Genomic DNA, 56982 nt, shown 5'->3' on the forward strand with positions numbered 1-56982 from the left:
GTCGCCGTGCGGGTGGTAGTTGCCCATGACGTCGCCGACGACACGGGCGCACTTGTAGAAGCCGCGGTCGGGGCGGTAGCCCCCGTCGTACATCGCGTACAGCACGCGACGGTGGACGGGCTTGAGCCCGTCCCGGACGTCCGGCAGCGCACGCGAGACGATGACGGACATCGCGTAGTCGAGGTACGAGCGCTGCATCTCCGTCTCGAGGCCGACAGGCTCGATACGGAGGGTGGTCTCGCCGTCTTCTTCAGGCGTGGACGGAATGTTCTCGTCGGCCATTGCTGGTGAGGGTCCTTCCTGGTGCGGTCAGCTGAGACCGACTCAGATGTCGAGGAAGCGAACGTCCTTGGCATTGCGCTGGATGAACTGCCGGCGGGCCTCGACGTCCTCGCCCATCAGGACGGAGAACAGGTCGTCGGCCTGGGCGGCGTCGTCGAGGGTGACCTGGCCGAGGACCCGGTGGTCGACGTCCATGGTGGTCACGCGCAGCTCCTCGGCGTTCATCTCGCCGAGGCCCTTGAAGCGCTGGATCGAGTCCTCGCGGACCCGCTTGCCGCGCTGGCGGCCCATCTCGAGGAGCGCGTCGCGCTCCCGGTCGGAGTAGGCGTACTCGACGTCCTCCCGGCCCCACTTGATCTTGTAGAGCGGCGGACGGGAGAGGAACACGTGCCCGGCCTCGACCAGCGGCCGCATGAAGCGGAACAGGAAGGTCAGCAGCAGGGTGTTGATGTGCTGGCCGTCGACGTCGGCGTCCGCCATCAGGATGATCTTGTGATAGCGGAGCTTCTCGATGTCGAAGTCCTCGTGCACGCCCGTGCCGAACGCGGAGATCAGCGCCTGGATCTCCTGGTTCTGCAGGATCTTGTCCAGGCGTGCCTTCTCGACGTTGAGGATCTTGCCGCGGATCGGGAGGATCGCCTGGTACTCCGGGTTCCGGCCGGACTTGGCGGAGCCGCCGGCGGAGTCACCCTCGACGATGAAGATCTCGCACTTGATGGGGTCGTTCGACTGGCAGTCGGAGAGCTTGCCCGGCAGGGACGCCGACTCCAGCAGACCCTTGCGGCGGGTGAGGTCGCGGGCCTTGCGGGCCGCCACACGCGCGGTGGCCGCCTGGATGCCCTTGCGGATGATGTCCGCCGCCTCGACCGGGTTGCGGTCCAGCCAGTCGTTCAGGTGTTCGTAGACGGCCCTCTGGACGAAGGTCTTCGCCTCCGTGTTGCCCAGCTTGGTCTTGGTCTGGCCCTCGAACTGCGGCTCGCTCAGCTTGACCGAGATGATCGCGGTCAGACCCTCGCGGATGTCGTCACCCGTGAGGTTGTCGTCCTTGTCCCGCAGCAGCTTCTTGTCGCGCGCGTACTTGTTGATCAGCGAGGTCAGCGCGGCCCGGAAGCCCTCCTCGTGCGTACCGCCCTCATGGGTGTGGATGATGTTGGCGAAGGAGTAGACGCCCTCGCTGTAACCGCTGTTCCACTGCATCGCGACCTCGAGGGACAGGCTCTTGTCCTTGTCCTCGGCCTCCAGGTCCACGACGGAGGGGTGCACCACCTCCCCCTTGCGGGAGTTGAGGTACTTCACGAAGTCGACGATGCCGCCGTCGTAGCGGTAGGTGACCGCCTTGACCTCGTCCTTCTCGTCCGCGCCCGCCTCGTCCGCCCCGGACGTGGCCTTCGCGGACGCACGCTCGTCGGTGAGCCTGATCGTCAGGCCCTTGTTGAGGAACGCCATCTCCTGGAAGCGCCGCGACAGCGTCTCGAAGGAGTAGTCGGTGGTCTCGAAGATCTCCGGGTCGGCCCAGAACGTCACCGAAGTGCCGGTGTCGGTCGTCTCCTCATGCTGGGCCAGCGGCGCCGTCGGGACGCCCATCTTGTACTCCTGCGTCCAGCGGTGGCCGTCCGTCCTGATGTCCACGGACACCTTGCTGGACAGGGCGTTCACGACGGAGACGCCCACACCGTGCAGACCGCCGGACACCGCGTAGCCGCCGCCGCCGAACTTGCCGCCCGCGTGCAGCACGGTCAGCACGACCTCCACGGCCGGCTTGTTCTCGGAGGGGACGATGCCCACCGGGATGCCACGACCGTTGTCGACCACACGCACGCCGCCGTCGGCCAGGATCGTCACGTCGATGGTGTCCGCGTACCCGGCCAGCGCCTCGTCGACGGAGTTGTCGACCACCTCGTACACAAGGTGGTGCAGGCCCCGCTCACCGGTCGAACCGATGTACATGCCGGGTCGCTTGCGGACCGCGTCCAGGCCCTCCAGGACGGTGATCGCGCTGGCATCGTAGGAGGCCGTGACCTCACCGTTCGAGGATGCGGCCCCGTCCACGCCGGCTTCGGCGGACGGGATGTTCTCGTTGGGGTTGCCGGAATCGGCCACGAAGCGCCCTTTCTGGCACAGCACGAGCCGGACTCCTGGGGGTGCCCCCTCCGGGAGAGGGTTGCCGGAGCGGCTGCGGCATGTTGCGTTGGTAAGCCTTGATCAGCGTTGCTCAGCTTTTCCCGGACGGTCCCCACGAGTGGGGCGGGATTGGCTTCCATTCTACCGGTAGCGCTGACAGTGATGGGGGTTTGCCGGTACCTGAGTACGCATGTGGCGCCCTCAACCGGTCTTGGCCGGGTCCCGATATGCAGAAGGGGGCTCCAAGAGGCTCACAGCGGCACTCAGCGCTTCCGGGCGTCAACACTTCGCTACACCCGGGTCAGGCCGGGATTCGCAAGAGCGTGCGGATGTTCGAACGACGGCCCCCATCCGCCCCGAGACGGCCGCCACGACCTGCTCGTGTGACGTCTGTCACCCATAGGTGTCGCCGGGCCCCGTACCGCCCGGCACCCGCAGCGGACCGTACCGGCGACCCCCGCCGCCCGGCCCGAACACCTTGATCGCCCGCACCGCGCCGTGCCCCAGGTCCTCGTTGAGCCGGGCCACCAGCGTCGGCGCGAGCAGCCTCAGATTCGTCGCCCACGCCGTCGAGTCGCAGCGGACCGTCAGCACCCGCTCGTCCTCGTCGTACCGATCCGGCACACAGTGCTTGGCCACATCCGCCCCGACGATCTGCGGCCAGCGCCCCATGACACCGCCCACCGCGGCCGGCGCCTCCCAGCCGCGCTCCGTGATCAGCCGGTTGATCGCGGCGCCGAGAGCCATCGGATCACGACCGTCGGCCCGCGCGCCCGAACGCAGACCACCACGCCGCACCTGCCTGCGCTGCTGCGCCGCGTCCCCACGCGCGCGTGCCGCCTCCTTCGCCGCGCGCAACGCCACACGCGCGAGGTCCACGCCCGACGGCTCGGGCGCCCTTCCCCGGCCCGGCTCCCGCTCGCCGCTCATACGCGCTCCACCGTCCCGTCCGACACGGCGAACCGCGCACCCGCGAGCACATGCGGCACGTCGTCGTCCACCGCGGCGGTCACCAGCACCTGCTCACCGGGCGCCACCAGCTCCGCCAACCGCTCACGGCGACGGGCGTCCAGCTCCGCGAAGACGTCGTCGAGGATCAGCACCGGCTCATTGCCCTCCGCGCGCAGCAGGTCGTACGACGCCAGACGCAGCGCCAGCGCGAACGACCAGGACTCGCCGTGCGAGGCGTATCCCTTGGCCGGCAGCTGACCGAGCCTGAGCACCACATCGTCCCGGTGCGGCCCGACCAGCGTCACACCCCGCTCGATCTCCTGCTTGCGGACATCCGCGAGCGCGGCCGTCAGCTGCGCGAAGAGATCCTCACGCGTGTGTGCATCGCCCGGCGCCGACGGCTTGTACTCCAGCACCACCGGACCCCCGCCGGGAGCCAGCTGCTCGTACGCCTTGTCGGCCAGCGGCTCCAGCGCGCCGACCAGATCCAGACGCTGGGCGAGCAGCTCGGCGCCCGCCCGCGCCAGATGCTGGTCCCACACGTCCAGCGTGGACAGGTCCATCGAACGGCCGCCGTGCCGACGCGCCAGCGCGGCCGACTTCAGCAGCGTGTTGCGCTGCTTGAGCACCCGCTCGTAGTCGGAGCGCACCCCCGCCATCCGCGGGGAGCGCGCCGTCACCAGCTCGTCGAGGAACCGCCGCCGCTCCCCGGGATCGCCCTTGACCAGGGCCAGGTCCTCGGGCGCGAACAGCACGGTCCGCACGATGCCCAGCACGTCCCGCGGCCTGACCTGCGAGGACCGGTTGATACGGGCGCGATTGGCCCGGCCGGGGTTCAGCTCCAGCTCGACCAGCTGCTGCCGCTCGCCCTGCCGCACCTGCGCCCGGACCACCGCGCGCTCGGCGCCCATGCGGACCAGCGGCGCGTCGGAGGCGACCCGGTGGCTGCCGAGCGTGGCCAGGTAGCCGATCGCCTCGACGAGATTCGTCTTGCCCTGGCCGTTGGGGCCGACGAACGCCGTGACACCCCGGTCGAGCGGGACCTCGGCCCGGACGTACGAGCGGAAGTCGGCCAGCGACAGATGCGTGACGTGCATGGTCGTTCGCCGACCTCCCCCGGCGTTGCGGACCGCGAGGCGGTCCGGTGGACTACTTCTTCTCCACGGCGTGACCGCCGAACTGGTTGCGCAGCGCGGCGATCATCTTCATCTGCGGCGAGTCCTCCTGCCGCGAGGAGAACCGCGCGAACAGCGAGGCCGTTATCGCGGGCAGCGGCACCGCGTTGTCGATGGCCGCCTCCACGGTCCACCGACCCTCGCCGGAGTCCTGCGCGTAACCCCTCAGCTGCTCCAGGTGCTGGTCCTCGTCGAGGGCGTTGACCGCCAGGTCGAGCAGCCAGGAGCGGATGACGGTGCCCTCCTGCCAGGACCGGAAGACCTCGCGGACGTTCTCCACGGAGTCGACCTTCTCCAGCAGCTCCCAGCCCTCGGCGTAGGCCTGCATCATCGCGTACTCGATGCCGTTGTGGACCATCTTGGCGAAGTGGCCCGCCCCGACCTTGCCGGCGTGCACCGCGCCGAGGTCGCCCTCCGGCTTGAGCGCGTCGAAGACCGGCTGCACCTTGGCGACGTTCTCCGCGTCGCCGCCGTACATCAGCGCATAGCCGTTCTCCAGGCCCCACACGCCGCCGGAGACGCCGCAGTCGACGAAACCGATGCCCTTGGCGGCCAGCTCCTCGGCGTGCCTCTCGTCGTCCGTCCAGCGGGAGTTCCCGCCGTCCACGACCACGTCGCCGGGCTCCAGCAGCTCGGCGAGGGCGTCGATCGTGCCCTGGGTGGGCTCGCCGGCCGGGACCATCACCCAGACCACGCGCGGGCCGTGGAGTTTGCCCACAAGCTCTTCCAGGCTGTGGACATCGGCGAGGTCCGGGTTGCGGTCGTATCCGAGGACGGTGTGGCCGGCGCGGCGGATCCGCTCGCGCATGTTGCCGCCCATCTTGCCGAGGCCGACGAGACCGAGCTCCATCAGTTGCGTTCCTTAGGTTTCACGACGTGGCGTTGCGGCACTTTCGTACCCGCGTCCGAGCCTAGACCCGGACGCTCGCGCACATCCGTGGGCATACGCGCTCATGCGTATGCCCGGACCCGGGGCCGCCACCTGCGGAAACGCGCCCGGTCGTCAGCCCGGTCAGCCGCTCAGCCGCACCGGCATGATCAGGTACTTGTAGGCCACGTCCGCCTCGGCGTCCAGCGCGGGCTTGCCGCTGAGCAGCGCCGGCTTGGTGGACGTCGTGAAGGACAGCTGGGCCACCGGGGAGTCGATCGCGCTGAGGCCGTCCAGCAGGAACGTGGGGTTGAAGGCGATCGAGATGTCGTCGCCCTCCAGCTGCGCGTCGACCCTCTCCACAGCCTGTGCGTCGTCGCTGGAGCCGGCCTCCAGGATCAGCACGCCCTGCTCGAAGCTCAGACGCACCGGGGTGTTGCGCTCGGCGACCAGCGCCACGCGCTTGACGGCCTCCACGAAGGGGGCGGTCTCGATGACGGCAACGGAGTTGAACTCCGTCGGGAACAGGGTGCGGTACTTCGGGAGGTCGCCCTCCAGCAGACGCGTGGTCGTACGTCGCCCGGCACCCTCGAACCCGATCAGGCCCTCACCGGCACCCGAGCCGGACAGCGCGAGGGTCACGCTGTCGCCGCTGGTCAGCGCCTTGGCGGTGTCCAGCAGGGTCTTGGCGGGCACCAGGGCGACCGCGGAGGCGTCCGGGTTCTCCGGCTTCCACAGGAACTCGCGGACCGCGAAGCGGTAGCGGTCGGTGGAGGCCAGCGTGACGGTGTCGCCCTCGATCTCGATGCGGACACCAGTCAGCACGGGCAGTGTGTCGTCGCGGCCGGCCGCGATCGCCACCTGCTGCACGGCGGAGGCGAAGACCTCGCCGGGCACTGTGCCCGTCGCGTTCGGCATCTGCGGGAGCGCCGGGTACTCCTCCACCGGCAGGGTGTGGAGGGTGAAGCGCGAGGAACCGCAGACCACCGTCGCCCGTACACCGTCTGTGGAGATCTCCACGGGACGGTTGGGCAGGGCGCGCGAGATGTCGGCGAGCAGGCGGCCGGAGACGAGGACGGTGCCCTCCTCCTCGACCTCGGCCTCGACGGACACCCGCGCGGAGACCTCGTAGTCGAAGCTGGACAGGCTCAGCTGGCCGTCCTCCGCCTTGAGCAGCAGGCCGGCGAGAACAGGCGCCGGCGGACGGGCCGGAAGGCTGCGTGCCGCCCAGGCCACTGCCTCCGCGAGTACGTCGCGTTCCACCCGGATCTTCACCGTAAGCCGCCTCCTGCTGTTGCTACTGAGTCCTCCGACTCGGTGTCGCCGCCCACTGGGACGGGAAGGACACCGGGGACCAGTCTGACGCACGGCACTGACAGTAGGCGCCTGTCGGGGTCAAGTCGTGCTGAGGGGAGGTCGGGCTCGAGAGCTCGAGTTGTGCACAGGACCCGCTTCGAAACGGATTCCGCACTCTCTCTGGTTGTCAGTAGTAGTAGGGCCTGTGGATACCGTGGATAACCACGTTTGCCCAGCTCAGCGCGGAGATTTTGTCCACTGGCCCTGTGGGTGGGACCGGTGGACAACTCGGCGTCTCTGTGGAGAACGGGAAGTTCTGCACACCTCGCCCACAGCCCGAGGGCAGTTCTCCCCAGCTGCGTCCCCAGCTTTACCCAGGTTTCCCACATGCCAATCGCGGACCTTGGTGTGACGGCTTTCACTCGACGCGGTGACCGGGGGCGTCGCGTTGCCGAACAGTGGACAGCCATGTGGAGAAGCGGCCGATCACTGGGGACAACAGCTCCCAACCTGTGGGTTGCCGGTGGACAACCCAGGCCACGACTTGTGGACAGTGGCGTTGTCCACAGTCTGTGGAGAGTCTTCGTCCACCATTCCACAGGCCTCTGAGCTGGGGCGATAGTGGATCGACCGCACAGCCTGTGGATGCCGTCTGGACAACTTCCGGGTCCCCAGGATGTGGATGGAAAATACTCGGCGAATCTGTGGAGGGCGGCCGTAACCCGGCGCGGATTCGAACAACCGCGGACGCCACAACGGCTCGGGGGCGGACGCCGCAACGGCCCACGGCGTGGGCCGCAACGACTCAGGGCGCCTCCGGGATCCGCTCCCGGAGGCGCCCTGAGCGCCGCTCTGTGTCTGTCCTCAGCCGTTCTTGATGCGGTTGGTCAGCTCCGTGACCTGGTTGTAGATCGAGCGTCGCTCGGCCATCAGCGCACGGATCTTGCGGTCGGCGTGCATCACGGTCGTGTGGTCGCGGCCGCCGAACTGGGCGCCGATCTTCGGCAGCGACAGATCCGTCAGCTCACGGCAGAGGTACATGGCGATCTGGCGGGCGGTGACCAGGGCCCGGCCGCGCGAGGTGCCGCACAGGTCCTCGACGGTGAGGCCGAAGTAGTCGGCCGTGGCCGCCATGATGGCCGGCGCCGTGATCTCCGGGGCCGTGTCCTCGCCGCCGGGGATCAGGTCCTTCAGGACGATCTCCGTCAGGCCCAGGTCCACCGGCTGCCGGTTGAGCGAGGCGAACGCCGTCACCCGGATCAGCGCGCCCTCCAGCTCGCGGATGTTGCGCGAGATCCGGGAGGCGATGAACTCCAGCACCTCCGGCGGGGCGTTCAGCTGCTCCTGCACCGCCTTCTTGCGCAGGATCGCGATGCGGGTCTCCAGCTCGGGCGGCTGGACGTCGGTGATCAGGCCCCACTCGAACCGGTTGCGCAGCCGGTCCTCCAGCGTCACCAGCTGCTTGGGCGGCCGGTCGCTGGAGAGCACGATCTGCTTGTTGGCGTTGTGGAGGGTGTTGAAGGTGTGGAAGAACTCCTCCTGCGTCGACTCCTTGTCCGCGAGGAACTGGATGTCGTCGACGAGCAGGATGTCCATCTCGCGGTAGCGCTTGCGGAAGCTGTCGCCCTTGCCGTCGCGGATGGAGTTGATGAACTCGTTGGTGAACTCCTCGGAGCTCACGTACCGCACGCGCGTACCCGGGTACAGGCTGCGCGCGTAGTGGCCGATCGCGTGCAGCAGGTGGGTCTTGCCGAGCCCGGACTCCCCGTAGATGAACAGCGGGTTGTACGCCTTGGCGGGTGCCTCGGCGACGGCGACCGCGGCCGCGTGGGCGAAGCGGTTGGACGCGCCGATGACGAACGTGTCGAAGAGGTACTTGGGGTTCAGGCGCGCGGTCGGCTCGCCGGGGCCGGCCGCCGGCGCGGGCTTCGCGGCCGACGGGCCGGGGGCGCCGGTGGCGGGCAGGTTCGGGCCCATCGGGCCGCCGCGGTGCGCCTGGCCGGCGCCGGTCGGCTCCGGCGGCTCACGGCGGCCGGCATCGCGCTGGTCGTAGTCGCGCGGGTCGTAGTCGCCGCGGGACGGGTCGTAGTCGGAGCGCGGCTGGTCGTACGGCGGGCGCTCCATCGACGGGGAACGGTAGTCCTGCGCGTAGGAGTCCTTGGCCGGCGGATAGGCGTCCTGGTGGCCGTATCCGGTGTCCTGCGGCCCGTAGGCGTCCTGGGAGGGCGAGGCGTAGGGGTCCCGCTCGGGGAAGCCGAGCCGCTGCTGCTGCCACCCGTAGTCGTCCTGGTGGTGACGCGGCCAGGCGCCGGGCTCGGGGTGCTGGTACTCCGCGTACTCGGAGGGATAGGCGGGGCGCGCGGCCGGGAGGTGGTCGCCGCCGTCCGCCGGCTGGGGGCCGGTGCGCGGGGGCGGCAGCTGGTCGCCCTGGGCGCCCGGGAACTGGTCGGGGCGGGCGGGACGGTGAAGGTCCGCCCGGCGCCGGCCGTAGCCCTCGTAGCCGCCGCCCTGGCCCGGGGGCAGCTCCTGGTCCTCGTAGCGCGGCGCCGGTGCGGGCGCGGGGGCCTGGGACTCGCCGACGGAGCTGTCGACGGTGATCGCGATACGGATCGGGCGGCCGCACTCGCGGCTCAGCGTCTCGCTGACGACCGGGGCGAGGCGCCCTTCGAGCACGCCCTTGGCGAACTCGTTCGGCACGGCGAGCAGGGCGGTGTCCGCGACCAGTGCGAGTGGCTGGCAGCGCCGGATCCAGTGCTCGTCCTTCACCTCGACGCCCTGTCCGCGTCCCTCACCGAGAAGCTGCTCCAGAACTCGTGGCCACACTGCGGCAAGATCGGCAGGTACGTCAGCCACAGGGCACGCTCTCTCACAGGTCCCACGAACGTGTGGTGCGGGACGGGTCGGTATCCAAAACGGGTGGGGCGGGGGACATGGGAACGAATCGGAGTCCAGTCACGGTAGTCAGCGCGACGGCTGCGGTTCAAGTCGTTGTCCCCAGGCTGTGGACAGTGTCTCTCGGGAGCGGCTGGTTTGACCGGATGGCGTAGTCGCGCGTACCGTGACCAGGTCGAGTTGTCGATGGCTGCTGCCGCCTGCCTCCGAAGGGCACAGATCACGTCAAGGGTGATCGGAAAGCGGTGCACTCGAGCGTAACTGCGAGCTACTCGTGGGCGCACGGTGACAGCCAGGACGGCACCCCGCCACTACTGATTCTTTCTGGAGCCCCCGAGTGAGCAAGCGCACCTTCCAGCCGAACAACCGTCGTCGCGCGAAGACCCACGGCTTCCGGCTGCGTATGCGCACCCGTGCCGGCCGCGCGATTCTCGCGTCTCGCCGTAGCAAGGGTCGCGCCCGTCTGTCCGCCTGATTCCGGTCAGGTCATGACATCGTGCTGCCCACCGAGAACCGGCTGAGGCGGCGCGAGGACTTCGCGACCGCGGTACGACGAGGGCGTCGCACTGGACGCCCGCTTCTCGTCGTCCATCTACGTAGCGGTGCCACGGACCCGCACGTGCCAGGGGAGAGCGCTCCCCCGTCACGTGCGGGTTTCGTCGTGAGCAAGGCGGTGGGTGGCGCGGTCGTCCGCAACACGGTGAAGCGCAGACTTCGCCATCTGATGCGCGACCGAGTCGCCCTGCTGCCCCCCGGTAGCCTGGTAGTCGTACGAGCGCTGCCCGGTGCGGGCGACGCCGATCACGCACAGCTGGCCCGAGACCTGGATGCCGCCCTTCGACGGCTACTGGGAGGGGGCGCGCGATGAAGTACCCGCTGCTGGTTCTGATCAAGCTGTACCAGTGGACCATCAGCCCGTTGCTCGGGCCGGTGTGCAAGTACTACCCGTCGTGTTCCCACTACGGCTACACGGCCATCGACCGGCACGGTGCGATCAAGGGAACGGCGCTCACCGCGTGGCGCATCCTGCGGTGCAATCCGTGGTCGCTCGGCGGTGTGGACCATGTCCCGCCGCGCAAGCGTCCGCGGTGGCACGAGATGCTGCGCAACGCCTGGCGTGCGCGCAAGGGCGGGCCCTCCGCCGCCGAAACGGCCACCGACGGGAACATGCCGGCGGTCCCGGCCGCAGAGACCTCGCCCCATGCCCAAGGAGCATGATTAGTGGACACGATTGCCAGCCTCTTCAGTTTCATCACCTGGCCCGTCTCCTGGGTCATCGTCCAGTTCCATACGGTGTACGGGGCGATCTTCGGGCCTGACACCGGGTGGGCCTGGGGCCTGTCCATCGTGTCCCTGGTGATCCTGATCCGTATCTGCCTGATCCCGCTCTTCGTGAAGCAGATCAAGGCGACCCGGGCGATGCAGACGCTCCAGCCCGAGATGAAGAAGATCCAGGAGCGCTACAAGAACGACAAGCAGCGCCAGTCCGAAGAGATGATGAAGCTGTACAAGGAGTCGGGTACCAACCCGCTCTCCTCGTGCCTTCCCATCCTGGCGCAGTCCCCGTTCTTCTTCGCCCTGTACCACGTGCTGAACGGCATCGCGACGGGCAAGACGATCGGCGTCATCGACGATCAGCTGCTGGCCAGTGCCCGTAAGGCGCACATCGTCGGCGCGCCGCTCGCCGCGAAGTTCATGGACAGCAGCGACAAGGTCGCCGCGCTCGGTGCCTCGCTGACCGACGTCCGTGTGGTGACCGCGGTCATGATCATCCTGATGTCGGCGTCGCAGTTCTACACGCAGCGCCAGCTGATGACCAAGAACGTCGACACGACGGTGAAGACGCCGTTCATGCAGCAGCAGAAGATGCTGATGTACGTCTTCCCGGTCATGTTCGCCATCTTCGGTATCAACTTCCCCGTCGGTGTCCTCGTCTACTGGCTGACCACCAACGTGTGGACCATGGGCCAGCAGATGTACGTCATCCACAACAACCCGACCCCGGGTTCCAAGGCGCAGGCCGCCTACCTGGAGCGGCTCTTCAAGCACGTCACGCACCACGGCAAGACCCGCAACCGGCGTGAGAAGGCCATCGTCAAGGCGATCGTCGTCAAGGGTCGGGACCGCAACGAGTTCGAGCGCAAGTTCATCAACGGTCTGAACAAGACGGGTCTCGCGGCCCAGTCCGACGGTTCCGTGGTGAGGAGCGACAGCGCCGCCGTCGCGCAGGCCGGGGCCGAGGACGGTGCGACCACCGCCACCGCTCCCCGGCGCCAGCAGCCCAAGCGGCAGACCAAGGCGCAGCGCCAGTCGGGTGGTACGAAGTCGGCCGGTGAGGAGACGGAGTCTCCGTCGCTGACCAAGTCCGACGAGCCGGCGGACGCCCCGGCCGCCGGCTCGAAGAAGGCCGTCTCCAAGCCCGGTAACGGCACCCGCAGCAAGGCCCAGTCCGGACAGCGCAAGGGTCCGCAGCGGCCCAAGTCCCCGTCCAAGAAGTAAGAAGGAGCCCACCCCGTGACGGAAGGCACCACCTCCGCCGCTGCCGAGGGCGCAGACGCCCTGACCCGCCTGGAGCAGGAGGGCGAGATCGCGGCGGACTACCTCGAGGGTCTACTGGACATCGCCGACCTCGACGGTGACATCGACATGGATGTCGAGGCCGACCGCGCCTCTGTCTCGATCATCAGCGACACCGGCGGTCGCGACCTGCAGAAGCTGGTCGGCCGTGATGGTGAGGTGCTGGAGGCACTGCAGGAGCTCACGCGCCTGGCCGTGCACCGGGAGACCGGCGACCGCAGCCGTCTGATGCTGGACATCGCGGGCTACCGCGCCAAGAAGCGGACCGAGCTGTCCGAGCTGGGCGCGAAGGCCGCCGCCGAGGCCAAGAGCAGCGGCGAGCCCGTGAAGCTGAGGCCGATGACTCCGTTCGAGCGCAAGGTCGTGCACGACGCGGTCAAGGCCGCCGGCCTGCGCAGCGAGTCGGAGGGCGAGGAGCCGCAGCGCTTCGTCGTCGTGCTTCCCGCCTGAGCGGTCCCACGTTCCACCGGCCCCGTCTGTTGTGCAGGCGGGGCCGTACTACTTTGTCAGCCTCGTAGTTCTGATGGTCGGCGTCGAGAGCGCCGATGCGGTACGGAAGGACGGTCCCCGTGACGGCGGAAGCGGAGCTCCCCCCTGCGCCCGAGCAGGCACGTGATGTATTTGGTGATCGCTTCGCGGATGCGGTCCGGTACGCCGAGCTGCTGGCCGAGGCAGGAGTGCAGCGAGGGCTCATCGGCCCCCGTGAGGTACCCCGTCTGTGGGAGCGGCATCTGCTGAATTGTGCCGTGCTCTCGGAGGTGGTTCCCGAGGGGGTGACGGTGTGCGACGTCGGCTCGGGCGCCGGTCTGCCGGGCATTCCCCTGGCCCTGGTCCGGTCGGACCTGAAGATCACGCTGCTGGAGCCGCTGCTGCGGCGCACCAACTTCCTCACCGAGGTCGTGGAGCTGCTGGGGCTCGACCATGTCACCGTCGTCCGGGGGCGTGCCGAGGAAGTGATGGGTCAGCTTCCGCCGGTGCAGGTGGTGACCGCCCGCGCGGTTGCGCCGCTGGACCGCCTGGCCACGTGGGGCATCCCGCTGCTGCGTCCCTATGGGGAGATGCTCGCCCTCAAGGGGGATACCGCGGAGGAGGAGCTGAAGAGCGCGGCCGCCGCCCTGAGTAAGCTCGGTGCGGTGGAGACCTCCGTCCTGCATGTGGGTGAGGGCATCGTGGATCCTCTCTCCACCGTCGTGCGGGTCGAGGTCGGAGAGAGCCCGGGCGGCGTACGCTTCGCGGCCAAGAGGGCGAAGGCTGCGCGGATGGGACGGACGCGGCGGCGCCGATAGGCGTTCGTACTCCACACAAGCTGCCAAACCTCTACATGCCGGAGTGTCGCGGCAGTCCGGCCACGGCCGCTGTGCATCGTGTTTCACGTGAAACGTCGCTCACTGCTGCACGGCATCATCGACCGTGGCCGCGCCGCGGCCCAACCTCGCAACCGCAAGCCTCTCGGTTCGCTCGGACAGGGAACGGAGATGTCCACAGAGGTGGATTTCTCCACAGAACGTCAGGCCTCACTGGTTCACGACCCCGAAGGCATGGGAGGCTCTATTCATTGCGAGCCTGAAGTCGAGGAGAGTGAATCCTTGCGGTCCGACGCCAACATCGCGGGACCGATGACCGAACCGGTCCCCGGTCCCCGTACCGAATCGATGGGGGAGGATGTTTCACGTGAAACGCCACCCCCGATGGACGACACTCCCATCGGTCGTGCTGCCCAACTGGCGGTCGAGGCTCTGGGTCGCGCCGGCGAGGGTCTGCCTCAGCCCGAACAGACCCGCGTCATGGTGGTCGCCAACCAGAAGGGTGGCGTGGGCAAGACGACGACGACCGTCAACCTTGCCGCTTCGCTGGCTCTGCACGGTGCCCGTGTCCTGGTGGTCGACCTCGACCCGCAGGGCAATGCCTCCACGGCGCTGGGTATCGACCATCACGCCGAAGTCCCCTCCATCTATGACGTCCTGGTGGAGAGCAGGCCGCTGGCCGAGGTCGTCCAGCCCGTCTCCGATGTGGAGGGCCTCTTCTGCGCCCCCGCCACGATCGATCTCGCCGGTGCGGAGATCGAGCTGGTGTCCCTGGTGGCGCGGGAGAGCCGGCTTCAGCGGGCCATCCAGGCCTACGAGCAGCCGCTGGACTACATCCTCATCGACTGCCCGCCCTCACTGGGTCTGCTGACGGTCAATGCGCTCGTCGCCGGCCAGGAGGTCCTCATCCCGATCCAGTGCGAGTACTACGCGCTGGAGGGCCTGGGCCAGTTGCTGCGCAATGTCGACTTGGTCCGGGGGCACCTCAACCCCGCCCTGCATGTGTCGACCATCCTGCTCACCATGTACGACGGCCGGACGCGTCTGGCGTCCCAGGTCGCGGAAGAGGTGCGCAGCCACTTCGGTGAAGAGGTGCTGCGGACGAGCATTCCCCGCTCGGTCCGTATCTCCGAGGCGCCGAGCTATGGGCAGACGGTGCTGACTTACGATCCAGGATCAAGCGGTGCCCTCTCCTATCTTGAGGCGGCACGAGAAATCGCGCTGAGGGGCGTCGGCGTCGGCTACGACGCCACGCACGCCCACATCGGCGCACAGGGTGATCCGAGCATGGTGGAGGGGATTCAGTGAGCGAGCGACGGAGGGGGTTGGGCCGCGGGCTAGGCGCGCTGATCCCCGCTGCCCCGACCGGGGAGAAACCGTCGGCCCCGGCGACGGCGGGGGGCGCGGGCTCCGCGTCGTCCACGGCCGTCCCGGTGATGACCGGTGACCGGAGCGACCGGGCCGACCGGGGTGTGGCGGCGGCGAAGGTGACCACACTGCCGCCTGTTTCACGTGAAACATCTCCGCCGCAGGCGAACAGCGCGGCTGAGATGACCGCGTCTGCGATGGGCGCCCACTTCGCCGAGATCCCCCTCGACTCCATCACGCCGAACCCACGCCAGCCGCGTGAGGTCTTCGACGAGGACGCGCTGGGCGAGCTTGTCACCTCGATCAAGGAGGTCGGGCTCCTCCAGCCCGTCGTCGTCCGGCAGCTCGGTCCCGCGCGCTACGAGCTCATCATGGGCGAGCGGCGCTGGCGGGCCTGCCGTGAGGCCGGGCTCGCAGCCATTCCGGCGATCGTGCGGGCTACGGATGACGAGAAGCTTCTCCTGGACGCCCTGCTGGAGAACCTGCACCGGGCCCAGCTGAACCCGCTGGAAGAGGCAGCCGCCTACGACCAGCTGCTGAAGGACTTCAACTGTACGCACGACCAGTTGGCGGACCGGATTGGCCGGTCCCGCCCGCAGGTCTCCAACACCCTGCGTCTGCTGAAGCTCTCGCCAGCCGTTCAGCGCCGGGTCGCCGCCGGCGTTCTTTCTGCCGGACACGCGCGAGCGCTGCTCTCCGTCGAGGACTCGGAGGAGCAGGACCGGCTGGCCCATCGGATCGTCGCCGAGGGATTGTCGGTGCGGGCGGTCGAGGAGATCGTGACGTTGATGGGGTCGCGGCCGGCGGCGGCTCCTCGTTCCAAGGGCCCGCGTGCCGGTGGGCAGGTCTCTCCGGCCCTGTCCGATCTCGCGACGCGTCTGTCCGACCGCTTCGAGACGCGGGTGAAGGTCGACCTGGGACAGAAGAAGGGCAAGATCACCGTCGAGTTCGCCTCCATGGAGGACCTGGAACGCATCCTCGGCACGCTGGCTCCGGGCGAGGGTCCGGTCATAGAGAAGAGTCTTCTGGACGAGGAGGCGTTGGACGAGGAGACGGAGGGCTGAGTTTACTGAGCCCGTCCGAGGGACGCTTTCGGCTCGGCCGATCGGCACAGGCGGGTCGTGTCCGGTGTGTACCGGAACACGGCCCGCTCTTTGCTTTCAGGCGGTATCGATGCAATCGCATGGTCGATACGATGCGTTCGGGTATGACGCATCCACCCGGCGGCTCCCGCGCGCGGCACCGCGGGCGCAGGAAGCGAGGAAGTGCCTCCATGGGCCGTAGGCTCGTACCGCTCACGCTGGACAACCTTCAAGACCTGCCTCAGCGCTGCCGTGCGTGTGTCTTCTGGGAGCTGGACCCCGTCAGCGGCGAAGCAGCGGTGACGGCGGGCACCGCCGCGGCGGAAAAGGAAGCGTGGATCTCCGCCGTCCTGCTGGACTGGGGATCCTGCGGCCGGGTCGTCTATGTCGACGACGCTCCCGTGGGCTTCGTTCTCTACGCTCCCCCCGCCTACGTCCCTCATTCCACGGCGTTCCCCACGAGTCCCCTCTCTCCGGACGCGGTGCAGCTGATGACCGGCTTCATCATGCCGGGCTACCAGGGCCAGGGGCTGGGCCGTGTGATGGTTCAGACGGTCGCGAAGGACCTGCTCCGGCGAGGCTTCAAGGCCATCGAGGCGTTCGGGGACGCCCGCTGGAAGGAACCCGCCTGCATGCTTCCCGCCGACCATCTGCTGGCCGTGGGGTTCAAGACGGTGCGGCACCACCCGACCCACCCGCGGCTACGGCTGGAACTGCGGTCGACGCTGTCCTGGAAGGATGACGTGGAGATGGCGATCGACCGGCTTCTGGGAGCCGTGCAGAAGGAACCGGCGCTGAGGCCGCTGTAGGCAAGTTGCCTCATGGGAATGGGCCAACCCGGAAGGGTTGGCCCATTCGTGTTTCACGTGAAACATCGCCGCCGTCTCGGCGGCCCTGCCGCGCTTACTCGGCGACGAAGTCCTCGAGGTCGCGAACGATCGCGGCCTTCGGCTTCGCGCCCACGATGGTCTTGGCGACCTCGCCGTTCTGGTACACGTTCAGGGTCGGGATGGACATGACCCCGTACTTGGCGGCGGTGTTCGGGTTCTCGTCGATGTTGAGCTTGACGACCTCGATCTTGTCGCCGTACTCGGCGGCGATCGCCTCAAGGGACGGAGCGATCTGGCGGCAGGGGCCGCACCAAGCGGCCCAGAAGTCCACCAGGACGGGCTTGTCGCTCTTCAGGACGTCCTGCTCGAAGGAGTCGTCGGTCACGTTCTTCAGGGTGCCGGCCACAGCGGGCTCCTTAACTGGTCGTGCGATGGGGTGGTTGGATCTCAGACGGTGGACTTCTCGGACTCGGCCTTCTGCTCGTTGTCCGCGAGGGCCGCGAGGAAGCGTTCGGCGTCGAGGGCGGCGGAGCAGCCGGTGCCGGCCGCGGTGATCGCCTGGCGGTAGGTGTGGTCGACCACGTCGCCGGCGCCGAAGACACCGGTCAGGTTGGTGCGGGTGGACGGCGAGTCGACCTTCAGGTAACCCTCCTCGTCCAGGTCCAGCTGACCCTTGAAGAGCTCCGTACGCGGGTCGTGGCCGATCGCGATGAACAGGCCCGTCACCGGCAGGTCCGAGAGCTCGCCGGTCTTGACGTTGCGCAGCTTCAGGCCGGAGAGCTTCTGGTCGCCCTGGATCTCCGCGACCTCGCTGTCCCAGACGAACTTGATCTTCGGGTCGGCGAAGGCACGCTCCTGCATCGCCTTGGAGGCACGCAGGGTGTCCCGGCGGTGGACGACCGTGACGGACTTGGCGAACCGGGAGAGGAAGGTGGCTTCCTCCATGGCGGTGTCACCGCCACCGATCACGGCGATGTCCTGCTCCCGGAAGAAGAATCCGTCGCAGGTGGCGCACCAGGAGACCCCCCGGCCGGAGAGCGTGTCCTCGTTCGGCAGACCGAGCTTGCGGTGTTGCGAGCCGGTGGTGACGATGACGGCCTTCGCCTGGTGCACCGTGCCCGCGGTGTCCGTGACGGTCTTGATCTCACCGCTCAGGTCGACGGAGACCACGTCGTCCGGGATGAGCTCGGCGCCGAAGCGCTCGGCCTGCGCACGCATGTTGTCCATGAGGTCGGGGCCCATGATTCCGTCGCGGAAGCCGGGGAAGTTCTCCACGTCGGTGGTGTTCATCAGAGCACCACCCGCGGTGACCGCACCCTCGAAAACCAGCGGCTTCAGCGACGCGCGCGCGGTGTAGAGCGCCGCCGTGTAGCCGGCGGGCCCGGAGCCGATGATGATCACGTTACGGACATCGCTCACGGCTTGATTCCTCGTCTCTGGACTGTGTCGTACGGCCGGTGGGAGCCTCTCTCACAGCTCTCACCCCACCCAACGGATCCTAAGGGGCGTGCATTCCCAGCGCGCCGGGGCACACGGAGGGGCGCCAGCACAAGGGAGTCCCGCAGCGCGAGGAGCCGGGCGTGCCGGCTCAGGAACGCGCGTAGGAGTGCGACAGCAGCACCTTGGCCGCGACCGCAGGATGGCGGACACAGGTCGCGTCGACCAGGTAGGCCGTGACGCGGGTGCTGTCGCCGGAGGCGTCGGGCAGCACGACGAGATAGGCGTCCTTGCCGGCGTAGGTGCCCGCCCGGGCCGCGATCGGGATGCCGCTGTCGTTGATGCTCTGCCGCACGCACGAGGGGACCGTCGGGGGTCGGCTCTTCAACAGCTTCGGCTGTTCGGTGCCGGTACCAGGAGCGGAGTCCACACCGAAGCTGTGCGGGGCACGGGTGTCGCCCTGCTGCTCTTGGCCGAGGAGATCGGCCACTTCGTTCTTGAGGGTGCCCGCGGAGAAGGTGTCCGCGGACGCGCTCGGACGGCCGTGCGCCGCGGTGCCGGCTGCGTTGTCGTCGTGGAGCGTCGCCAGTACCACGGACGTCACGCCCAGGGCGGCGAGGGCGACGACGGACCCCAGAACGGCAACCCTGCGGCGTCCCCGCCGGGTGCCCGTCTTGCGGCCGGGTCCGGTGCTGGAGGCGCGAGGGCGACCGGAGGGGCGGTCAGCGGCCGATGTTTCACGTGAAACACGCACGCCACCGTCAACGGTGGTCTCGGCCGCGAGAGCCGCATCGATACGATCCGCCACGTCGGCCGGCATGGCGGGTACATCCGGGAGGGTGCCGAGCAGGTCACGGACCTCCGTCAGCGACGCGTGGACATCGGCGCACAGCTCGCACTCGTCCAGATGGCGCCGGAGGTCTGCGGTCCGGGAGGGGGTGAGGAGGCCTTCGGCGAGGTCGGAGATCTCCGTGACGTCCGGGTGCCCGGCCGCGTCTGTCGTGGACTTCACGCTCGCCCACCTCCGCCCTTCACAGCAGCTGAATCGCTTGATCCCGTGCCCCGCGGGTGTCTGCCCTCAGGCCCCGTCGCCGGTGGGACGGACGTCCCCTGCGCCCGGTTCCGTCCCGCGTCTGATTCCTTCTCGTCGCCGGTACGTCCCGGTCGCAGATGGGTGAGCAGCGGCAGGAGCCTGGCTCTGCCCCGGGCGCAACGGCTCTTCACCGTTCCGGTCGGCACATCGAGGATGCGGGCGGCCTCGGCGACCGGGTAGCCCTGCATGTCCACAAGCACCAGGGCGGCGCGCTGGTCCGGCGGGAGCGTGTCCAGCGCCTCGACGAGCTGCCGCTGCACGTCGTTCCTCTCGGCGGGCGCCGAGGCCGACTCGTGCGGCTCCAGCAACTGCTCCAGGCGCTCGGTGTCACTCATGGGCGAGGTCTTGCGGGAGGCGGCCTTGCGGACTCGGTCCAGGCAGGCGTTCACCGTGATCCGGTGCAGCCAGGTCGTGACGGCCGACTGGCCGCGGAAGGTGCCCGCGGCCCGGTAGGCGGAGACGAACGCGTCCTGCACGGCGTCAGCGGCCTCCTCGCGGTCGCCCAGCGTGCGCAGGGCGACCGCCCACAGACGGTCGCGGTGGCGGCGTACGAGCTCACCGAAGGCTTCGGGGTCGCCCTCCACATGACGGGAGAGCAGTTCCTGATCGCTCGCACCGCCGTATCCGGCGCCGTCCGCCATCTGACCCCTTCCCCCTCGGTGGGACGTCAGCCCAGGAACTTCACGTCGGTGATGCCCTGCTTGTAGCCGCTGTTGCTGTACTGGTCCCCCGAAGCGAACGGCAGGGCAGTGAGCCACACCAGCACGTACTGGGTCTTCACCTGCTTGGTGACCTTCACGGTGGCGGTGGTGCCGCTCGTCGTGACCGTGCCGATCTTCTCCATCGAGCTCAGCGAGGAAGGCGTCAGGGAATCGGCCGCGTACAGCTCGACCGTGGTGTGGTTCCCGCCGTAGTAGAGCCCTATGGTCGCCGCGGAGAGTTCCTTGGCCGCGCCGACGTCGTAGACGATGCCCACGCCCGGCTTGTACGGCGCCAGGACCGGACCGTCGACGAAGCTGCTGGTCCGCCAGTACGTCGAACTGTCTCCGTCGTACGTCTTGGCGACGTCGTTGGGGTGCTGGGCGTCGCCCTTCGCGACGTATTCACGCGCCGCCTGGATCTGGAGCGGCTGGGAGGGCTTCGGCTGCTTTTCGTTCTTGTCGCTGCCGTCCTGAGTCTGTGTCTGGGTGTCGTCGGGCTTGCCGCCCCGGTCCAGCAGCGCGTCCGCGAGCTGCCAGCTGCCCAGGCCCAAGGCCGCGATGAGGAGGGCCGAGACGGCCCACTTCAGGGCCTTGCCGGTGCGGCTCTGCAGCGGAGGCGGCGGGGCCGGGACCGGCTGGGTGACGCCGGGATGCGGTGCCGGACGGCCGTAGGAGCCCTGCTGGTACGACGTGCTCTGGTACTCCGGCGGCGCCGTGAACGTCGGCTCCGGGGGGCGGATGCGCGGCATCTCGCCGATCGCCTTCACCAGTTCCTCCGGCGTGGTGCACGCCGACTCGTGGCGGGAGGCGGTGGCGCCGTCGTTGGCGAGGGCGCGCATGGCGAGTTCGGACAGACCGCGGTGGACGCCCGCGCGCACCTGGTCGGGAGGGATGAGGCCGATGTCCTTGGGCAGGCCGGACAGGCCGTAGGCGTCGCTCTCGTACGGCCAGCGCTGGGTGAGCGCCGCGTACAGCAGGGCGCCGATCGCCTCGGTGTCCGTGCGCTGCGGGGTGTCGGAACTGATGCCGCGCAGCGCGGCGTTCACGGCGAGGCCGCGGATCCGCCACTGACCGGTGGAGGTGCGCAGGACGGCGTTGGGGTTCAGGCGCAGATGGGCCAGGCCCTCGCGGTGCGCGGCGGCCATGGCGGAGGCGGTCTGGCTGACCAACTGGTAGGCGTCGTGCGGCTCCAGGGGACCCGAGGCCAGCAGGGTGGTCAGCTCCGTCGCGTCGGGCAGCCACTCGTGGACGACGTAGACGAGGTCGTTCTCCTCGACGGCGTCGAGCACCTGCACGAAGCGGGGATCGCCGAGCAGTGCCGAGGAGCGGGCCGCGGCCAGCACGGACCGGGCCCGCGCATGGTCGGCGGGCAGGATGTGCACCCCGACCGCGCGACGGAGTTTCTCGTCGACAGCTCGCCAACTGCTGAATCCGTCCAGACGGGTGACGCACTCCTCGAGGCGGTAACGTCCGGCCAGCTTGTGACCGCTGTGAAGTTCGGGCGGTGGGGTCTTCCTCCCCGGCCCTTCCGTCCCGCCGCTCCCCTCTGTCTCGTCGTGCTCCGTGCCCCGCTCGCGATTCTGGGCCACCCCGTCGGACGTGGACTGGTCCGCCTCGGCGGTCAGCGGCTGCTCGCCGCTGTTGTCTGCCACGTCGACGGCAGCCGTGATCCGTTCCGCCACCGTCGCTCCTGCCTCCCCATCCATCACGCGCTGTCCGACGCCGAATCCAATTGTGCCCACAGTCCGCCGCTATGCACGACACACGGCTGCGGACGATGGTTGTGCGCCTACCCCCGACTCAACGTCCCAGGCGCCCGCGGACCATGCCCACGAGCCCGTTGATCTCCTCGATGCGCATCCGGCGGGCGGCGACGAAGAAGACTCCGAGCAGCAGTGCTCCGCCGGCCAGCAGCGCGACGAACGACCCGAAGACGCCCTGGCCCAGCGAGTGGCCGATGCCGTAGCAGGCCGCTCCACTGATCAGTGCCGCCGGCACCGAGGCGATGCACAGCCGTGCGTACGTCCGCAGCACCCGGGAGCCGTCGAGGTCGCCACCCAGCCGCTGGCGCAGCCGGCGCCAGGCGACGCCGACACCGATCGCGTATGCGAGACCGTACACGGCCGCCATGCCGGCCACGGCCCAGCGGGCCGGAAGCAGCAGGTAACAGAGGACGGAGGCACCCGCGTTGACGGCGGCCACGATGACCGTGTTGTAGAAGGGCGTGCGGGTGTCCTCGTAGGCGTAGAAGGCGCGCAGCACGACGTACTGCACGGAGTACGGGATCAGGCCGAGCCCGAACGCCATCAGCATGTAGCCCATGTTGGTGGCGGCCCCGGTGCCCGAGGAGCCGAAGATCAGCGTGCACATGGGGATGCCGAGGGCGAGGAACCCGAAGGCGATGGGCACGATCGCGACCGCCGTCGTCCGCAGACCCTGCGAGATGTCGTCGCGGACGGCGCCGGCGTCGTTCTCGGCGGCCGAGCGCGAGATGCGGGGCAGCAGGGCGGCCATCAGCGAGACCGTGATGATGGCCTGGGGCAGTCCCCAGATCAGCTGGGCGTTGGCGTAGGCGCTGAAGCCGGTGCCGTCGATGTGCGTGTTGGCCACCGAGGCGGTGGCCAGCTGGGTGACCACCAGGGCGCCCGCCTGGTTGGCGAGGACGAAGAGGACCGTCCACTTGGCGAGCATGGCCGCCTTGCCGAGGCCGTGCCCCTTCCAGTCGAACCGCAGACGGAGCTTGAACCCGGTCTCGCGCAGGTACGGGATCATCGCGAGTGCCTGCACCACGAGGCCGAGGAGCACGCCGATGCCCAGCAGGCGCTGGCCCTCCGGCGGGATGTTCGTGACGGTCATGTGGGAGTTGGCGGACGTGCCGTAGACCCACAGGAACGTGCTGAGGGTGACGATGATGACGATGTTGTTCAGGACCGGCGTCCACATCATCGCGCCGAACTTGCCCCGGGCGTTGAGGATCTGCCCCATCACCACGTGGACGCCCATGAAGAAGATCGAGGGCAGGAAGTACCGGGTGAAGGTGACGCCGACCTCGTTGGCCGCCGGATTGCTGGCGACCGGGTTGGAGAGCATCCGCACCAGGAGCGGCGCCGCGAACATCGTGAGGGCGGTGAGCGCGCCCAGTGCGACCATCACCAGCGTGAGCAGCCGGTTGGCGAACGCCTCGCCCCCGTCGTCGTCCTCCTTCATGGCGCGCACGAGCTGCGGGACGAACACGGAGTTCAGGCCGCCACCGACGGTCAGGATGTAGATCATCGTCGGCAGCTGGTAGGCCACCTGGAAGGTGTCGCCCAGCAGGGCCGTGCCCAGCGCGGCGACGATCATCGCCGAGCGGATGAACCCGGTGAGCCGGGAGACCATCGTGCCCGCCGCCATGACGGCGCTCGACTTCAGCAGTCCTGAGGCTTTCCCGCCCTTCTTCGCCGCCGGAGCGGGGGCGGGCTCGGCCACCGGGGCGGGGGCCTCGGCGACGGCCGGTGCGGAGCCGTACGGCCCCATCGGTCCCGGACCGGATCCCGGTGCCGGGGCGGCGGGGCCGGGAACCGAGGGGACCGCCATCTGCGGGCGTCCACTCATGTCCTGTGGCGGCTGGTAGCCGTGCTGTCCCGGGCCCTGGTGGCCGTATCCGCCCTGGTGCATGTCCGGACGCCCGCCGTGCTGCTGGTCCCGGAAGAGGTGGGCGAAGGCGTCCGGCTCGTGGTGCTCCTCACCGGAGTGGCTGACCAGGTCGTCGACGCCCACGAACTGCGTGGTGCGGGGATCCTCGCCCTGCGGCAGGTGCTGTGTGGGGCCCGATGGCTCCGGCGGCGGGGTCTGCGCCCACACGCGGGGGTCGGGGGCGTACGGCGAGGGCGCGGGGCGGCCGTACAGGGGCTGCTGCGGCTCGTTCGTGCCCGGGGGCGGTGGAGGGTGCGCGGCACGGTCGTAGAGCGCCTCGTCGACCGGATCCTGGGCGGTGAGGTCCTGCGCCCGGTAGGGGTCGTCGTCGTAGGCGTCCTGGAGATACATGTCCGCGGGAGGCTGCGGTGGCAGCTGGCCGTGTCCGGGCGGCGGCGCGTCGGGGTGGCCCGGGCCGCCCACGGCCTGGCCGCGGTCACCGTCGTACGGCGCGTTCATGCTTACCCCACCTCATCGTCCCGGGCCCTCCGGGCCACGACATCCTCAACGGTCCACCTTCTCACCCGTGCCGGACGGGTCTGTGCTTTCCGCTGCGGTGTTTGGTGTCGGGTCACTCGGCTGCTCCGGGGCGTCTGCCCGGGACCGGGTGCCGGACTCTTCTGTGAGACGACCGGCGGTGCCTTCGGGGTTCTCCGGCGTGCCGCTTTCCGACTCGTCCGCGCCGTCACCGGCTTCTTCTCCGGTGGCTTCCCCACCGCTTTCGGCGTCCTGCGGGTCCTGGACGGCCTCCTTGGCCGCCGCGCGCTTGCGCTGGGTGTACATGCGGAAGCCGGCGAGGACGAGCAGCAGGACGCCGCCGCCGATGACCAGCATCACCGTGGCCGTGATCTCGGTGACCTTCACGTCGAAGGTGACGGGCGCGCCGTATTCCCGGCCGTCCTGCGTGTAGAGCTGGGCGATCACCGTCACGGGGCCGTTGGCGTTGGCCGACGTGGTGAACTTCACGGACTGGCTGTGCCCGCCCGAGACCGCGACGGGCTCCTCGTCGTACGCCTTGCCGCCGATCTTGAGGCGGGTGGGGTTGGTCGAGGTGAGGCGCAGCACCAGGTGGTCGACGCCCTGGACCAGGTTGTTCTGCACGGTCACCGGGATCGTGGCGCTGCGGCCGGAGAGCTTCGTCTCCGACTTGTCGATCAGCTTGACCTGCTCGGAGAGGTCGTCGAGGTACGCCTCCACGCCGTCACGGAAGTTCGTCGCCTCGCCGGACCTGCCGCGCCAGGACGTGGCCATCTCCCGGTTTATGGCCCGTCCGAAGGGCGTGGCGACCCGGGACGGGTCGGTGAGGACGACCTTGAAGTTGTCGACCTTGTCCTGCGTTCTGGCGATCGTCCAGAAGGCGGTCCGCCCGATCTCCTTCTTGCGCAGCGAGGAGGGGTAGTCCGCGGTGGACGGGATCTTCGTGGTGGCGTCGGGGTCCGGCTTGGCCGCGGCGGCCGCGGTCAGGTCCTGCGACTGGGACCACGTGCTCTGCTGGAGGGCCGTCAGCGCCTGCGCCATGGCGTGGGCCTGGTCACCGGTGGGCATGCGCTGCGGGGCCACGACGATGCTGCGCTGCATGCTCGTCTGGTTGTCGAGCTCCAGGCTCTGGGCGAGGAACTCCTGCACGGCGAGCGTGGTGGCGCCGGCCTGTGTCAGGTCGCCCTCGAACGACGTCGACAGGCGGGCGTCCGCGACGACCGCCGTGGTGCCGCCGCCGATCGGGCGGGCGGCGGAGGGCGTGTAGGTCAGCCCGCTGGTCTCCTCGAGGCTGTCGCTGCGTGTGATGACCTTGTCGGCTCCCGCGGAGGTGGCGACCTTGACGATCGAACCGTCGATGGCGCCGTCCACGGGCCAGGCGAAGTCCGTGCTCGGTTTCACGTGGAGCACCGTCTCCACCGTGCTGGCGGCGACGTCGGTGGCGTCCTTGAGCTGGCTCAGTGAGCCGGTGACGCTCGTGCCGTGGTGGGCGAGGGAGGCCAGGTCCGGGTCGGCGAAGGGAAGTGCCACGACGTCCTTGCCCGCCACCGCCTGCTGGAGTTCGGCGAGCCACTTCTTGGCGACATCCTGATGGGTGCCCGGCACGGACGTGCCGTCGCCGGCCTGGATGCGGTAGTTGCGGGTCATGGCGTCGACGGACGCCAGGAGGTCGGGGTCGATCACCCAGGTGACGTCGAGGGCCTTGCCCAGCGACAGCATCTGCTCCAGGCGCCCGCCGGGAGCGATGTCCTTGGCGAGGTCCTCGTCGAGGAAGACCGGTGTCTGCTGTGCGCCGGGGCCCGTCTCGGCCGTCATGTGGATGCTGGACACGAGCGGCCACAGATAGGTCGTCTTCGTCTTCGTGCCCGCCTCGTCCGGCTGCCACGGCAGGAACGTGCGCTGGATGCCCAGGACCTGCTCCCAGGGCTGGACGGAGGTCTGGCCGGACAGCGAGACGGAGAGTTCGTAGACGCCGTTCGTGACGAGGTTCAGCTTGTCGACCGGCACGGAGATGCTGAAGTGCTCGGCCACGCCCGGAGTGAGCCGGGTGAACTTCTGGACGTACTTGCCGCCGATCTCGGGCCCGTCGGCGCCTGGATCGAATGTGGTGCGCTGGGCCACGGTGTCGATCGCCGAGCGGGTGTTCAGCTCCGGCCCCAGACGCAGGCCCACACGGGCGTCGGTGACGGCCTGCTTGCCCTTGTTCGTCACCGTGCCGGAGACGGTCAGTGTGTCCCCGTCCGTGGGGGCGCTGGGACTGAGCGAGTCGAGCGAGACGGCCACCGTGCGCGAGCCCGATGCGGCCTGCGGGGACTCCTGCCCGGCGGCGTGTACGGACGGTGCGGCGGGCAGCTGGAGCAGAGCGGCCAGCAGCGGTGCTCCAGTGAGCAGCGCCCCGGCACGCCGCAGCCGGCGGCGGGCAGGTGAGGGACTGGTCCCCTGGAAGTCTGCCGCCTCGGCCACGCGCTCGCCCGTCCCTCGTCGTCAGTGGTCGTCGGAATGTGCGTCCACGCATGGTAACGATGTGCGCCGAGGGGAAGTGCCTCGGAGGCGGTCACATGATCGTTGGACGCTGGTGGACCGCCCTGGATATGCCTGTATCCCGGGATGCTGTTCGTTACGTCACAAAGGCATGGCTTGAGTCGGTAATAAGTAATAAGGAGTGCGCCGGGTCTGCCGCCGCGGCCCCGATGATGTCGTTCCCGCGCATCGGCCGCGCCCGGCCCCCGAACAATGGCGGCGCGGCCGCGTGCGCGGGCCACGTACCCTTTTCTGTTGTGCCGAACGCCAACGAAGACACTTCCCCTGCCCTGAGCCAGGTGCAGCAGCGCGCGGTGAGCGAGCTGCTGCGGGTGGCCCCCGTCGCCGACGATCTCGCGCGCCGTTTCCAGGAGGCCGGGTTCTCCCTCGCCCTGGTCGGCGGCTCGGTCCGGGACGCGCTGCTCGGCCGGCTCGGCAACGACCTGGACTTCACGACCGACGCCCGCCCCGAGGACGTACTGAAGATCGTGCGGCCCTGGGCGGACGCCGTTTGGGAGGTCGGGATCGCCTTCGGCACCGTCGGGGCACAGAAGCAGGCCCGCGTCGGGGACGTCGACCGGTGCTTCCAGATCGAGGTGACCACCTACCGGTCGGAGGCCTACGACCGCTCCTCGCGCAAGCCCGAGGTGTCGTACGGCGACTCCATCGAGGAGGACCTCGTCCGCCGTGACTTCACGGTCAACGCCATGGCCGTCGCGCTGCCGGAGAAGGCGTTCATCGATCCGCATGGTGGGATCGGCGACCTCGAGGCACGTGTGCTGTGCACCCCGGGCACACCCGAGGAGTCCTTCTCGGACGATCCGCTGCGCATGATGCGGGCCGCGCGTTTCGCTGCCCAGCTCGACTTCGACGTCGCCCCGGAGGTCGTGACGGCGATCAAGGAGATGACGGGGCGCATCGAGATCGTCTCGGCCGAGCGGGTCCGGGACGAGCTGAACAAGCTGGTCCTGTCGGCCCACCCGCGCAAGGGCCTGACCCTGCTCGTCGACACCGGTCTGGCCGGTCATGTCCTGCCCGAGCTGCCCGCCCTGCGTCTGGAGAGCGACGAGCACCACCGGCACAAGGACGTCTACGACCACACGCTGATTGTGCTGGAGCAGGCGATGGCGCTGGAGGAGGAGCCCGACCTGACCCTCCGCCTTGCCGCCCTTCTGCACGACATCGGTAAGCCGCGCACGCGCCGCTTCGAGAAGGACGGCCGGGTCTCCTTCCACCATCACGAGGTGGTCGGCGCGAAGATGACCAAGAAGCGCATGACCGCGCTGAAGTACTCCAACGAGCTGGTGAAGGACGTTTCACGGCTGGTCGAACTCCATCTGCGTTTCCATGGCTACGGCACCGGAGAGTGGACGGACTCGGCGGTCCGCCGCTATGTCCGCGACGCCGGCCCGCTGCTCGACCGCCTTCACAAGCTGACCCGCTCGGACTGCACCACCCGTAACAAGCGCAAGGCGGGTGCGCTGTCCCGGGCGTACGACGGTCTCGAGGAGCGCATCGCCCAACTTCAGGAGCGGGAGGAGCTCGACGCGATCCGCCCGGAGCTCGACGGCAACCAGATCATGGAGATCCTCGGCGTCAAGCCCGGACCGGCCGTCGGCAAGGCGTACACGTACCTGCTGGAGCTCCGTCTCGAGAACGGCCCGATGGGGCACGACGCGGCGGTGGCGGCGCTCAAGGAGTGGTGGGCCGAGCAGGAGGAGCAGGGCTGAGGCCGTGCGAAAAGGGCTCGTGTTTCACGTGAAACACGAGCCCGGGAAACACCAAGGGGCGATGTTCCACGTGAAACATCGCCCCTTTGGCATGGGTCATACGGCGGCTACTGCCCCGCGCCGGCGCCGGTCTCCTTCAGGCACAGCACCACGTCGTGCCCGCCTCCGGTCTGGATGTAGGAGACGGTCCACCCCTTGACCTCTTCGCACTTGTTCTCGTCGGAGGAGCCCTCGAACTTCTGGATCACCTTGTACTCGGCCTCACCCGAGGAGCAGTCGACCTCCTTGAGATCGGGCTTGGAGTCGTTTCCCTTGTTGTGCAGGCAGGCGCCCACCGAGGTCGTCTCGGCGTCGCTCTGGCTGAACCACCAGCCGATACCGAACTTGACGAGGACGATGGCGACAGCGACGACGATCCCCCCGACGATGCGCAGCGCCTTCTTGCCCCCGGACTTCTGCGGAACAGGCGGCGGGACCGGTGCACCCTGCTGCTGCGGGAAGGGGGCGTACGGCGCCTGCGGCGGGTAGGGCTGCTGCGGGGCTACGGGCTGACCGGGCTGCTGCCCCAGGGGAGCGGTGGGCGCCTGGGCGTGCGGGTTCTGGCCCTGGGGCGGCGGAGTGGTCACTTGGGGATCCCCCTGGAACTTGAGCATGATGGCTGGAACATGCTGTCGAAATAAGACGCACGTAAGTTACAGGTCAGGACCGACACTGCCGTAGCCGGCGGGGACTCTGTGTCATTGATGTGACACTTACCGGCCCGCAAAACGGGTCATAGCTGCCGCGACCGCTCCATAGATCACGGCGACCATGACGACGAGTGCGGCCGAGCGGCCGTCCGTCGGGAGTATCAGCGCGGCGACCCCCGCGGCGCCGACGAACGCCACGTTGAACAGCACGTCGTACACGGAGAAGATCCGGCCGCGGAAACCGTCGGCGACCGCGGACTGCACCATCGTGTCCGTGGCGATCTTGGCGCCCTGGGTGGTCAGCCCCAGCACGAACGCCGCGACCAGCAAAGGACCCGCAGTGAACGGCAGGCCCAGGGCGGGCTCGAGAACCGCGGCGCAACCGGCGCACACGGCGATCCAGCGGGCCGGCCCGAGCCGGCCCGCCGCCCACGGTGTCACCACGGCCGCCGCGAAGAAGCCGACGCCGGAGAGGGCCAGTGCCAGCCCGAGCAGACGCAACCCCTCCCGTGTGTTCGAGGTCAGGCCGTAGCGGCACAGCATCAGCACCAGGACGGTCAGTGCCCCGTAGCAGAACCGCATCAGCGTCATCGAAGCCAGCGCCCAGGCGGCCCGCCGCCGTGACGGCGCCGCGAGGTGCCGGACAGCCGCCATCAGGTCGCGTGCGGTGACGGTCAGTGCCGTGCCCAGCCGTGGCCGCTTCGGCCCCCCGTCGGGCCCGAGCAGATCCGGTGCCATGAGCAGCGAGGCCAGGGCCGCGCACAGATACAGGGCGGCCCCCAGCAGCACCACGGCCGCGTCGGAGTCCGCTCCCACCAGCCGTACGGCGAAGGCGAGACCGCCACCCGCGAACGCCGCCAGGGAACCGGCGGTCGGCGACAGGGAGTTGGCCATCACCAGCCGCTCGGCGTCGACCACCCGCGGCAGCGCGGCGGACAGGCCGGCGAGGACGAAGCGGTTGACGGCGGTGACACACAGCGCGGAGACGTAGAACAGCCAGGTCGGCACGGCGGCGACCATCAGCACGGCCGTGGCCGTCGCCATCACGGCACGCGCCAGGTTGCCGTAGAGGAAGACCTGGCGGCGGCGCCAGCGGTCCAGCAGCACGCCCGCGAAAGGGCCGACCAGGGAGTACGGCAGGAGCAGCACCGCCATCGCGGAGGCGATCGCGGCGGGCGAGGTCTGCTTCTCCGGTGAGAAGACCACGTAGGTGGCGAGCGCGACCTGGTAGACGCCGTCGGCGCTCTGGGAGAGCACCCGCACGGCGAGCAGGCGCCTGAAGTCCCTCAAGCGCAGCAGGACACGCAGGTCACGGACGACGGCCATGGGGCACAGCCTCACATGTGGGAGGGCCCCCGGGTGCACGCGCGGCGTACACGGACGGGGGCCCAACAGCCCTGGCAGGAGCGGTTTTGCGAAGCGCTCTCTAGCGCTCGACCTCGCCGCGGATGAACTTCTCCACGTTCTCGCGGGCCTCGTCGTCGAAGTACTGCACCGGCGGGGACTTCATGAAGTACGAGGACGCCGACAGGATCGGACCACCGATGCCCCGGTCCTTGGCGATCTTCGCGGCACGCAGGGCGTCGATGATGACACCGGCGGAGTTCGGGGAGTCCCAGACCTCGAGCTTGTACTCCAGGCTCAGGGGAACGTCGCCGAAGGCGCGGCCCTCGAGGCGGACGTAGGCCCACTTGCGGTCGTCGAGCCAGGCCACGTAGTCGGACGGGCCGATGTGGACGTTCTTCTCACCGAGGTCCCGGTCGGGGATCTGCGAGGTGACGGCCTGGGTCTTGGAGATCTTCTTGGACTCCAGCCGGTCGCGCTCCAGCATGTTCTTGAAGTCCATGTTGCCGCCGACGTTCAGCTGCATGGTGCGGTCCAGGACGACACCGCGGTCCTCGAACAGCTTCGCCATGACGCGGTGCGTGATGGTCGCGCCGACCTGCGACTTGATGTCGTCGCCGACGATCGGGACGCCCGCCTCGGTGAACTTGTCCGCCCACTCCTTGGTGCCGGCGATGAAGACCGGGAGCGCGTTGACGAAGGCGACCTTGGCGTCGATGGCGCACTGGGCGTAGAACTTCGCCGCGGCCTCGGAGCCCACGGGCAGGTAGCAGACCAGGACGTCGATCTGCTTGTCCTTGAGGATCTGGACGACGTCGACCGGGGCCTCGGCGGACTCCTCGATGGTCTCCCGGTAGTACTTGCCGAGACCGTCGAGGGTGTGGCCGCGCTGGACCGTCACACCGGTGCTGGGGACGTCGCAGATCTTGATGGTGTTGTTCTCGGAGGCGCCGATGGCGTCCGCGAGGTCCAGGCCGACCTTCTTGGCGTCGACGTCGAAGGCGGCGACGAACTCGATGTCACGCACGTGGTAGTCGCCGAACTGCACGTGCATGAGACCCGGGACCTTGGACGCCGGGTCGGCGTCCTTGTAGTACTCGACGCCCTGCACCAGCGACGCGGCGCAGTTGCCCACGCCGACGATGGCTACGCGAACCGAACCCATTCCGGTTGCTCCCTGTGTGTAATCGGTGAAGCCCCGACGGGACCTCACGTGGCGGTGTCGTCGGGCGTATCCGGCCGGGGAGACTCCCCGGACCGGGGCAGGCCGCCCGTCGCTCCAGTGGTGGTGTCCAGCGACGCGGGTCCCCCGGAGGCGGAACCCTTGAGGTCCCGCCCGGCCCGCTCGCTCTCGATGAGCTCGTTCAGCCAGCGCACTTCGCGCTCCACGGACTCCATTCCGTGGCGCTGGAGCTCGAGTGTGTAGTCGTCGAGGCGCTCCCGGGTCCGCGTCAGGGAGGCACGCATCTTCTCCAGACGCTCCTCCAGGCGGCTGCGGCGGCCCTCCAGCACGCGCATGCGTACGTCGCGCGACGTCTGCCCGAAGAAGGCGAAGCGCGCGGCGAAGTGCTCGTCCTCGTAGGTGTCGGGGCCCGTCTGCGAGAGCAGCTCCTCGAAGTGTTCCTTACCTTCGGCCGTCAACCGGTAGACGATTTTGGCGCGGCGCCCCGCGAGCGCGGCGGAGACGGCGTCCTCGAGAGCGTTCCCCGGTTCCTCGATCAACCAGCCGTTGGCGACCAGCGTCTTGAGGCAGGGATAGAGCGTCCCGTAGCTGAACGCACGGAACACACCCAGTGACGTGTTGAGTCGTTTGCGCAGCTCGTAGCCGTGCATCGGGGATTCGCGGAGCAGGCCGAGTACGGCGAACTCGAGGATGCCGGAACGCCGGCCCATCGTCGCCTCCTCTCTGCCGCGATCCGGTGGCGGCGGGGGCCGCTCCGGGTGCCGTGACGGTGCTTATCTCACACTGATGTATCGACTCGATACATCACGACGATAGATCCCAGCCCCGGATGCGACAAGAGGGGGCAGGGTGAACGGGATCACATCGCAGGTTGGTCCGGGGCAAGTTGCCTGGTTTGGGGTGAACTTCGGGGCTCAGCGGGTTTTGACAGTGCGTAGTCTGTGCGCCATGCACACCGACGGGAACCATGTGACGCCTGGGGAACGTCCACGTCCCCGGTGCGGTACGGGTGAATACGCGACCGACCACATCCGTACTTCGGGGGGACCGGAAACCAGCCGCCGTTTCCAGGCGCGCAAGGGTGCGCCTGCCCGAGGAGTAATCGTTCGATGAGCGAGCACCGTCGCAAACCGCCGCAGCCGCAGGGAGGCGGACGTGCCGCGGCCCGACGTGGCCAGTCCGGCTCGTCCCCCGGTCGCCGCGCGGCACCGCGAGGCGCCAGCGGATCTCCTGCCGACTCCTATGGATCCGATCCCCACGGGCCGGGTCCGAGGTCGGGTTCGCGCGGCGCGGGGGGTGAGGAGCGCCCGTACGAGGGCCGTGCCGCCGCTCGGCGGGCGGCGCAGAGAGGTAGCGGCGGCCGCCGCGGCCGGCCCGGCGGCCCGAACGGGCCCGGGCGCGGCCGAGCGGCGCCGCCCGCCAAGAACCGCTTCGTCGACTACCCGCGCGCGGGCAAGGACGGGTGGCAGCGCTGGATGCCGTCCTGGAGGCTCGTGACGGGGCTGTTCATCGGCTTCATGGGGAGCCTGGTGGCGGTCGCCGGTATCGGGTACGCCATGGTGGGCGTGCCCGACGTCGCGCAGACCGCGACCGCGCAGAACAACGTCTACCTCTGGTCCGACGGTTCGCAGATGGTCTCGACGGGTGGTGAGACGAACCGGCAGATCATCAACCTGTCGCAGATCCCCGAGGCGATGCAGTGGGCGGTCATCTCCCAGGAGAACAAGACCTTCTACTCCGACAGCGGCGTCGACCCCAAGGGCATCGCCCGCGCGTTCTTCAACATGGCCACCGGCGGCCAGACCCAGGGTGGCTCCACCATCACCCAGCAGTACGTGAAGAACGCGAGGCTGGACGACCAGTCGCAGACGATCTCCCGTAAGTTCAAGGAGATCTTCATCTCGATCAAGGTGGGCACCACCGTCGACAAGAAGGAGATCCTGGCGGGCTACCTGAACTCGGCCTACTACGGCCGGGGTGCCTACGGGCTCCAGGCGGCGGCACGCGCCTACTTCAACAAGGAAGCCATCGATCTGAACCCGGGCGAGTGTGCCTTCCTGGCCGCCACGCTCAAGGGCGCCACGTACTACGACCCGGCGGGACAGACCTCCATCGACCCCGTCCAGGCCACCGCGGAGAAGAACACCAAGCGGGCCCTGACGCAGATGCAGGACACGCTCGACAAGATGGTCGAGGGAAAGCATCTGGACCTCACCGAGCGGGAGAAGTACACCACGCTCCCCGCCTGGAAGAACCCGCGGTCGAACACCCAGCTGAGCGGTCAGATCGGCTACCTCGTCGACCTGGCCAACAGCTATCTGGTCACCCACAGCGACGAGACCGGCATCACCGCGGACAAGCTGCGGCTGGGTGGCTACACGATCAAGACGACCTTCAACAAGAAGAAGGTCACGAAGCTGGAAGCGGCAGTCAAGAAGGTTCAGAAGGCCAACATCAACCCCAAGCTGCGCCCGAAGACGGACACGCACGTCCAGTTCGGCGGGGCCTCGGTGGACCCCAAGACGGGTGCCATCGTGGCGATCTACGGCGGTGAGGACGCGACCAGGCACTTCACCAACAACGCCGACGCGACCGGTGCCCAGGTCGGCTCGACGTTCAAGCCCTTCGTACTGGCCGCGGCCATGCGCGACGGTGTCCGTGATCCGCACGGGGACCCGTCGCAGCCACAGGACGAGCGCACCCAGGTGTCGCCCAAGAGCCGCTACAGCGGTCAGAACAAGCTCAAGATCAAGGAGTACGACGGGACCGTCTGGAGGAACGAGAAGGGCGGGGAGTGGCTGCAGCGCAACGACGGCAACGACTCGGTCGGAGATCCCCCGGACTACATGATCGACCTGCGCGAGGCGATGCGGGAGTCGGTGAACTCCGCCTTCGTTCAGCTCGGCATGGACGTCGGCCTGGACAAGGTCAAGCAGGCCGCCCTGGACGCCGGCCTGAAGGAGAACAGCCTGGCCGGCACCAGCTTCCCGTCCTTCTCCATCGGCATCTCCGACCCCAGCGCCATCCGCATGGCGGGCGCCTACGCCACCTTCGCCAAGAGCGGTGAGCAGAACGACCCGTTCTCCGTCCTGGAGGTCAACAGCAAGGACGGGCAGGTCTACACGCACGAGAACAAGCCCAAGCAGGCCTTCACGCCGGCCGTCGCCGACAACGTCACGGACATCCTCAAGACCGTGGTCGAGAAGGGTACGGGCACCAACGCCCGGCTGCCCGGGCGTGAGGTGGCCGGCAAGACCGGTACCACCGACGGAAACAAGTCAGCCTGGTTCGTCGGCTACACCCCGCAGCTGTCCACCGCGATCGGCATGTTCCGGATGGACGACGACGAGAAGAACAAGTCGCGCAAGTTCGAGAAGATGTACGGCACGGGTGGCCAGGACAAGATCCACGGTTCCTCGTTCCCCTCCGAGATCTGGCACGACTACATGATGGAGGCGCTCCAGGGCATGCCGGCCGAGAAGTTCCCGACGCCGGAGCCCATCGGCGAGATCGTCAACGCCGCGCCCAGCCCGACGCCGTCCCCCTCGGCCACCGAGTCCGAGGAGGCGAGCCCGACGCCGTCCCCCACGCCCAGTGAGATCGAGCCCAGTCCGACTCCCACGCCGTCCCGATCGCGCTGTGGCTTCTTCGGCTGCAACGACACCGGCGGTGACACGAGCGACGGAGGTACGGACGGCGGTAACAGTCCGTCGCCGTCACCGACCGATTCAGGCATCGACAACAACGGCAACGGCAATGGCAATGGAGGCGGCAACCGCGGCAACGGCAATGGAGGCAACAACATCTTCGGAGGCACAACCAACTAGCCGCCTGACCGCCCCACGAGGGTGTTTCACGTGAAACAAGGGCCGCCGCACCCACCGGGTGCGGCGGCCCTCGGCTTTTTCTTGGACGTGTGCGGCAGGATGTGCCTCATGCCCAGTGCTGAATCGACACAAGCGAGCGTGCACGAGCCGGACCCGGTGCGGCCCACCAAGGAGGACGAGGTCGCGGCGGCCGGCAGCGAGCTGATCGGCGGCCCCGTCGGGCGGCGTGCCCTGCTCGGGAGGTCCTGGTGGACCCCCGTACGGGTCGTCGCGCTCGTCGCGATCGGTGTGTTCGCCCTCGGCCTGGTCCAGAAGGTCCCCTGCTACCAGGGCGCGTGGTTCTTCGGCGCGAGTTCGCAGTACACGAAGGCCTGCTATTCGGACATTCCGCACCTCTACCAGGGGCGCGGCTTCGCCGAAGGCCTCGTGCCCTACTTCGACAGACTCCCCGGCGACATGCCGTACCTGGAGTACCCCGTACTGACCGGGGTCTTCATGGAGGTGGCCTCCTGGCTGACCCCGCACAGCGGCAGCATCCAGCACCAGGAGCAGTGGTACTGGATGGTCAACGCCGGGATGCTGATGGTGTGCGCGGCCGTCATCGCCGTCTGTGTGGCCCGCACACACGCCCGGCGGCCGTGGGACGGCCTGCTGGTCGCCCTCGCGCCGGCCTTCGCGTTGACCGCCACCATCAACTGGGACCTGCTGGCGGTCGCTCTGACGGCCGCCGCGATGCTGATGTGGTCCCGCGGACGCTCGGTCGCCTTCGGCGTCCTGCTGGGCCTTGCCACGGCCGCCAAGCTCTATCCCGTCTTCCTGCTCGGCCCGCTGTTCGTGCTGTGCTGGCGCGCGGGGAAGTGGCGGGACTTTGGCAAAGCCCTGGCGGGCGCGGTCGTCGCCTGGCTGGTGGTGAACCTGCCGGTGATGGCCTTCGCCTCGGAGGGCTGGTGGCAGTTCTACAAGTTCAGCCATGACCGGGGCGTCGACTTCGGCTCCTTCTGGCTCGTCTGGGCCCAGAACTCGAGCAGCCCGCCGAGTACCGACTTCGTCAACACCTCGGCCACGCTGCTGGTGGTGCTCTGCGGCCTCGGCATCGCCGCGCTGACGCTGTACGCCCCGCGCCGTCCGCGCTTCGCCCAGCTCGCCTTCCTGATCGTGGCGGCCTTCATCCTCACCAACAAGGTCTACTCGCCGCAGTACGTCCTGTGGCTGGTCCCGCTGGCCGCGCTGGCCCGCCCCAAGTGGCGGGACTTCCTGATCTGGCAGGCCTGCGAGGTGGCGTACTTCCTGGGGATCTGGATGTACCTCGCGTACACGACCAGCGGAGACGCCCACAAGGGTCTGCCGACCGACGGCTACCACGGGGCGATCGTCGTGCACCTGCTGGGCACGCTGTACCTGTGCGCGGTCGTCGTGCGCGACATCCTCATGCCGGAGCGGGACGTGGTGCGCCGAGCCGGGGACGACGACCCCTCGGGCGGGGTCCTCGACGGTGCCGAGGACGTCTTCGTTCTCGGCACCCGGGCCCGTCCGCCGCACCCGGAGGCCGACTTCGACGGGCCGCAGGTGGAGTGGGGCGGACAGGGCACGTCCGTACCCCAGGGTGGTTCGCTCTGAGCGAACAGGGTTTCAGGAGGTCATGCGAAAGGCCGTACCGGCACCGCCGGTACGGCCTTTCGCGTCGGAACAGCGCCCGGGGGCTCAGCGGTCCATGAGCCGGTCGAACTGCGTGGTGGTGTGGCGCAGATGGGCCACCAGCTCGTCGCCGACCTTGGGCTCCTCCGCGTCCGAGGGAACGAAGAGGATCGACACCTGCATGTGCGGCGGCTCCGCGAACCAGCGCTGCTTGCCGCTCCAGACGAACGGGGAGAGGTTGCGGTTCACCGTGGCCAGGCCGGCGCGGGCGACGCCCTTGGCGCGCGGCATGACGCCGTGCAGCGCCTTGGGGGCCTCCAGGCCCACCCCGTGCGACGTACCGCCCGCCACGACCACCAGGAAGCCGTCCGAGGCCGCCTTCTGCTGGCGGTAGCCGAAACGGTCGCCCTTGTTGACCTGTGTGACGTCCAGGACCGCGCCGCGGTACTCGGTGGCCTCGTGGTCCCCCAGCCAGAGCCGGGTGCCGATGCGCGCACGGAAATGCGTCTGTGGGAACTGCTGCTGCAACCGGGCGAGTTCCTCAGCCTTGAGGTGGCTGACGAACATCGTGTGCAGCGGCAGGCGGGCCGCGCGCAGCCGGTCCATCCAGCCGATGACCTCCTCCACGGCGTCCGAGCCGTCCGTGCGGTCCAGCGGCAGGTGGATGGCGAAGCCCTCCAGCCGGACGTTCTCGATGGCGGCGTGCAGCTGCGGCAGATCCTGCTCGCTGATGCCGTGCCGCTTCATCGAGGACATCACCTCGATGACGACGCGGGCCCCGACGAGGCCGTACACCCCGTCGACCGAGGACACCGAGCGGATCACACGGTCGGGCAGCGGCACCGGCTCCTCGCCGCGGCGGTACGGCGTCAGCACCAGCAGGTCACCACTGAAGAAGTCCTTGACGCGTGCGGCCTCGTACGTCGTGCCGACGGCGAGGATGTCGGAGCCCAGCCGAGTGGCCTCCTCCGACAGCCGCTCGTGCCCGAATCCGTAGCCGTTGCCCTTGCAGACCGGGACCAGGCCGGGGAACTGCTCCTGCACGTGCTTGTGGTGCGCCCGCCAGCGCGCGGTGTCGACGTAAAGCGTGAGCGCCATGGCCGGACCTGGAACCTTTCTGGTGGCTGCGGTGTATCAGAAGTATGGAAGGTGTCGACGGGGTCGAAGCGAAGTGCTTCGGGTCAGCGGCGCGACATGTAGATGTCGAGCGCCTTGTGAAGCAGCTTGTTCAGCGGGAAGTCCCACTCTCCGAGGTACTCGGCGGCCTGGCCGCCGGTGCCGACCTTGAACTGGATCAGGCCGAAGAGGTGGTCGGTCTCGTCCAGCGAGTCGGAGATGCCGCGCAGGTCGTAGACCGTGGCGCCGAGGGCGTAGGAGTCGCGCAGCATCCGCCACTGCATCGCGTTCGAGGGCCGGACCTCACGGCCGATGTTGTCGGAGGCGCCGTAGGAGTACCAGACATGCCCGCCGACGATCAGCATCGTCGCCGCTGCCAGATTCACGCCGTTGTGCCGGGCGAAGTACAGCCGCATGCGGTTGGGGTCCTCGGTGTTGAGGGCCGTCCACATGCGCTGGAAGTACGACAGCGGGCGGGGCCGGAAGTGGTCGCGCACCGCAGTGATCTCGTACAGCCGCTGCCATTCCTCGAGATCCTGGTAGCCGCCCTGGACGACCTCGACCCCGGCCTTCTCCGCCTTCTTGATGTTGCGGCGCCAGAGCTGGTTGAAGTTCTTGTGCACCTCTTCCAGGGACCGGTTGGCGAGCGGCACCTGGAAGATGTAGCGGGGCTGCACGTCGCCGAAGCCGGCGCCGCCGTCCTCGCCCTGCTGCCAGCCCATGCGGCGCAGTTTGTCGGCGACCTCGAAGGCGCGGGGCTCGATGAAGTCGGCCTCCAGGTCGCGCAGGCGCTTGACGTCCGAGTCCTGGATGCCCTTCTTGATGGTCTCGGAGTTCCAGCGGCGGATGATCACCGGCGGGCCCATCTTCACCGAGAAGGCGCCCTGCTGCTTCAGATGCGCCAGCATCGGCTGGATCCATTCGTCGAGGTTCGGCGCGAACCAGTTGATGACCGGACCCTCGGGCAGGTAGGCGAGATACCGCTTGATCTTGGGCAGTTGGCGGTACAGAACAAGACCCGCGCCGACCAGTTCGCCGGTGCGGTCGTCGAACCAGCCGAGGCTCTCCGAGCGCCACTCCGCCTTGACCTCTGCCCAGGCCGGGACCTGCATGTGACTCGCCGCGGGCAGGTTCTGGATGTAGGCCAGATGCTGCTCTCGACTGATGGTCCTCAGGGTCAGGCTCATTCGGGGCGCTCCTCGGGCTGGCGTGTCCCCATGGGTACAGGGGCTCCGGCTCTCGCGCCGAAGCCTACTGCGCCCTGGGAGCGCGCAGACTGGCCGCACGCAACCGTCGCCGCGGCCTGTTCACCGCCGTGGCGCCGGTCGTGCGGTCATACGGGCGGCGTCCGCGGTCTTCGGCGGACGCCGTCCGTGAGGAGCGGCCGGGCGTGCCCGGTGTCAGCCGAACAGGCCGCCGAAGAGGCCGCCGTGTGCCAGGCCGAGGTAGAAGCCGACCGCGGAGGCGCCGAGACCGAGCACCAGCCCGAAGCGCTCGCGCGTCGTCACGGAGATCCATTGTCCGTAGGCGCCGGTGAGGATCCCCACCAGACCGGCCCAGGAACTCAGCAGGTGCAGGTTGTGGAAGAGGAGCCCGGTGATGAACGCCAGCACGCCCAGTACCAGGGTCACCACGAGCAGGGTGTCCTGGACCGGGTGGGACTTGCCGTCGGTGGAGAAGAGGCCGCCGCCCGCGGCGGTGTTCGGTCGCATCGTCTGTGCCATGGGGCACCTCCAGCGAAAAGCGGCGCATCTTAGCGCCGTGCACACCCGAGGCGTCCAGGTTGACGGGTTCGGCGCCCCGATTTCAACCGGAAGCGGGTGTGCGGGTAGTCTGTACGTTCTGCACGGTGTCTGCCCAGGCTGAGCCACGGCGAACCTGGAGAGTCCGTCAGCCGGCCCTCGTTGTCAGTGGCGGCTGATGTACTGCAAGCACCGTTGCGTACGCATCACAACCCTCCTGCCACGGAACGACCGTGGCCGTTGAGTCCAGAGGAGGTGGGTTCCACATGCGTCACTACGAGGTGATGGTCATCCTCGACCCCGATCTCGAGGAGCGTTCTGTCTCCCCGCTGATCGAGAACTTCCTTTCTGTCGTCCGTGACGGCGGCGGAAAGGTCGAGAAGGTCGACACCTGGGGCCGTCGTCGTCTCTCGTACGAGATCAAGAAGAAGCCCGAGGGCATCTACTCGGTCATCGACCTGCAGGCCGAGCCTGCGGTCGTCAAGGAGCTCGACCGCCAGATGAACCTGAACGAGTCGGTCCTCCGGACCAAGGTCCTCCGCCCCGAGACCCACTGAGCCCTTCGCTCAGCTGATCTCGGGATTCGAGTAGCAAGCAGCCAGAGCAAACCCGCCGAGAGGTTCCCCCATGGCAGGCGAGACCGTCATCACGGTCGTCGGCAATCTTGTCGACGACCCCGAGCTGCGCTTCACCCCGTCCGGTGCGGCGGTCGCGAAGTTCCGCGTCGCGTCCACTCCCCGCACCTTCGACCGCCAGACGAACGAGTGGAAGGACGGCGAGAGCCTCTTCCTGACCTGCTCGGTCTGGCGTCAGGCGGCGGAGAACGTCGCCGAGTCGCTCCAGCGAGGCATGCGCGTCATCGTGCAGGGCCGGCTGAAGCAGCGGTCCTACGAGGACCGTGAGGGCGTCAAGCGCACGGTCTACGAACTGGACGTCGACGAAGTCGGTGCCAGCCTGCGCAACGCCACGGCCAAGGTCACCAAGACCTCGGGCCGCGGTGGTCAGGGTGGTTACGGCGGCGGTGGCGGCCAGGGCGGCGGCCAGGGTGGCGGCGGCTGGGGCGGTGGCCCCGGTGGCGGCCAGCAGGGCGGTGCTCCCGCCGACGACCCGTGGGCGACCGGCGCTCCCGCCGGTGGCAACCAGGGTGGCGGCGGCTGGGGCGGCGGCTCCGGCGGCGGTGGCGGTGGCGGCTACTCGGACGAGCCCCCCTTCTAGGCGGGCCGTACCCCAACTTCTTGATCACACAGGAGAAACACCATGGCGAAGCCGCCTGTGCGCAAGCCTAAGAAGAAGGTCTGCGCTTTCTGCAAGGACAAGGTCACGTACGTGGACTACAAGGACACGAACATGCTGCGGAAGTTCATTTCCGACCGCGGCAAGATCCGTGCCCGTCGAGTGACCGGCAACTGCACGCAGCACCAGCGTGACGTCGCCACGGCCGTCAAGAACAGCCGTGAGATGGCGCTGCTGCCCTACACCTCCACTGCGCGCTAAGGGAAGGGTGAGCCACTCATGAAGATCATCCTCACCCACGAGGTCTCCGGCCTCGGTGCCGCGGGCGACGTCGTGGACGTCAAGGACGGCTACGCTCGCAACTACCTGATCCCGCGGAAGTTCGCTATCCGCTGGACCAAGGGCGGCGAGAAGGACGTCGAGCAGATCCGTCGTGCTCGCAAGATCCACGAGATCCAGACCATCGAGCAGGCCAACCAGATCAAGGCCCAGCTCGAGGGCGTGAAGGTCCGCCTGGCTGTCCGCTCCGGCGACTCCGGCCGTCTGTTCGGTTCCGTCACCCCGGCCGACATCGCCTCGGCGATCAAGGCCGCCGGCGGTCCCGAGGTCGACAAGCGCCGCATTGAGCTGGGCACGCCGATCAAGTCCCTGGGCGGTCACGAGACGTCCGTGCGTCTGCACCCCGAGGTTGCCGCCAAGGTCAACATCGAGGTCGTCGCCGCGTAAGGCACGCCGCTCGGCTTGAGCAGTCGGGAAGGGGCCGCATCCGTCGAGGATGCGGCCCCTTCCGCGTGACTGAGGCCAGTGGCGCTGAAGTCAGTGGCGCGCGAAACGGCGTTTCGTGGGGAATGTCTCAGCCCGCGGTGTTTCACGTGAAACGGTCAGCGTGTCGCTCCCGTGACGATCCAGCGACCCGAGCGGGAACGCAGCCACAGAGTCACCATCCGCACGGACATCATCAACGCCATGGCCGCCCAGAGTGCGGTGAGCCCGCCGCCCAGAACGGGGACGAGCAACGCCACGGGAGTGAAGACCACCAGGGTCACCAGCATGGCGCCGGCGAGATACGGCCCGTCTCCCGCGCCCATCAGCACACCGTCCAGGACGAAGACCACGCCGCAGATCGGCTGGGAGAGCGCCACCAGAATCAGTGCGGCCACCGCCGCGTCCTTGACGACGGCATCACTGGTGAACAGCGACAGGAAGAGCGGTCGGCTCAGCATCACCAGGAGTCCCAGGGCGAATCCGACGGCTATCCCCCACTGCACCATGCGCCGACAGGCCTCGCGCGCGCCCTGGGGATCGTCGGCGCCGAGATAGCGGCCGATGATGGCCTGTCCGGCGATGGCGATGGCGTCAAGGGCGAACGCGAGCAGGCTCCAGAGGGACAGGATGATCTGGTGGGCCGCGATGTCCGCGTCACCGAGGCGGGCCGCCACGGCTGTGGCGATCAACAGGATCGCGCGCAGGGAGAGCGTACGGACGAGCAGTGGGGCACCCGCCTGTGCGGATGCCTTGATGCCGGCCCGATCGGGCCGCAGGGAGGCCTGGTGGCGGCGGGCCCCACGAATGACCACGCCGAGGTACACCGCCGCCATGCCGCACTGGGCGATGACGGTGCCCCAGGCCGAGCCCGCGATGCCGAGTCCGGCGCCGTAGACGAGCCCGACATTGAGGACGGCGTTGGCGACGAAACCGGCGACGGCCACGTACAGCGGAGTCCGGGTGTCCTGAAGCCCGCGAAGGACCCCGGTCGAGGCCAGTACGACGAGCATGGCCGGAATGCCGAGTGAGGAGATGCGCAGATACGTCGTCGCATACGGTGCCGCGGTGTGCGAGGCACCGAAGAGGTCCACCAGAGCGGGGGCCGTGGGCAGGACGACCGCGATGACGGCGGCCCCGAGCAGCAGCGCCAGCCAGATGCCGTCCATGCCCTGGCGGATGGCGGCCGGGATATCGCCCGCCCCGACGCGGCGGGCGACGGCTGCCGTAGTGGCGTAGGCGAGGAAGACGAAGACGCTGACGGCGGTTGTCAGAAGGGCCGAGGCGATGCCGAGTCCGGCGAGCTGCGCCGTGCCGAGATGGCCGACGATCGCGCTGTCGGCCATCACGAAGAGCGGCTCGGCGACGAGTGCGCCGAAGGCTGGTACGGCCAGCGCGACGATCTCTCGGTCGTGCCGGCGCAGAGCCGCCGGGCGGCGTGCGGGGGCCTGTGTCATGAGCACCAATGTAATCGTCCACAGGTAAGAGATGCAAAGCTACTGAGCTCCTTACTTGAGGTTTCGTGGCGTTCGCTTGTGCGTACCGTTCGAGGCGATCTTGGTCCGACTGGGAAAGTTTTTCTTCTGCACAGCCGGTGGACGGGAAAACGGCAGGTCAGAAGGGTCTTGCGGGTGAGGCCGAGGGCTTTTTCACAAGGCTGTCCACCGGCTCGTGCACAGGATTCGCCGAGTTCTCCACAGCATCGGGGCCGTCGTCCACATGGCCTGTGGATAACCAGATTGGCTGACGCCGTTCTGGGCCCTACCGTGGTCCGGCGCCCGCTCCGTCCGCCGGCTTCCAAAGCGTCATAAACCTGACGCGCCTGAAGCGGAGTTGGGCCTCTCATTTGTCAGTGCCGTCCCGTACAAAGAGGGGCACGGCGAGGTCCGCTCGGCGGACGGGAGGAGGTTGCTCGGTGAGCATTTCCGAGCCCTTGGACGACCCGTGGGCCGACAGCGGTCCAGGTGATCGTCTGCCCGCCTCCCGCCGCCCCGGCGCGGACCGCGGCCGGGACGAGCAGCACGACCGCGGCCGGGAGAACGGCGCCTGGGACGACGGGGGCTCCGCCTTCGAACGTGTTCCGCCACAGGACCTCGATGCCGAGCAGTCGGTCCTCGGCGGCATGCTCCTGTCCAAGGACGCCATCGCTGACGTGGTGGAGATCCTCAAGGGCCACGACTTCTACAAGCCGGCGCACGAGACGATTTATCAGGCGATCCTCGACGTCTACGCCAAGGGTGAGCCGGCCGACCCGATCACCATCGCCGCCGAGCTCACCAGACGCGGTGAGATCAACAAGGTCGGCGGTGCCTCGTACCTGCACTCGCTCGTGCAGACCGTGCCGACGGCGGCGAACGCCGCGTACTACGCCGAGATCGTCCACGAGCGTGCGATCCTGCGCCGCCTGGTCGAGGCGGGAACGCGCATCACCCAGATGGGATACGCGGCCGACGACGACGTCGACGAGATCGTCAACCGGGCCCAGGCCGAGGTCTACGCGGTCACCGAGCAGCGCACCAGCGAGGACTACCTGCCGCTGGGCGACATCATGGAGGGCGCGCTCGACGAGATCGAGGCGATCGGCTCGCGCAGTGGCGAGATGACCGGTGTGCCCACCGGATTCACCGACTTCGACTCGCTGACGAACGGTCTGCACCCCGGCCAGATGATCGTCATCGCGGCGCGCCCCGCGATGGGCAAGTCCACGCTCGCGCTGGACTTCGCGCGGGCGGCGTCGATCAAGAACAACCTGCCCAGCGTCATCTTCTCGCTGGAGATGGGGCGCAACGAGATCGCGATGCGTCTGCTGTCCGCCGAGGCCCGGGTCGCCCTGCACCACATGCGGTCGGGCACGATGACCGACGAGGACTGGACGCGGCTGGCCCGCCGGATGCCGGACGTCTCGGCCGCCCCGCTCTACATCGACGACTCCCCGAATCTGTCGATGATGGAGATCCGCGCCAAGTGCCGGCGGCTGAAGCAGCGCAACGACCTCAAGCTGGTCGTGATCGACTATCTCCAGCTGATGCAGTCCGGTGGTTCCAAGCGCGCCGAGAGCCGGCAGCAGGAGGTCTCGGACATGTCCCGCAATCTCAAGCTGCTGGCCAAGGAGTTGGAGATCCCGGTCATCGCGCTCTCCCAGCTCAACCGTGGCCCCGAGCAGCGCACCGACAAGAAGCCGATGGTCTCCGACCTGCGTGAGTCCGGATCCATCGAGCAGGACGCCGACATGGTCATCCTGCTGCACCGCGAGGATGCCTACGAGAAGGAGTCGCCGCGCGCCGGCGAGGCTGACCTGATCGTCGCCAAGCACCGCAACGGTCCGACCGCGACGATCACGGTCGCCTTCCAGGGCCACTACTCGCGGTTCGTGGACATGGCACAGACCTGATCCGGCTGTAGGGTCTTGCCGCTGATGCCGTAATCCCACGGGCCGTGTCGTACCGATGTCGTATACGGCATCACCGTGAGACCAGCGCGTGGGTGCTGCTGCTCAGCGCCTCGTTTCGTACCTGGTCAGGACCACGCCGCCGGGAAACGTCCGCGTCTCCACCAGGTTCAGGTTCACCCAGCTGTCCAGTGCGGTGAAGAACGGCGTGCCGCCGCCCACCAGGACCGGATGGGCGGCGATCACGTACTCGTCGATCAGCCCGGCCCGCATGGCCGCCCCGGCGAGCGTCGCGCCGCCGATGTCCATCGGGCCGCCGTCCTCGGCCTTGAGCCGGGTGATCTCGGCGACCGCGTCGCCGGTGACCAGGCGGGTGTTCCAGTCGACCTTGTCGATCGTCGAGGAGAACACCACCTTCGACATGTTCCGCCAGCGGCGCGCGAACTCGATCTCCGCCGGGGTGGCGTCGGGCTGCTGGTCGCCGGTCGGCCAGTAGGAGCTCATCGTCTGCCACAGCTTGCGCCCGTACAGCGAAAGGTCGGTTGCCTGCAACTGGTCGGACCAAAACTGGAACAGCTCGTCGCTCGGCGGTCCGCTCCAGCCGATGTCGTCGCCGGCCGCGGCGATGTAGCCGTCCAGAGTCAGGTTCATGCCGTAGATCAGTTTCCGCATGGCCCAGCCTTCCGTCCGTGGGTGTCCGGCGTACAGACCAGCGCGGCTCGGGAAACTCATCGGTGTGCGATCCGGGCTCGCCGGTAGTCCTCGTGCTCGGGGCTCAGCGTGGTGTACTCGGCCGACACGGGGCAAGCCGCCTGATCTCGACCTCGCCCTCGCGAGGAAATGCCACGGATTTGAGACGTCCGCCCGGGAGCGGTTCTCCGTGCCCGTCCGGAAAAATGGGCTCGACGTGTGCCGGACGCACCGGGTGGACTGGGGGCATGACGACATTCCAGGATGACCTGCTTCCCGGTACCCGCCGGGCGCTGCTGCACCGGATCGCCGTGGCCCAGGCCGAGGGACGGGCGCCGTCGCTCGTCGCCGCGGTCGTGCGGGACGGGCGGACGGTCTGGCACGGTGCGCGGACGTCGGTGGACGGACACGCACCGGACGAGAACACGCAGTACCGCATCGGCTCGATCACCAAGACCTTCACCGCCGTGCTCGTTCTGCGGCTGCGCGACGAAGGCCTACTCGACCTCGGGGACCCGCTGGAGAAGCATCTGCCGGGCACCGGCGTGGGGGAGGCGACGGTAGCCGAGCTGCTGGCGCACACGGCCGGGCTGGCCGCCGAGGCGCCGGCGCCCTGGTGGGAGAGATCGCCGGGGGCCCTGCGCCCCGAACTGGCCGATGTGCTCGGGGAGGAGCCGCTGCGGCATCCGGTCGGCCGGCGGTTCCACTACTCCAATCCCGGCTACACCCTGCTCGGCGCGCTCGTCGAGGAGTTGCGGGGCGCTCCCTGGGAGGAGGTCCTGCGGCGGGACGTGCTCGAACCCCTGGGTCTGCACCGCACGGGTGCCCGCCCCGAGGCGCCGCACGCCGGGGGCTGGGCGGTGCACCCCTGGGCCGATGTGCTGCTGCCCGAGCCCGCCGAGGACCTCGGACGGATGGCTGCGGCCGGTCAACTGTGGTCCACGACAGGGGATCTGGCCCGCTTCGCCGCCTTCCTGGTCCAGGGGGACGACCGGGTGCTGAGCGCCGGGTCGCTTCGGGAGATGAGGACCCCGGCGGCTCCGCCCGAAGCGACGGATGTGGCGTCCGGGTACGCGTACGGTCTGGGGCTGGAGGTGCGGCGGTGGGGCGAGCGGCTCCTCGTCGGGCACGGTGGGTCGCTTCCGGGCTTTCTGGCCTCGCTCACCATCGGTGTGGAGGACGATGTGGCCGCGGTGGTGCTGGCGAACTGCACGTCCGGGCCGGCGCTCTCCACGGTGGGGGCCGACCTTGTGCGGATCGTCGCCGACGCCGAGCCGCGGATTCCGGAGCCCTGGCGGCCGCTGCGGAAGGTCGAGCCGTCGGTGCTGGAGCTGACGGGGCCGTGGTACTGGGGGACCTACGGGTTCGGCCTGCGGTTGACGGCCGACGGGCTCGTCTCGCTGGAGCCGCTGTCCGGCAACGGCCGGCGTTCACGGTTCCGGGCCAACGGTGACGGGACCTGGACGGGGCTGGAGGGCTACTACGCCGGAGAGGTGCTGCGGGTGGTGCGGCGGCCGGACGGGTCCGTGGACCATCTGGACCTCGGGTCGTTCGTGCTCACGCGTCAGCCGTACGACGTGGAGGCTTCCGTGCCCGGCGGCGTGGACCCGGAGGGATGGCGAGGCATCGGATAGGGACCGGGATGCCTCCATGGTCCGAGGGGCGGGCGTTTCACGTGAAACGCCCGCCCCTCGGCGTGCCCGTGTTCGAGATGCTCACAGTGGGAGCTTGAAGCCCAGGTGCGAGGCTTCGAAGCCCAGCCGCTCGTAGAAGCGGTGGGCGTCGGTGCGCGTCCTGTCCGAGGTCAGCTGGACCAACTGGCAGCCCTCGCGCCGTGATGTGTCGACGGCCCACTCGATGAGCCGCGTGCCCAGCCCGCTGCCGCGCTCGTCCGCGTGGATGCGGACGCCTTCGATGATCGACCGGGTGGACCCGCGCCGGGACAGGCCCGGGATGATCGTGAGCTGGAGCGTGCCGACGACGCGGTTCCCGCGTACGGCGACCACCAGGTGCTGGTGGGGATCGGCGCTGAGCCGCTCCAGCGCTGCCAGATAGGGCGCGAGGTCGTCCGGGGACTCGCGCCGCGCCCCCAGCGGGTCGTCCGCCAGCATGGCGACGATGGCGGGGACGTCTGCGGCGGCGGCAGCTCGTATCGCGAGATCTTCCATGTCCCGCACCCTACGCGGTGGTTCGGCTCGCGCCGGGCCTGTGCCGGGGTGGTGGCCTGCAGGGGGGGGTTCGGCCCGGGGCGGTTGCCTCAGCCGGCCGCCACGGTGAGCGGTGCGAACCGGCGGGTCCAGTCCCCGGGCGGTTCCGTGCTGCCGTACATCATGACGTCGTTGTGGAACACCGGTGCCAGCCCGCGTTCCGTCACCCAGGCCAGCAGCTCCTCGTGGCGTACGTCGATGTCGGTGCGCAGCCGGCGGTCGGTTCCGGCGGCGAGGGAGGCGATCAGGGCCTTGGCCGTCTCCGTGTCCCGGGCGATCAGGGGACCGACGACCTGGGTGTCCATGTTGGGCCAGGCCGCCGCGTATCCGATGATCCGGCCGCGTTCCTCGGCGACACGCAACTGGTCGGCGAACGCGGGCAGTCGTGTGATGACCGGGGTTCGGTCGATGCCGAACACCTCATCGTCGAGCCGGAGGATGCCCGTGAGGTCCGCCGCGGTGGCAGCGCGCGTGTCGATACGAGGGCGCGGCTCGTCCGGTGTGAAGTGCCCGACCACCATGGCCGCCCTGCCGGTGACCTTGAAGCCCAGTTCCTCGTAGAGCGGGCGGCCGAACGGCGTCGCATGGAGGGTCAGAGGGGTGCTGCCCATCGTCGAGAGGACGTGGCGCATCAGCCGCCGTCCGATGCCCTGGCGGGCATGCCGTTCCGCGACCAGGACCATACCGATGGCGCCGAGATCGGGACGGTCCTGCGGTCCGTACTCGCTCACCACACACGCGGCGACGAGCCCTCCGTCCGGGTCGTCGATGCCGTAGCCCGTCCCGGCCGTCAGGAGGAAGCCCCACTTGTGCTCCTCCCGCGGCCATCCCCGGTTCTCGGACAGGTCGGCGCAGGCGGTGAGATCGCGAAGCGTCAGGCGGCGGATGGGGGAATGAGCGGGAGAAGGAGTCGACACGCAGGTCAGGCTGTCCGAAGGACCCCCTCGGCGTCCACCCGTTTGGGACCGGACGTACGTGCTTTTGGCCACGCCGTGCCGACCGGCTGCTCAGCCGAGGTCGGGAGCGTGCATGGCCCGCACGCCTTCGATGTTTCCGTCGAGGTAGTGACGCAGGGACAGCGGGACCAGGTGGACGGAGGCGATGCCGACCCGGGTGAACGGCACCCGTACGATCTCGTACTCGCCCGCGGGCTGGTCCACTTCGGGGCCATGCCGCTCGGAGGGGTTCATGGACTCCAGCCGGCAGACGAAGAAGTGCTGCACCTTCACGCCGGTCGCGCCGCCGTCCTCGCCGATGTGCTCCACGGTGTCCACGAAGCAGGGAACCACGTCGATGATCTTGGCGCCGAGTTCCTCGTGCACCTCGCGGTGCAGAGCGTCGACGACGGTCGCGTCCCCGGGCTCGACCCCGCCACCGGGAGTGACCCAGTAGGGATCGACACCGGGCTTGGTGCGCTTGATCAGGATCAGGTCGTCACCGTCGAGGAGAACGGCGCGGGCGGTGCGCTTGACCACGGGTCGGACGGTCATGGGAGAAATGTGGCCCGGCTGGTTCCACGTGAAACATCGCACGCCTTTCCGGTCCGCCCCGTCTCCTCCGCTCAGCACCAGGCGGCGGCCGCCCGCAAAAGCCACTCATGGGCCCGCGCGATGTGCGGCATCGCCAGTGTTCCGGTGCGGACCGCGAGGAAGTAGGTGCGCAGCGGTGGTACCGGCGGCTCGTGCAGGGGCACGATCTCGCCCCGGCCCAGTGCGGCCGCGCACAGATACCGGGGCAGTACCGCGAGCCCCGCGCCCGCCACGACGCAGGCGAGGACCGCACGCAGATCGGGGACGATCACGGTGCCGCAGGCCGCGGGCCGGGCATCGAAGACGGAGCCCCAGTAGCGGGAGGCGAAGGGGAGCGACTCGTGGACCTCGATCACGGGGACGGTCTCCAGGGCCGGCACCACCGTGCGACGCGGTGTCGCCGGGGCGATCTGCTCGGCCCAGCGCGGAGCGGCGACCAGGACGTGTTCCTCGTCGCACAGCGGAGCCGCCGTGAGCAGTCCGCCGCGGGGCCGGGCCGTGCTGATGGCCAGATCATGGTGTCCGGCGGACAGGCCGTCCAGGGTCTGCTCGGCGGTCCCGAAGGAGGTGCGCAGCGCGAAGCCCTGCCCGTCGTCGCCGGTCAGCCCGGTCAGCGCGGGCAGTGCCCGTTCCGCGACGAACTCCGGCGGCCCTGCCAGATGCAGCGTCCGCAGGGAGGACTCGTCGTCGAGCCCAGCCTCGGTGATCTCCACGAGGGCGTCCAGGTGCGGTGCGGTCTTGTGCGCGAGTTCGTCGCCGATGGTCGTGGGCGTCACACCGCGGGCCTGGCGCAGGAACAGGGGGCGTCCGAGCTGCCGCTCCAGCGTGCGGATCTGGGAGGTGACGGCAGGCTGGGAGAGGCCGAGGAGTGCCGCGGCGCGGGTGAAGGAGCCTGCGCGGTGCACGGTCACGAACGTGCGCAGCAACGCCAGATCCATGGCACGCCCACCCCTTCTGGTGCCCTTTCGCACGACTCTCTGTGGCCCCGCCCAACTATAAATATGTCGATAGGTCTCTGTCGCTACCGTGATTGGACACTGACGCAGAGTCAACTAGCCTTGTTCGCGCGGTTCTTCGCGCGCGGAACCGAGGGCGGTCCGAGCCACGAGGGGGGAGGCTCGGACCGCCCGCCTCCGCACGGACGGAAACCGCCGGAGACCCGCCATGGCCCCGCCGGCGTCCGGGAGGGGGTCAGTGGGCCGACTCGTCGAGCGCCCGCAGCACATCCGCCACCAGGTCCTCGGAGTCCTCCGCGCCCACGGACATCCGGATGAAGCCCTCCGGCACCGCGTCGCCGCCCCAGCGTCCGCGCCGCTCGGCCGTGGAGCGCACCCCGCCGAAGCTCGTCGCGTCGTCCACGAGCCGGAGCGCGTCGAGGAATCGCTCGGCACGCGCGCGCGTGGGCAGCGTGAAGGACACCACGCACCCATAGCGCCGCATCTGCCGGGACGCGAGCTGGTGCGAGGGGTCGTCGGGCAGCCCGGGGTAGCGCAGCCCGGTCACCTCGGGCCGTCCGCGCAGCGCCTCGGCGAGAGCGAGGGCGGAGGCGTTCTGCCGCTCGACGCGCAGGTGCAGGGTGGCGATCGAGCGGTGCGCGAGCCATGCCTCCATCGGCCCCGGGATCGCGCCGACGATCTTGCGCCAGCGGCGTACGGCCGCCATGGCCTCGCCGCCCTGGCCGACGACGTACCCCAGCAGGAGGTCGCCGTGCCCGGTGAGCTGCTTGGTGCCGCTGGCCACGGAGAAGTCCGCGCCCAGCGCCAACGGCCGCTGCCCGAGCGGGGTCGCCAGGGTGTTGTCGACGGCGACCAGGGCGCCACGCGCGTGTGCCGCCTCGACCAGCCGCCGGATGTCGCACACGTCCAGTCCCGGGTTCGAGGGGGACTCGATCCACAGCAGCTGGGCCCCGTCCAGCGCGTCGAGCTGGGCGTCCCCGCCGGTCGGCGCCGTGCGCACCTCGATCCCGTACTCCTGAAGCTGCTCGCGCACCAGGGGCAGTGCCTGGTACCCGTCGCTCGGCAGCACCACCGTGTCCCCGGTACGCAGCTGGGAGAAGAGCACCGACGAGATGGCGGCCATGCCGGAGGCGAACGCCAGTGTCTCGACGTCCTCCTGCCCGGGTGCCTCCAGCTCGCCGATGGCGCGCTCCAGCAGCGTCCAGGTCGGGTTCTCGTCGCGGCCGTAGGTGTACGGCCCCGTGGGGTCGCCCGGCAGATGGAAGTGGGCGGCGAACACCGGCCCCGGAAGGGTCGGTTCGTGCTTGACCGGCTCGGGCAGCCCGGCCCGCACCGCACGCGTGCCGTCACCGGCGCCGGTGGGGAAACGGGGCCGCCCCCGGGTGCCGTTCGGATCGTTCTCAGCGGAGTCGTTCATGTCGGTTCAGTCCTCTTCCGGCAGGACCAGGTTCAGCGCCCAGGAGACGACCGAGACGATCAGGCCGCCCAGAACGGCCGTCCAGAAGCCCTCGACGTGGAAGCTCAGGTTCAGCTTGCCGCACACCCACGACGTCAGCAGCAGCATCAGGGCGTTGACCACCAGGGTGATCAGGCCCAGGGTCAGGATGAACAACGGGAAGGTCAGTACCTTCACGATCGGCTTGACCAGGAAGTTCACCAGCCCGAAGATCAGAGCGACGACGATCAGCGTCCCGGCCTTCTTGGCGGTGCTGTCCCCGGTCAGGGTGATCTTGTCGAGCAGCCACACGGCGACCGCCAGGGCGCCCGCGTTGACGATCGTCTTGACTACGAAATTCTTCATGTGTCTGATCGTGGCAGACCAGATCGACTACGAGTACGGGCGAGGGCGATGAAGGCATTCCGGCTGGACGAACTGGAGACGGAACGAGCCGCCAACGAGGGTGCCTACCTTCAGTTCCTGCGCGAGCGGAACATGTCGGTCGGTCTGTACGCGCTCGACGCGGGCGGGAACGATCCGCAGAAGCCGCACGACCAGGACGAGGTGTACTTCGTCGTGAGCGGCCGCGCCTCGATCACGGTCGGTCTGGAGACGACCGAGGTGGCCCGCGGCAGCGTGGTGTACGTGCCGGCCGGCGTCGCCCACAAGTTCCATCACATCAGCGAGGATCTGCGGGTCCTGGTGGTGTTCTCTCCCCCGGAGGCCTGAGGCGGCGGCGTCTCGGGGTTCCCTAGGGGACGGCTCAGGGCAGGACAAGGGATGCGAGGGCTCCGCGGGACGCCCTCCGGGCTCTAGCATCGAGTACAGAGCATCGACAGGGCCCGCACCGGGGAGTGCGGGACGCCGACAGGGCCCGGCACCGCGCCGGCAAAGAGATGGGGACGAGGGCAATGCGAGAGATCTTCGCGGGTCTGCCGTGGTGGGTGAAGTGGATCGCGGTGCCCGTCATCGCTCTGGTCGTCTTCGGCGGCGTGATAGCGAGCGTGATCGGCTTCGTGGTCTGGCTGCTGTTCAAGGTGCTGATCTTCGTCGCCCTGGTCGGCGGGCTGATCTACATCGTGCGGAAGTTCCTGGCGGGTTCGTCCTCACGCAGCGACTGGTGAGTGCCGGGGGGCACCGGTGATCGGAAACGGAAATCGCCGGTTCCCTCGCGGGAGGGAAGTTTCCCGGACAAGCCGTCCGTGTGCGGTGACAGGCGGATAAGGTCCGGGGATCGACACGGGGACCGGCCCCCGCGGGGGGCGTACACCCCCTTCGTGTTCCCCGCACGGCTGCCCCTCGCGCTACGGGAGTGACCCCTTGGCCACGGTTGACACCGCACCCGCAGAACGGCACGCGCCGCCCGCACCCCGGGGGCCGTCCCGCTCGACGGCCCTCCCGGCGCAGCCACGTTCGTCGGGCCGCGTGGAACGGCCCGGGGCCACGGTCCCCGAGCAGCCGCGGCCCCAGCAGCCCCCGACCCTGATCGGGTCCGTCCAGCGCGCGATGCGCCTGCTGGAGACCGTCGCGCGGCACGAGCACGGAGCACCCGCCAAGCAGCTCGCCCGTGAGACGGGCCTGGCCCTGCCCACCGCCTACCACCTGCTGCGCACCCTCGTCCACGAGGGCTATCTGTGCCGCGACCGGGGCCTGTTCTTCCTGGGCGAGGCCGCCGAGCGGCTGAGCAGCAGCGGAGCGGCGCAGAAACGGCGCACCACGCTCGTCGAGGTGCTCGCCCAATGGCGGGATTCCCTCGGCGCCCCGCTGTACTACGCGATGTACCGCGAGGGCGAGATCGAGCTCATGTGCGTCTCCGCCACCGCGGCCATCCCGGCGGTCGAGGAATGGGCCGGCTTCCGCGAGACCGGGCACGCGCACGCGATCGGCCAGTGCCTGCTGTCCCAGCTGGACGACACGGCCCGCCGCGACCATCTCGACCGCTACCCCGTGCGGTCCCTCACCCCGTACACGGTCCGTGACGATCGCACGGTGCTGCGGCGCCTGGAGCGGACCCGGCCTCTGGAGCCGGTGACCGAGCGGCAGGAGTACGCGCTGGGGGCGGTCTGCGCGGCGATTCCCCTCACGGTGGGTACCACGGCGGCCGCGATCGCCCTCTCTCTTCCGGCCCACCAGGCGGACCGGCTGATGCCCGCCGCACGCCGGCTGCAGCACGAGGTGGGACGGCGTCTGGGCTCCCTGGCGCTCTCTATCAGTATCTGAAAACTCACTCCTTGTGATCTGACGTGCACGTTCAGCAAGATGCACCATTGTCACGGGATGGATTCCCGGCCAGTCGACGGCAAACACCGGGGTAGCAGATGCGCGAGTCCGTACAGGCAGAGGTCATGATGAGCTTTCTCGTGTCCGAGGAGCTCTCCTTCCGCATCCCGGTGGGGCTGCGGTACGAGACCTGTGATCCCTATGCCGTACGGCTGACCTTCCATCTGCCCGGAGACGCCCCGGTGACCTGGGTGTTCGGGCGGGAGCTGTTGGTCGACGGGGTGGGGACGCCGTGCGGGGACGGTGACGTGCGCATCTCGCCGGCCGGCCGCGACGCGCTGAGCGAGGTCCTGATCCGGCTTCAGGTCGGCGGCGACCGGGCACTGTTCCGCTCCTCGACGGCGCCGTTGGTGGCGTTCCTTGACCGTACGGACAAACTGGTGCCGCTGGGGCAGGAGGGCGCGCTGGCCGACTTCGACGCCCACCTCGACGAAGCCCTGGACCGCATCCTGGCGGAGGAACAGAGCGCGGGCTGAGGCGCCACAGCAGGGGACGAGGACGCTGGAGTAACGCTTCACCACGGCCTCAGAGGGTGCAGGAACGCTTCGCCGACCGGTCCGGACGGCCCCGGGCCCCGGCCCCGCCTTGGGCCCGGCCTCAGCGCCTGCGACGCCTGCCCCTTCCGCCGCGCGCCGGAGCGGGCACGGTGGCCGGTGCCGCGGCCTGCGCCCGCCCCGGGCGGTCGGCCGAGACCACGAGTGCCGCCAGCGCCGTGGTGACCGGCACCGAGGCGACCAGGCCGATCGAGCCCACCAGCGTGCGCACGATCTCCTCCGCGACGAGCTCACTGGTGGCGACGGTCGACATGCTGCTCTGCGCGATGGAGAACAACAGCAGCAGGGGGAGCGCGGCACCCGCGTAGGCGAGGACGAGGGTGTTGACGACGGAGGCGATGTGGTCGCGCCCGATGCGGATGCCCGCGCGGTACAGGCCGCGCCAGCCCATCGCGGGATTGGCCTCGTGCAGCTCCCATACCGCCGAGGTCTGTGTCACCGTCACGTCGTCCAGGACACCGAGCGAGCCGATGATCACACCGGCGAGCAGCAGGCCGCTCATGTCGATGGACGGATACAGGCCATGGATCAGACCGGTGCTGTCGTCGGTGTTGCCGGTCAGCGCGGCCCAGCCGATGAACAGCGAGCCCAGGACGCCGATCAGCATCAGCGAGATCAGCGTGCCGAGCACCGCGACCGAGGTACGGGCGGACAGGCCGTGACACATGTAGAGCGCGATCAGCATGATGGCGCTGGCCCCCACGACCGCCACGACCAGCGGGTTCGAGCCCTGGAGGATCGCGGGCAGGATGAAGAGGTTCAGCACCATGAAGCTGATGACCAGCGCGACCAGCGCCATGACGCCCCGCATCCGCCCGACGACCACGACGGCGAGTGCGAAGAGACCGGCCAGCAACGCCATCGGGAAGCGCCGGTCGACGTCGGTGACGGAGTACTGCAAGTCCTTGGGCGCTGAGGGCTCGTAGGCGACCACGACCTTCTCGCCCTGGTGCAGTTGCCGGGACTGGTCGGGCTGCACGACCTCCGTGAACGTACGGCCCTTGTTCTGACCGGTGTCCACCCGGACCGTGGCCTTCCTGCAGGTCCCGGACTGCTGCTGTTGTGCGGAGGATCCCTCGGCGGTGGAGGTGTCGCCGGTTGGGGTGTCCCCGGAGCTGTTCACCGATCCGCAGCTGAGCTCGACCACCTTGACCACGGTGGCCTGCTGCGTCTGCCGGTCGAACCCCACGCCGGTGCGCTCGTGCGACGGGGCGCCCCCCGGCCACAGCACGGCGAGTCCGGCCGCCACCATGGCGGCGAACGGGATCAGGATCGCCGCAATCACCTTGCGGAGGTGCTTCGACACCGGCGCGGCCGGTCCGTGGCTGTGACTGTGCCCGTGCCCGCCACCGCTCCCCGGGCCGTGTCCGTGGCCGGGACCGGTGGCTTCCTGGCCGTGCCGGAAGTCCTGACCGCGTCGGGGTTCGGGCGGTGGATGGGGGAACTGTTCTGTCGTGGTCACCGCCCGATCATCGCAAGAACGGCACAGGCCCACTGTTCACCGCGCCACAAAGGGCGCTAGCGTGGTGCCACCTTTGCACACGCGGGAGCTCGGAGCACCGGGCTGAGAGGGCGCTGACCTCCGTCTTCGCGATGTTTCACGTGGAACGTGCGATGTTTCACACGAAACGCCGGCTGACGGACACCGCTGCGTCGACCGCCGAACCTGTTACCGGGTAATGCCGGCGTAGGGAGTAGGTCTCATGACCAACAAGGACGTACGCACGCCTGCCTCCAAGCAGATCTCCGGCGAGGAGGAGCGGATCGCTCCCGACGCTTTCGGCGGGGAGGCCGGGAAGTCCATCGGCTGGCACAAGGGCTACGTGGAGGGTTCACGCCCCGATCTGCGGGTGCCGGTCCGTCAGGTGCACCTCACCAACGGGCAGTCCGTCACGCTGTACGACACCTCCGGCCCGTACACCGATCCACTCGTCGGCACCGACGTCCGCAGGGGCCTGCCGCCGTTGCGGGAGAACTGGATCGTGGCTCGCGGCGACACCGAGGAGTACGCGGGCCGTCCCGTCCGCCCC

53 protein-coding genes (2 of these 53 only partly in view) are annotated in these 56982 nt (G+C 69.0%); 23 read left to right on the forward strand and 30 right to left on the reverse strand.

The window, feature by feature from the left end; translation table 11 throughout:
* The 7 genes from gyrA to dnaA form a co-directional block, all read right to left on the reverse strand.
* Positions 1-282 carry the beginning of a DNA gyrase subunit A gene (gene gyrA / locus ACTYVM_RS05490; protein ID WP_445524818.1) on the reverse strand. Its footprint begins 2313 nt before the window's first position, so only the first 282 of its 2595 coding nucleotides appear in the window; it begins with the start codon at positions 280-282; its stop codon lies off the left edge, out of view.
* Between the two features lie 42 nt (positions 283-324).
* On the reverse strand, positions 325-2406 hold the full coding sequence (gyrB, locus tag ACTYVM_RS05495; protein ID WP_445524819.1) for a DNA topoisomerase (ATP-hydrolyzing) subunit B: 2082 nt from the start codon (positions 2404-2406) through the stop codon (positions 325-327).
* Between the two features lie 390 nt (positions 2407-2796).
* Positions 2797-3333 carry a DciA family protein gene (locus tag ACTYVM_RS05500; protein WP_445524820.1) on the reverse strand — a complete coding sequence of 179 codons (537 nt, stop codon included), beginning with the start codon at positions 3331-3333 and terminating at the stop codon, positions 2797-2799.
* Entirely contained in the window at positions 3330-4451 is a 1122-nt protein-coding gene (gene recF, locus ACTYVM_RS05505) for a DNA replication/repair protein RecF (protein ID WP_445524821.1), read from the reverse strand. The genes ACTYVM_RS05500 and recF overlap by 4 nt, the downstream gene beginning before the upstream one ends.
* A gap of 52 nt (positions 4452-4503) precedes the next feature.
* Positions 4504-5379 carry a phosphogluconate dehydrogenase (NAD(+)-dependent, decarboxylating) gene (gene gnd / locus ACTYVM_RS05510; protein WP_445524822.1) on the reverse strand — a complete coding sequence of 292 codons (876 nt, stop codon included), beginning with the start codon at positions 5377-5379 and terminating at the stop codon, positions 4504-4506.
* Between the two features lie 162 nt (positions 5380-5541).
* Complete coding sequence (gene dnaN / locus ACTYVM_RS05515; protein WP_400030445.1) at positions 5542-6672, reverse strand: DNA polymerase III subunit beta; 1131 nt, start codon at positions 6670-6672, stop codon at positions 5542-5544.
* Positions 6673-7557: 885 nt separating this feature from the next.
* Entirely contained in the window at positions 7558-9546 is a 1989-nt protein-coding gene (dnaA, locus tag ACTYVM_RS05520) for a chromosomal replication initiator protein DnaA (protein WP_445524823.1), read from the reverse strand.
* Between the two features lie 376 nt (positions 9547-9922).
* Between dnaA and rpmH the strand changes: the two genes are divergently transcribed.
* From rpmH to ACTYVM_RS05565, 9 genes are all read left to right on the forward strand, one after another.
* Entirely contained in the window at positions 9923-10060 is a 138-nt protein-coding gene (gene rpmH, locus ACTYVM_RS05525) for a 50S ribosomal protein L34 (RefSeq protein ID WP_003956500.1), read from the forward strand.
* 21 nt (positions 10061-10081) lie between these two features.
* On the forward strand, positions 10082-10453 hold the full coding sequence (gene rnpA / locus ACTYVM_RS05530) for a ribonuclease P protein component (RefSeq protein WP_445524824.1): 372 nt from the start codon (positions 10082-10084) through the stop codon (positions 10451-10453).
* A complete protein-coding gene (gene yidD / locus ACTYVM_RS05535) occupies positions 10450-10803 on the forward strand; it encodes a membrane protein insertion efficiency factor YidD (RefSeq protein WP_445524825.1) in 354 nt (117 codons plus the stop codon). Before rnpA ends, yidD begins: the two co-directional genes overlap by 4 nt.
* A 3-nt stretch (positions 10804-10806) precedes the next feature.
* Complete coding sequence (gene yidC / locus ACTYVM_RS05540) at positions 10807-12084, forward strand: membrane protein insertase YidC (protein WP_445524826.1); 1278 nt, start codon at positions 10807-10809, stop codon at positions 12082-12084.
* 15 nt (positions 12085-12099) lie between these two features.
* Positions 12100-12612, forward strand: a complete 513-nt coding sequence (locus ACTYVM_RS05545) for a Jag family protein (protein WP_445524827.1) — start codon at positions 12100-12102, stop codon at positions 12610-12612.
* A 119-nt stretch (positions 12613-12731) separates the two neighbouring features.
* Positions 12732-13448: a 16S rRNA (guanine(527)-N(7))-methyltransferase RsmG gene (rsmG, locus tag ACTYVM_RS05550; protein WP_445524828.1), complete on the forward strand. Its 717-nt coding sequence runs from the start codon at positions 12732-12734 to the stop codon at positions 13446-13448.
* A gap of 252 nt (positions 13449-13700) precedes the next feature.
* Positions 13701-14774: a ParA family protein gene (locus ACTYVM_RS05555; RefSeq protein ID WP_445524892.1), complete on the forward strand. Its 1074-nt coding sequence runs from the start codon at positions 13701-13703 to the stop codon at positions 14772-14774.
* Positions 14771-15898 (forward strand): ParB/RepB/Spo0J family partition protein, encoded by a 1128-nt coding sequence (locus tag ACTYVM_RS05560; RefSeq protein ID WP_445524829.1) that lies wholly within the window; start codon positions 14771-14773, stop codon positions 15896-15898. Before ACTYVM_RS05555 ends, ACTYVM_RS05560 begins: the two co-directional genes overlap by 4 nt.
* Before the next feature lie 209 nt (positions 15899-16107).
* Entirely contained in the window at positions 16108-16725 is a 618-nt protein-coding gene (locus tag ACTYVM_RS05565; RefSeq protein ID WP_445524830.1) for a GNAT family N-acetyltransferase, read from the forward strand.
* 94 nt (positions 16726-16819) lie between these two features.
* On the opposite strand, the gene trxA is transcribed toward ACTYVM_RS05565, so the two are convergent.
* The 7 genes from trxA to ACTYVM_RS05600 form a co-directional block, all read right to left on the reverse strand.
* Complete coding sequence (trxA, locus tag ACTYVM_RS05570; RefSeq protein WP_141359862.1) at positions 16820-17152, reverse strand: thioredoxin; 333 nt, start codon at positions 17150-17152, stop codon at positions 16820-16822.
* Between the two features lie 41 nt (positions 17153-17193).
* Positions 17194-18165, reverse strand: a complete 972-nt coding sequence (trxB, locus tag ACTYVM_RS05575; protein ID WP_445524831.1) for a thioredoxin-disulfide reductase — start codon at positions 18163-18165, stop codon at positions 17194-17196.
* Positions 18166-18334: 169 nt separating this feature from the next.
* The gene (locus ACTYVM_RS05580) at positions 18335-19195 is read right to left on the reverse strand and encodes an anti-sigma factor family protein (RefSeq protein ID WP_445524832.1); all 861 of its coding nucleotides are present in this window, start codon (positions 19193-19195) and stop codon (positions 18335-18337) included.
* Positions 19192-19917, reverse strand: a complete 726-nt coding sequence (sigM, locus tag ACTYVM_RS05585) for an RNA polymerase sigma factor SigM (RefSeq protein ID WP_445524833.1) — start codon at positions 19915-19917, stop codon at positions 19192-19194. The genes ACTYVM_RS05580 and sigM overlap by 4 nt, the downstream gene beginning before the upstream one ends.
* Positions 19918-19943: 26 nt before the next feature.
* Positions 19944-21659: a protein kinase family protein gene (locus ACTYVM_RS05590; RefSeq protein WP_445524834.1), complete on the reverse strand. Its 1716-nt coding sequence runs from the start codon at positions 21657-21659 to the stop codon at positions 19944-19946.
* A gap of 118 nt (positions 21660-21777) precedes the next feature.
* Positions 21778-24111: a murein biosynthesis integral membrane protein MurJ gene (gene murJ, locus ACTYVM_RS05595; RefSeq protein WP_445524835.1), complete on the reverse strand. Its 2334-nt coding sequence runs from the start codon at positions 24109-24111 to the stop codon at positions 21778-21780.
* A 45-nt stretch (positions 24112-24156) separates the two neighbouring features.
* Positions 24157-26592 carry a DUF6049 family protein gene (locus tag ACTYVM_RS05600; RefSeq protein WP_445524836.1) on the reverse strand — a complete coding sequence of 812 codons (2436 nt, stop codon included), beginning with the start codon at positions 26590-26592 and terminating at the stop codon, positions 24157-24159.
* 314 nt (positions 26593-26906) lie between these two features.
* Between ACTYVM_RS05600 and ACTYVM_RS05605 the strand changes: the two genes are divergently transcribed.
* The gene (locus ACTYVM_RS05605) at positions 26907-28379 is read left to right on the forward strand and encodes a CCA tRNA nucleotidyltransferase (RefSeq protein WP_445524837.1); all 1473 of its coding nucleotides are present in this window, start codon (positions 26907-26909) and stop codon (positions 28377-28379) included.
* Positions 28380-28486: 107 nt separating this feature from the next.
* Here ACTYVM_RS05605 and ACTYVM_RS05610 read toward each other — a convergent pair whose 3' ends face one another.
* The 4 genes from ACTYVM_RS05610 to ACTYVM_RS05625 form a co-directional block, all read right to left on the reverse strand.
* The gene (locus ACTYVM_RS05610) at positions 28487-29005 is read right to left on the reverse strand and encodes an LppU/SCO3897 family protein (RefSeq protein WP_445524838.1); all 519 of its coding nucleotides are present in this window, start codon (positions 29003-29005) and stop codon (positions 28487-28489) included.
* Between the two features lie 126 nt (positions 29006-29131).
* Positions 29132-30394 (reverse strand): MFS transporter, encoded by a 1263-nt coding sequence (locus ACTYVM_RS05615; RefSeq protein ID WP_445524839.1) that lies wholly within the window; start codon positions 30392-30394, stop codon positions 29132-29134.
* 100 nt (positions 30395-30494) lie between these two features.
* Positions 30495-31577, reverse strand: coding sequence for an inositol-3-phosphate synthase (locus tag ACTYVM_RS05620; RefSeq protein ID WP_445524840.1), 1083 nt, complete (start codon positions 31575-31577; stop codon positions 30495-30497).
* Between the two features lie 44 nt (positions 31578-31621).
* Positions 31622-32305 carry a PadR family transcriptional regulator gene (locus ACTYVM_RS05625; protein ID WP_400030485.1) on the reverse strand — a complete coding sequence of 228 codons (684 nt, stop codon included), beginning with the start codon at positions 32303-32305 and terminating at the stop codon, positions 31622-31624.
* 399 nt (positions 32306-32704) lie between these two features.
* Here ACTYVM_RS05625 and ACTYVM_RS05630 point away from each other — a divergent pair, with 399 nt between their 5' ends.
* Both ACTYVM_RS05630 and ACTYVM_RS05635 read left to right on the forward strand, forming a co-directional pair.
* A complete protein-coding gene (locus tag ACTYVM_RS05630) occupies positions 32705-35422 on the forward strand; it encodes a transglycosylase domain-containing protein (RefSeq protein WP_445524841.1) in 2718 nt (905 codons plus the stop codon).
* A 108-nt stretch (positions 35423-35530) separates the two neighbouring features.
* A complete protein-coding gene (locus ACTYVM_RS05635; protein ID WP_445524842.1) occupies positions 35531-37039 on the forward strand; it encodes a glycosyltransferase family 87 protein in 1509 nt (502 codons plus the stop codon).
* Positions 37040-37123: 84 nt separating this feature from the next.
* Here the strand turns inward: ACTYVM_RS05635 and ACTYVM_RS05640 are convergent, their stop codons facing one another.
* The 3 genes from ACTYVM_RS05640 to ACTYVM_RS05650 form a co-directional block, all read right to left on the reverse strand.
* Complete coding sequence (locus ACTYVM_RS05640) at positions 37124-38155, reverse strand: alanine racemase (protein ID WP_400030491.1); 1032 nt, start codon at positions 38153-38155, stop codon at positions 37124-37126.
* Between the two features lie 83 nt (positions 38156-38238).
* Positions 38239-39360: a peptidoglycan bridge formation glycyltransferase FemX gene (gene femX / locus ACTYVM_RS05645; RefSeq protein WP_445524843.1), complete on the reverse strand. Its 1122-nt coding sequence runs from the start codon at positions 39358-39360 to the stop codon at positions 38239-38241.
* 213 nt (positions 39361-39573) lie between these two features.
* Positions 39574-39897: a hypothetical protein gene (locus tag ACTYVM_RS05650; RefSeq protein ID WP_445524844.1), complete on the reverse strand. Its 324-nt coding sequence runs from the start codon at positions 39895-39897 to the stop codon at positions 39574-39576.
* 284 nt (positions 39898-40181) lie between these two features.
* Between ACTYVM_RS05650 and rpsF the strand changes: the two genes are divergently transcribed.
* The 4 genes from rpsF to rplI all read left to right on the forward strand — a co-directional run bounded on the left by rpsF (position 40182) and on the right by rplI (position 41874).
* Positions 40182-40472 (forward strand): 30S ribosomal protein S6, encoded by a 291-nt coding sequence (gene rpsF / locus ACTYVM_RS05655; protein WP_019324683.1) that lies wholly within the window; start codon positions 40182-40184, stop codon positions 40470-40472.
* Positions 40473-40542: 70 nt separating this feature from the next.
* Complete coding sequence (locus ACTYVM_RS05660; protein WP_445524845.1) at positions 40543-41130, forward strand: single-stranded DNA-binding protein; 588 nt, start codon at positions 40543-40545, stop codon at positions 41128-41130.
* Between the two features lie 42 nt (positions 41131-41172).
* A complete protein-coding gene (gene rpsR, locus ACTYVM_RS05665) occupies positions 41173-41409 on the forward strand; it encodes a 30S ribosomal protein S18 (RefSeq protein ID WP_003949403.1) in 237 nt (78 codons plus the stop codon).
* A gap of 18 nt (positions 41410-41427) precedes the next feature.
* Positions 41428-41874, forward strand: a complete 447-nt coding sequence (gene rplI, locus ACTYVM_RS05670; protein WP_400030499.1) for a 50S ribosomal protein L9 — start codon at positions 41428-41430, stop codon at positions 41872-41874.
* Between the two features lie 155 nt (positions 41875-42029).
* On the opposite strand, the gene ACTYVM_RS05675 is transcribed toward rplI, so the two are convergent.
* Positions 42030-43367, reverse strand: coding sequence for an MATE family efflux transporter (locus ACTYVM_RS05675; protein WP_445524846.1), 1338 nt, complete (start codon positions 43365-43367; stop codon positions 42030-42032).
* Positions 43368-43825: 458 nt separating this feature from the next.
* Between ACTYVM_RS05675 and dnaB the strand changes: the two genes are divergently transcribed.
* The gene (gene dnaB / locus ACTYVM_RS05680) at positions 43826-45301 is read left to right on the forward strand and encodes a replicative DNA helicase (RefSeq protein WP_445524847.1); all 1476 of its coding nucleotides are present in this window, start codon (positions 43826-43828) and stop codon (positions 45299-45301) included.
* Positions 45302-45403: 102 nt separating this feature from the next.
* On the opposite strand, the gene ACTYVM_RS05685 is transcribed toward dnaB, so the two are convergent.
* Positions 45404-45970, reverse strand: coding sequence for a dihydrofolate reductase family protein (locus ACTYVM_RS05685; RefSeq protein WP_445524848.1), 567 nt, complete (start codon positions 45968-45970; stop codon positions 45404-45406).
* Between the two features lie 266 nt (positions 45971-46236).
* Here ACTYVM_RS05685 and ACTYVM_RS05690 point away from each other — a divergent pair, with 266 nt between their 5' ends.
* Positions 46237-47622 (forward strand): serine hydrolase domain-containing protein, encoded by a 1386-nt coding sequence (locus tag ACTYVM_RS05690; protein WP_445524849.1) that lies wholly within the window; start codon positions 46237-46239, stop codon positions 47620-47622.
* Positions 47623-47703: 81 nt separating this feature from the next.
* Here the strand turns inward: ACTYVM_RS05690 and ACTYVM_RS05695 are convergent, their stop codons facing one another.
* The 6 genes from ACTYVM_RS05695 to ACTYVM_RS05720 all read right to left on the reverse strand — a co-directional run bounded on the left by ACTYVM_RS05695 (position 47704) and on the right by ACTYVM_RS05720 (position 52481).
* A complete protein-coding gene (locus ACTYVM_RS05695) occupies positions 47704-48156 on the reverse strand; it encodes a GNAT family N-acetyltransferase (RefSeq protein ID WP_400030514.1) in 453 nt (150 codons plus the stop codon).
* A gap of 89 nt (positions 48157-48245) precedes the next feature.
* Positions 48246-49112, reverse strand: coding sequence for a GNAT family N-acetyltransferase (locus ACTYVM_RS05700; protein ID WP_445524850.1), 867 nt, complete (start codon positions 49110-49112; stop codon positions 48246-48248).
* A 90-nt stretch (positions 49113-49202) separates the two neighbouring features.
* The gene (locus ACTYVM_RS05705) at positions 49203-49685 is read right to left on the reverse strand and encodes an NUDIX domain-containing protein (protein ID WP_445524851.1); all 483 of its coding nucleotides are present in this window, start codon (positions 49683-49685) and stop codon (positions 49203-49205) included.
* A gap of 71 nt (positions 49686-49756) precedes the next feature.
* The gene (locus tag ACTYVM_RS05710) at positions 49757-50662 is read right to left on the reverse strand and encodes a LysR family transcriptional regulator (protein WP_445524852.1); all 906 of its coding nucleotides are present in this window, start codon (positions 50660-50662) and stop codon (positions 49757-49759) included.
* Between the two features lie 253 nt (positions 50663-50915).
* Positions 50916-52097, reverse strand: coding sequence for a cystathionine gamma-lyase (locus tag ACTYVM_RS05715; RefSeq protein WP_445524853.1), 1182 nt, complete (start codon positions 52095-52097; stop codon positions 50916-50918).
* Positions 52098-52103: 6 nt separating this feature from the next.
* Positions 52104-52481, reverse strand: a complete 378-nt coding sequence (locus tag ACTYVM_RS05720) for a phage holin family protein (RefSeq protein WP_445524854.1) — start codon at positions 52479-52481, stop codon at positions 52104-52106.
* A gap of 48 nt (positions 52482-52529) precedes the next feature.
* Here ACTYVM_RS05720 and ACTYVM_RS05725 point away from each other — a divergent pair, with 48 nt between their 5' ends.
* From ACTYVM_RS05725 to ACTYVM_RS05740, 4 genes are all read left to right on the forward strand, one after another.
* Positions 52530-52847, forward strand: coding sequence for a cupin domain-containing protein (locus tag ACTYVM_RS05725; protein WP_445524855.1), 318 nt, complete (start codon positions 52530-52532; stop codon positions 52845-52847).
* A gap of 182 nt (positions 52848-53029) precedes the next feature.
* Entirely contained in the window at positions 53030-53242 is a 213-nt protein-coding gene (locus tag ACTYVM_RS05730) for a DUF5326 family protein (RefSeq protein ID WP_392303796.1), read from the forward strand.
* 196 nt (positions 53243-53438) lie between these two features.
* Positions 53439-54338: an IclR family transcriptional regulator gene (locus tag ACTYVM_RS05735; RefSeq protein WP_400030529.1), complete on the forward strand. Its 900-nt coding sequence runs from the start codon at positions 53439-53441 to the stop codon at positions 54336-54338.
* Positions 54339-54436: 98 nt separating this feature from the next.
* Positions 54437-54874 carry an SsgA family sporulation/cell division regulator gene (locus ACTYVM_RS05740; RefSeq protein WP_445524856.1) on the forward strand — a complete coding sequence of 146 codons (438 nt, stop codon included), beginning with the start codon at positions 54437-54439 and terminating at the stop codon, positions 54872-54874.
* A gap of 121 nt (positions 54875-54995) precedes the next feature.
* Here ACTYVM_RS05740 and ACTYVM_RS05745 read toward each other — a convergent pair whose 3' ends face one another.
* Positions 54996-56414, reverse strand: a complete 1419-nt coding sequence (locus ACTYVM_RS05745) for a YibE/F family protein (RefSeq protein WP_445524857.1) — start codon at positions 56412-56414, stop codon at positions 54996-54998.
* A 241-nt stretch (positions 56415-56655) separates the two neighbouring features.
* Between ACTYVM_RS05745 and thiC the strand changes: the two genes are divergently transcribed.
* On the forward strand, positions 56656-56982 hold the beginning of the coding sequence (thiC, locus tag ACTYVM_RS05750) for a phosphomethylpyrimidine synthase ThiC (RefSeq protein WP_445524858.1). The gene runs 1488 nt beyond the window's last position; 327 of the gene's 1815 nt are visible here — the first part of the coding sequence; the start codon lies at positions 56656-56658; its stop codon lies beyond the right edge, outside the window.

It is taken from the genome of Streptomyces cyslabdanicus (assembly GCF_052663305.1).

Bases quoted from the DNA above. Each gene is read 5' to 3' on its own strand.
- ACTYVM_RS05500 (WP_445524820.1), bottom strand. From the start codon at position 3,333: ATGAGCGGCGAGCGGGAGCCGGGCCGGGGAAGGGCGCCCGAGCCGTCG.
- recF (WP_445524821.1), bottom strand. From the start codon at position 4,451: ATGCACGTCACGCATCTGTCGCTGGCCGACTTCCGCTCGTACGTCCGG.
- gnd (WP_445524822.1), bottom strand. From the start codon at position 5,379: ATGGAGCTCGGTCTCGTCGGCCTCGGCAAGATGGGCGGCAACATGCGC.
- yidD (WP_445524825.1), top strand. From the start codon at position 10,450: ATGAAGTACCCGCTGCTGGTTCTGATCAAGCTGTACCAGTGGACCATC.
- ACTYVM_RS05555 (WP_445524892.1), top strand. From the start codon at position 13,701: ATGGGAGGCTCTATTCATTGCGAGCCTGAAGTCGAGGAGAGTGAATCC.
- ACTYVM_RS05565 (WP_445524830.1), top strand. From the start codon at position 16,108: ATGGGCCGTAGGCTCGTACCGCTCACGCTGGACAACCTTCAAGACCTG.
- sigM (WP_445524833.1), bottom strand. From the start codon at position 19,917: ATGGCGGACGGCGCCGGATACGGCGGTGCGAGCGATCAGGAACTGCTC.
- murJ (WP_445524835.1), bottom strand. From the start codon at position 24,111: ATGAACGCGCCGTACGACGGTGACCGCGGCCAGGCCGTGGGCGGCCCG.
- ACTYVM_RS05615 (WP_445524839.1), bottom strand. From the start codon at position 30,394: ATGGCCGTCGTCCGTGACCTGCGTGTCCTGCTGCGCTTGAGGGACTTC.
- ACTYVM_RS05620 (WP_445524840.1), bottom strand. From the start codon at position 31,577: ATGGGTTCGGTTCGCGTAGCCATCGTCGGCGTGGGCAACTGCGCCGCG.
- ACTYVM_RS05625 (WP_400030485.1), bottom strand. From the start codon at position 32,305: ATGGGCCGGCGTTCCGGCATCCTCGAGTTCGCCGTACTCGGCCTGCTC.
- ACTYVM_RS05630 (WP_445524841.1), top strand. From the start codon at position 32,705: ATGAGCGAGCACCGTCGCAAACCGCCGCAGCCGCAGGGAGGCGGACGT.
- ACTYVM_RS05635 (WP_445524842.1), top strand. From the start codon at position 35,531: ATGCCCAGTGCTGAATCGACACAAGCGAGCGTGCACGAGCCGGACCCG.
- ACTYVM_RS05640 (WP_400030491.1), bottom strand. From the start codon at position 38,155: ATGGCGCTCACGCTTTACGTCGACACCGCGCGCTGGCGGGCGCACCAC.
- femX (WP_445524843.1), bottom strand. From the start codon at position 39,360: ATGAGCCTGACCCTGAGGACCATCAGTCGAGAGCAGCATCTGGCCTAC.
- ACTYVM_RS05650 (WP_445524844.1), bottom strand. From the start codon at position 39,897: ATGGCACAGACGATGCGACCGAACACCGCCGCGGGCGGCGGCCTCTTC.
- rpsF (WP_019324683.1), top strand. From the start codon at position 40,182: ATGCGTCACTACGAGGTGATGGTCATCCTCGACCCCGATCTCGAGGAG.
- ACTYVM_RS05660 (WP_445524845.1), top strand. From the start codon at position 40,543: ATGGCAGGCGAGACCGTCATCACGGTCGTCGGCAATCTTGTCGACGAC.
- rpsR (WP_003949403.1), top strand. From the start codon at position 41,173: ATGGCGAAGCCGCCTGTGCGCAAGCCTAAGAAGAAGGTCTGCGCTTTC.
- rplI (WP_400030499.1), top strand. From the start codon at position 41,428: ATGAAGATCATCCTCACCCACGAGGTCTCCGGCCTCGGTGCCGCGGGC.
- ACTYVM_RS05675 (WP_445524846.1), bottom strand. From the start codon at position 43,367: ATGACACAGGCCCCCGCACGCCGCCCGGCGGCTCTGCGCCGGCACGAC.
- ACTYVM_RS05685 (WP_445524848.1), bottom strand. From the start codon at position 45,970: ATGCGGAAACTGATCTACGGCATGAACCTGACTCTGGACGGCTACATC.
- ACTYVM_RS05690 (WP_445524849.1), top strand. From the start codon at position 46,237: ATGACGACATTCCAGGATGACCTGCTTCCCGGTACCCGCCGGGCGCTG.
- ACTYVM_RS05695 (WP_400030514.1), bottom strand. From the start codon at position 48,156: ATGGAAGATCTCGCGATACGAGCTGCCGCCGCCGCAGACGTCCCCGCC.
- ACTYVM_RS05705 (WP_445524851.1), bottom strand. From the start codon at position 49,685: ATGACCGTCCGACCCGTGGTCAAGCGCACCGCCCGCGCCGTTCTCCTC.
- ACTYVM_RS05710 (WP_445524852.1), bottom strand. From the start codon at position 50,662: ATGGATCTGGCGTTGCTGCGCACGTTCGTGACCGTGCACCGCGCAGGC.
- ACTYVM_RS05715 (WP_445524853.1), bottom strand. From the start codon at position 52,097: ATGAACGACTCCGCTGAGAACGATCCGAACGGCACCCGGGGGCGGCCC.
- ACTYVM_RS05720 (WP_445524854.1), bottom strand. From the start codon at position 52,481: ATGAAGAATTTCGTAGTCAAGACGATCGTCAACGCGGGCGCCCTGGCG.
- ACTYVM_RS05725 (WP_445524855.1), top strand. From the start codon at position 52,530: ATGAAGGCATTCCGGCTGGACGAACTGGAGACGGAACGAGCCGCCAAC.
- ACTYVM_RS05730 (WP_392303796.1), top strand. From the start codon at position 53,030: ATGCGAGAGATCTTCGCGGGTCTGCCGTGGTGGGTGAAGTGGATCGCG.
- ACTYVM_RS05740 (WP_445524856.1), top strand. From the start codon at position 54,437: ATGCGCGAGTCCGTACAGGCAGAGGTCATGATGAGCTTTCTCGTGTCC.